Source organism: Roseibium sp. Sym1, from assembly GCF_027359675.1.
In the GTDB taxonomy this organism is placed as follows: domain Bacteria; phylum Pseudomonadota; class Alphaproteobacteria; order Rhizobiales; family Stappiaceae; genus Roseibium.
The window spans coordinates 2,965,090-3,021,913 of record NZ_CP114786.1 but is presented as its reverse complement, the minus strand read 5'-3'; the positions used below and the strand labels follow the sequence as shown (position 1 = coordinate 3,021,913).

57 protein-coding genes (2 of these 57 running past the window's edge) are annotated in these 56,824 nt (G+C 62.8%); 37 read left to right on the top strand and 20 right to left on the bottom strand.

What is annotated here, in order from left to right; genetic code table 11:
* Positions 1-783 carry the 5' portion of a sugar kinase gene (locus tag O6760_RS13745; RefSeq protein ID WP_269585926.1) on the bottom strand. It extends 156 nt beyond the left edge of the window, so the window shows 783 of its 939 coding nt (coding positions 1-783); the start codon lies at positions 781-783; its stop codon lies beyond the left edge, outside the window.
* A 2-nt stretch (positions 784-785) separates the two neighbouring features.
* The gene (locus O6760_RS13740; protein WP_269585925.1) at positions 786-1,478 is read right to left on the bottom strand and encodes a GntR family transcriptional regulator; all 693 of its coding nucleotides are present in this window, start codon (positions 1,476-1,478) and stop codon (positions 786-788) included.
* 94 nt (positions 1,479-1,572) lie between these two features.
* Here O6760_RS13740 and uxaC point away from each other — a divergent pair, with 94 nt between their 5' ends.
* The 9 genes from uxaC to uxuA are packed head-to-tail and all read left to right on the top strand — an operon-like array spanning position 1,573 to position 10,396.
* Positions 1,573-3,015 (top strand): glucuronate isomerase, encoded by a 1,443-nt coding sequence (gene uxaC, locus O6760_RS13735; protein WP_269585924.1) that lies wholly within the window; start codon positions 1,573-1,575, stop codon positions 3,013-3,015.
* A 23-nt stretch (positions 3,016-3,038) separates the two neighbouring features.
* Positions 3,039-4,019, top strand: coding sequence for a TRAP transporter substrate-binding protein (locus tag O6760_RS13730; protein ID WP_442969891.1), 981 nt, complete (start codon positions 3,039-3,041; stop codon positions 4,017-4,019).
* A gap of 53 nt (positions 4,020-4,072) precedes the next feature.
* On the top strand, positions 4,073-4,600 hold the full coding sequence (locus O6760_RS13725; protein ID WP_269585923.1) for a TRAP transporter small permease: 528 nt from the start codon (positions 4,073-4,075) through the stop codon (positions 4,598-4,600).
* Position 4,601: 1 nt separating this feature from the next.
* Positions 4,602-5,882 carry a TRAP transporter large permease gene (locus tag O6760_RS13720; RefSeq protein WP_269585922.1) on the top strand — a complete coding sequence of 427 codons (1,281 nt, stop codon included), beginning with the start codon at positions 4,602-4,604 and terminating at the stop codon, positions 5,880-5,882.
* Between the two features lie 10 nt (positions 5,883-5,892).
* Positions 5,893-6,210, top strand: coding sequence for a cupin domain-containing protein (locus O6760_RS13715; RefSeq protein ID WP_269585921.1), 318 nt, complete (start codon positions 5,893-5,895; stop codon positions 6,208-6,210).
* A gap of 26 nt (positions 6,211-6,236) precedes the next feature.
* On the top strand, positions 6,237-7,061 hold the full coding sequence (gene kduI / locus O6760_RS13710) for a 5-dehydro-4-deoxy-D-glucuronate isomerase (protein ID WP_269585920.1): 825 nt from the start codon (positions 6,237-6,239) through the stop codon (positions 7,059-7,061).
* Complete coding sequence (kduD, locus tag O6760_RS13705; RefSeq protein ID WP_269585919.1) at positions 7,058-7,786, top strand: 2-dehydro-3-deoxy-D-gluconate 5-dehydrogenase KduD; 729 nt, start codon at positions 7,058-7,060, stop codon at positions 7,784-7,786. Before kduI ends, kduD begins: the two co-directional genes overlap by 4 nt.
* Positions 7,758-9,221 (top strand): mannitol dehydrogenase family protein, encoded by a 1,464-nt coding sequence (locus O6760_RS13700; protein WP_442969889.1) that lies wholly within the window; start codon positions 7,758-7,760, stop codon positions 9,219-9,221. Before kduD ends, O6760_RS13700 begins: the two co-directional genes overlap by 29 nt.
* Positions 9,218-10,396, top strand: coding sequence for a mannonate dehydratase (gene uxuA / locus O6760_RS13695; RefSeq protein WP_269585917.1), 1,179 nt, complete (start codon positions 9,218-9,220; stop codon positions 10,394-10,396). The genes O6760_RS13700 and uxuA overlap by 4 nt, the downstream gene beginning before the upstream one ends.
* A 38-nt stretch (positions 10,397-10,434) precedes the next feature.
* Here uxuA and O6760_RS13690 read toward each other — a convergent pair whose 3' ends face one another.
* Positions 10,435-11,301 (bottom strand): helix-turn-helix domain-containing protein, encoded by an 867-nt coding sequence (locus tag O6760_RS13690; protein ID WP_269585916.1) that lies wholly within the window; start codon positions 11,299-11,301, stop codon positions 10,435-10,437.
* Positions 11,302-11,620: 319 nt separating this feature from the next.
* Here O6760_RS13690 and O6760_RS13685 point away from each other — a divergent pair, with 319 nt between their 5' ends.
* From O6760_RS13685 to O6760_RS13655, 7 genes are all read left to right on the top strand, one after another.
* The gene (locus O6760_RS13685; RefSeq protein ID WP_269585915.1) at positions 11,621-12,505 is read left to right on the top strand and encodes a carbohydrate ABC transporter permease; all 885 of its coding nucleotides are present in this window, start codon (positions 11,621-11,623) and stop codon (positions 12,503-12,505) included.
* Between the two features lie 66 nt (positions 12,506-12,571).
* Positions 12,572-13,426, top strand: a complete 855-nt coding sequence (locus O6760_RS13680) for a carbohydrate ABC transporter permease (RefSeq protein ID WP_442969924.1) — start codon at positions 12,572-12,574, stop codon at positions 13,424-13,426.
* On the top strand, positions 13,426-14,544 hold the full coding sequence (locus tag O6760_RS13675; protein WP_269585914.1) for an ABC transporter ATP-binding protein: 1,119 nt from the start codon (positions 13,426-13,428) through the stop codon (positions 14,542-14,544). The genes O6760_RS13680 and O6760_RS13675 overlap by 1 nt, the downstream gene beginning before the upstream one ends.
* Positions 14,545-14,574: 30 nt before the next feature.
* Positions 14,575-15,852, top strand: a complete 1,278-nt coding sequence (locus O6760_RS13670) for an ABC transporter substrate-binding protein (protein ID WP_269585913.1) — start codon at positions 14,575-14,577, stop codon at positions 15,850-15,852.
* A 67-nt stretch (positions 15,853-15,919) separates the two neighbouring features.
* Positions 15,920-17,425 carry a polygalacturonase PglA gene (gene pglA, locus O6760_RS13665; RefSeq protein WP_269585912.1) on the top strand — a complete coding sequence of 502 codons (1,506 nt, stop codon included), beginning with the start codon at positions 15,920-15,922 and terminating at the stop codon, positions 17,423-17,425.
* Positions 17,415-18,509, top strand: a complete 1,095-nt coding sequence (locus O6760_RS13660; RefSeq protein WP_269585911.1) for a glycoside hydrolase family 88/105 protein — start codon at positions 17,415-17,417, stop codon at positions 18,507-18,509. The genes pglA and O6760_RS13660 overlap by 11 nt, the downstream gene beginning before the upstream one ends.
* Before the next feature lie 199 nt (positions 18,510-18,708).
* Positions 18,709-19,335 (top strand): LysE family translocator, encoded by a 627-nt coding sequence (locus tag O6760_RS13655; protein WP_269585910.1) that lies wholly within the window; start codon positions 18,709-18,711, stop codon positions 19,333-19,335.
* A gap of 25 nt (positions 19,336-19,360) precedes the next feature.
* Here the strand turns inward: O6760_RS13655 and O6760_RS13650 are convergent, their stop codons facing one another.
* Positions 19,361-20,449: a YeeE/YedE family protein gene (locus tag O6760_RS13650; protein ID WP_269585909.1), complete on the bottom strand. Its 1,089-nt coding sequence runs from the start codon at positions 20,447-20,449 to the stop codon at positions 19,361-19,363.
* A 115-nt stretch (positions 20,450-20,564) separates the two neighbouring features.
* On the opposite strand from O6760_RS13650, the gene O6760_RS13645 reads away from it, so the two are divergent.
* Positions 20,565-21,503 carry an MBL fold metallo-hydrolase gene (locus O6760_RS13645; protein WP_269585908.1) on the top strand — a complete coding sequence of 313 codons (939 nt, stop codon included), beginning with the start codon at positions 20,565-20,567 and terminating at the stop codon, positions 21,501-21,503.
* 9 nt (positions 21,504-21,512) lie between these two features.
* On the opposite strand, the gene O6760_RS13640 is transcribed toward O6760_RS13645, so the two are convergent.
* The 3 genes from O6760_RS13640 to O6760_RS13630 form a co-directional block, all read right to left on the bottom strand.
* Entirely contained in the window at positions 21,513-22,616 is a 1,104-nt protein-coding gene (locus tag O6760_RS13640; protein WP_269585907.1) for a YeeE/YedE family protein, read from the bottom strand.
* Between the two features lie 153 nt (positions 22,617-22,769).
* Complete coding sequence (locus tag O6760_RS13635) at positions 22,770-23,120, bottom strand: ArsR/SmtB family transcription factor (RefSeq protein ID WP_269585906.1); 351 nt, start codon at positions 23,118-23,120, stop codon at positions 22,770-22,772.
* A 93-nt stretch (positions 23,121-23,213) separates the two neighbouring features.
* Complete coding sequence (locus O6760_RS13630) at positions 23,214-23,588, bottom strand: transcriptional regulator (protein ID WP_269585905.1); 375 nt, start codon at positions 23,586-23,588, stop codon at positions 23,214-23,216.
* 93 nt (positions 23,589-23,681) lie between these two features.
* Here O6760_RS13630 and O6760_RS13625 point away from each other — a divergent pair, with 93 nt between their 5' ends.
* The 13 genes from O6760_RS13625 to O6760_RS13565 all read left to right on the top strand — a co-directional run bounded on the left by O6760_RS13625 (position 23,682) and on the right by O6760_RS13565 (position 35,733).
* Positions 23,682-24,416, top strand: a complete 735-nt coding sequence (locus O6760_RS13625; RefSeq protein ID WP_269585904.1) for a cytochrome c biogenesis CcdA family protein — start codon at positions 23,682-23,684, stop codon at positions 24,414-24,416.
* Positions 24,417-24,437: 21 nt separating this feature from the next.
* A complete protein-coding gene (locus O6760_RS13620; RefSeq protein WP_269585903.1) occupies positions 24,438-25,031 on the top strand; it encodes a SoxW family protein in 594 nt (197 codons plus the stop codon).
* Between the two features lie 179 nt (positions 25,032-25,210).
* Complete coding sequence (gene soxX / locus O6760_RS13615) at positions 25,211-25,690, top strand: sulfur oxidation c-type cytochrome SoxX (protein ID WP_269585902.1); 480 nt, start codon at positions 25,211-25,213, stop codon at positions 25,688-25,690.
* A gap of 23 nt (positions 25,691-25,713) precedes the next feature.
* Complete coding sequence (soxY, locus tag O6760_RS13610) at positions 25,714-26,163, top strand: thiosulfate oxidation carrier protein SoxY (RefSeq protein WP_269585901.1); 450 nt, start codon at positions 25,714-25,716, stop codon at positions 26,161-26,163.
* 30 nt (positions 26,164-26,193) lie between these two features.
* Positions 26,194-26,523 (top strand): thiosulfate oxidation carrier complex protein SoxZ, encoded by a 330-nt coding sequence (soxZ, locus tag O6760_RS13605; RefSeq protein ID WP_269585900.1) that lies wholly within the window; start codon positions 26,194-26,196, stop codon positions 26,521-26,523.
* Between the two features lie 39 nt (positions 26,524-26,562).
* The gene (gene soxA / locus O6760_RS13600; RefSeq protein WP_269585899.1) at positions 26,563-27,423 is read left to right on the top strand and encodes a sulfur oxidation c-type cytochrome SoxA; all 861 of its coding nucleotides are present in this window, start codon (positions 26,563-26,565) and stop codon (positions 27,421-27,423) included.
* 193 nt (positions 27,424-27,616) lie between these two features.
* Positions 27,617-29,311: a thiosulfohydrolase SoxB gene (gene soxB, locus O6760_RS13595; protein ID WP_269585898.1), complete on the top strand. Its 1,695-nt coding sequence runs from the start codon at positions 27,617-27,619 to the stop codon at positions 29,309-29,311.
* A 34-nt stretch (positions 29,312-29,345) separates the two neighbouring features.
* Positions 29,346-30,620 (top strand): sulfite dehydrogenase, encoded by a 1,275-nt coding sequence (soxC, locus tag O6760_RS13590; protein ID WP_269585897.1) that lies wholly within the window; start codon positions 29,346-29,348, stop codon positions 30,618-30,620.
* Positions 30,604-31,707 carry a c-type cytochrome gene (locus O6760_RS13585; protein WP_269585896.1) on the top strand — a complete coding sequence of 368 codons (1,104 nt, stop codon included), beginning with the start codon at positions 30,604-30,606 and terminating at the stop codon, positions 31,705-31,707. The genes soxC and O6760_RS13585 overlap by 17 nt, the downstream gene beginning before the upstream one ends.
* Positions 31,708-31,791: 84 nt before the next feature.
* Positions 31,792-32,238 carry a DsrE family protein gene (locus tag O6760_RS13580; RefSeq protein ID WP_269585895.1) on the top strand — a complete coding sequence of 149 codons (447 nt, stop codon included), beginning with the start codon at positions 31,792-31,794 and terminating at the stop codon, positions 32,236-32,238.
* 152 nt (positions 32,239-32,390) lie between these two features.
* A complete protein-coding gene (locus O6760_RS13575; protein WP_269585894.1) occupies positions 32,391-33,071 on the top strand; it encodes a c-type cytochrome in 681 nt (226 codons plus the stop codon).
* Positions 33,072-33,118: 47 nt separating this feature from the next.
* Complete coding sequence (locus tag O6760_RS13570; protein ID WP_269585893.1) at positions 33,119-34,396, top strand: NAD(P)/FAD-dependent oxidoreductase; 1,278 nt, start codon at positions 33,119-33,121, stop codon at positions 34,394-34,396.
* Between the two features lie 191 nt (positions 34,397-34,587).
* A complete protein-coding gene (locus tag O6760_RS13565) occupies positions 34,588-35,733 on the top strand; it encodes a glycosyltransferase (protein ID WP_269585892.1) in 1,146 nt (381 codons plus the stop codon).
* A 27-nt stretch (positions 35,734-35,760) separates the two neighbouring features.
* Here O6760_RS13565 and O6760_RS13560 read toward each other — a convergent pair whose 3' ends face one another.
* The 8 genes from O6760_RS13560 to O6760_RS13525 form a co-directional block, all read right to left on the bottom strand.
* On the bottom strand, positions 35,761-36,591 hold the full coding sequence (locus O6760_RS13560; protein WP_269585891.1) for an FkbM family methyltransferase: 831 nt from the start codon (positions 36,589-36,591) through the stop codon (positions 35,761-35,763).
* A 20-nt stretch (positions 36,592-36,611) separates the two neighbouring features.
* Complete coding sequence (locus O6760_RS13555) at positions 36,612-38,015, bottom strand: asparagine synthase-related protein (RefSeq protein WP_269585890.1); 1,404 nt, start codon at positions 38,013-38,015, stop codon at positions 36,612-36,614.
* A gap of 205 nt (positions 38,016-38,220) precedes the next feature.
* Positions 38,221-39,504 carry a TRAP transporter large permease gene (locus O6760_RS13550; protein WP_269585889.1) on the bottom strand — a complete coding sequence of 428 codons (1,284 nt, stop codon included), beginning with the start codon at positions 39,502-39,504 and terminating at the stop codon, positions 38,221-38,223.
* Positions 39,504-40,052, bottom strand: a complete 549-nt coding sequence (locus O6760_RS13545) for a TRAP transporter small permease subunit (protein WP_269585888.1) — start codon at positions 40,050-40,052, stop codon at positions 39,504-39,506. Before O6760_RS13545 ends, O6760_RS13550 begins: the two co-directional genes overlap by 1 nt.
* A gap of 18 nt (positions 40,053-40,070) precedes the next feature.
* Positions 40,071-41,123 carry a TRAP transporter substrate-binding protein gene (locus tag O6760_RS13540; RefSeq protein WP_269585887.1) on the bottom strand — a complete coding sequence of 351 codons (1,053 nt, stop codon included), beginning with the start codon at positions 41,121-41,123 and terminating at the stop codon, positions 40,071-40,073.
* 20 nt (positions 41,124-41,143) lie between these two features.
* A complete protein-coding gene (locus O6760_RS13535) occupies positions 41,144-41,971 on the bottom strand; it encodes a putative hydro-lyase (protein WP_269585886.1) in 828 nt (275 codons plus the stop codon).
* A 73-nt stretch (positions 41,972-42,044) separates the two neighbouring features.
* Positions 42,045-42,947, bottom strand: coding sequence for a LysR family transcriptional regulator (locus O6760_RS13530; RefSeq protein WP_269585885.1), 903 nt, complete (start codon positions 42,945-42,947; stop codon positions 42,045-42,047).
* A gap of 219 nt (positions 42,948-43,166) precedes the next feature.
* Positions 43,167-44,234: an ABC transporter ATP-binding protein gene (locus O6760_RS13525; RefSeq protein ID WP_269585884.1), complete on the bottom strand. Its 1,068-nt coding sequence runs from the start codon at positions 44,232-44,234 to the stop codon at positions 43,167-43,169.
* Between the two features lie 183 nt (positions 44,235-44,417).
* Here O6760_RS13525 and O6760_RS13520 point away from each other — a divergent pair, with 183 nt between their 5' ends.
* The 7 genes from O6760_RS13520 to O6760_RS13490 all read left to right on the top strand — a co-directional run bounded on the left by O6760_RS13520 (position 44,418) and on the right by O6760_RS13490 (position 51,163).
* Positions 44,418-45,149 carry a GntR family transcriptional regulator gene (locus tag O6760_RS13520; protein ID WP_269585883.1) on the top strand — a complete coding sequence of 244 codons (732 nt, stop codon included), beginning with the start codon at positions 44,418-44,420 and terminating at the stop codon, positions 45,147-45,149.
* Positions 45,146-46,117: an alpha/beta hydrolase gene (locus O6760_RS13515; protein WP_269585882.1), complete on the top strand. Its 972-nt coding sequence runs from the start codon at positions 45,146-45,148 to the stop codon at positions 46,115-46,117. The genes O6760_RS13520 and O6760_RS13515 overlap by 4 nt, the downstream gene beginning before the upstream one ends.
* Before the next feature lie 29 nt (positions 46,118-46,146).
* Positions 46,147-47,361: an ABC transporter substrate-binding protein gene (locus O6760_RS13510; protein WP_269585881.1), complete on the top strand. Its 1,215-nt coding sequence runs from the start codon at positions 46,147-46,149 to the stop codon at positions 47,359-47,361.
* Positions 47,362-47,518: 157 nt separating this feature from the next.
* Positions 47,519-48,436, top strand: coding sequence for a carbohydrate ABC transporter permease (locus O6760_RS13505; protein ID WP_269585880.1), 918 nt, complete (start codon positions 47,519-47,521; stop codon positions 48,434-48,436).
* On the top strand, positions 48,433-49,266 hold the full coding sequence (locus O6760_RS13500; protein WP_332306230.1) for a carbohydrate ABC transporter permease: 834 nt from the start codon (positions 48,433-48,435) through the stop codon (positions 49,264-49,266). The genes O6760_RS13505 and O6760_RS13500 overlap by 4 nt, the downstream gene beginning before the upstream one ends.
* The gene (locus O6760_RS13495; protein ID WP_269585878.1) at positions 49,263-50,174 is read left to right on the top strand and encodes a sugar phosphate isomerase/epimerase family protein; all 912 of its coding nucleotides are present in this window, start codon (positions 49,263-49,265) and stop codon (positions 50,172-50,174) included. The genes O6760_RS13500 and O6760_RS13495 overlap by 4 nt, the downstream gene beginning before the upstream one ends.
* Complete coding sequence (locus O6760_RS13490; protein ID WP_269585877.1) at positions 50,171-51,163, top strand: Gfo/Idh/MocA family protein; 993 nt, start codon at positions 50,171-50,173, stop codon at positions 51,161-51,163. The genes O6760_RS13495 and O6760_RS13490 overlap by 4 nt, the downstream gene beginning before the upstream one ends.
* Before the next feature lie 623 nt (positions 51,164-51,786).
* On the opposite strand, the gene O6760_RS13485 is transcribed toward O6760_RS13490, so the two are convergent.
* From O6760_RS13485 to O6760_RS13465, 5 genes are all read right to left on the bottom strand, one after another.
* Positions 51,787-53,361 carry an acyl-CoA dehydrogenase family protein gene (locus O6760_RS13485; RefSeq protein ID WP_269585876.1) on the bottom strand — a complete coding sequence of 525 codons (1,575 nt, stop codon included), beginning with the start codon at positions 53,359-53,361 and terminating at the stop codon, positions 51,787-51,789.
* Positions 53,362-53,585: 224 nt separating this feature from the next.
* Complete coding sequence (locus tag O6760_RS13480) at positions 53,586-54,041, bottom strand: DUF3237 domain-containing protein (RefSeq protein WP_269585875.1); 456 nt, start codon at positions 54,039-54,041, stop codon at positions 53,586-53,588.
* Positions 54,038-54,910, bottom strand: a complete 873-nt coding sequence (locus O6760_RS13475) for an amidohydrolase family protein (RefSeq protein WP_269585874.1) — start codon at positions 54,908-54,910, stop codon at positions 54,038-54,040. Before O6760_RS13475 ends, O6760_RS13480 begins: the two co-directional genes overlap by 4 nt.
* Before the next feature lie 11 nt (positions 54,911-54,921).
* A complete protein-coding gene (locus O6760_RS13470) occupies positions 54,922-56,736 on the bottom strand; it encodes a feruloyl-CoA synthase (protein WP_269585873.1) in 1,815 nt (604 codons plus the stop codon).
* A gap of 22 nt (positions 56,737-56,758) precedes the next feature.
* Positions 56,759-56,824: the end of a MarR family winged helix-turn-helix transcriptional regulator gene (locus O6760_RS13465; protein ID WP_269585872.1), read on the bottom strand. It continues 420 nt past the right edge of the window; only the last 66 of its 486 coding nucleotides appear in the window; the start codon falls outside the window, past its right edge; its stop codon occupies positions 56,759-56,761.

The following is a 56,824-nucleotide window of genomic DNA, read 5'->3' as shown; positions in this document are numbered from 1 at the left end:
GTTGAAACTGTCGCCGGCAGCCGTCGTGTCGGCCACCGCAGCCACGGGAGCAGGCTGGTAGCGGAAACCGTCCCCGTCCGACGACTGCACCACCACCGGACCCTCCCCGTCCTTGACGACTGCCAGCCTTGCGCCTCCGTCCAGGTAGCGCTGCGCGGTTGCCGCCGGGTCCGGATCGCCGAAATGGACCGCCTCGTCTTCGAAGGAAGGCAGAACGATGGCCGCGGCCGCCGCCGCCTTCATCGTCCAGGTGCACATGTCTTCATTGGAGCGCCACAGGCGCGGACGCAGGTTCGGATCGAACACGACCTGCACTCCCCGCGCGGCTGCCTCGGCCAGTGCGGCGAGCAGGAGGCCGCGCGCGGGCTCGTCCAGAATGGCCATCGTGATACCGGAAAAATACGCCATGTCGCCCGCGGACAGGCCTTTGAGCGCAGTCAGGTCTTCGGCAAGGCGCCGGGCCGCCGATTGCGACCGCCAGTACTGGAAACTGCGCTCGCCCTCGCTCAGGAAGATCATGTACACGCCGGGGCTGCCCCCGCGGATCGTCGCAAACTCAGGAGTAATCCCGGCGTTTTTGACAAAACCGGTCAGTTGCTTCGACAAGTCATCGTCACCGACGGCGCTGAGAAAACCGACATCGATCTGGTCCGCGTCCGCAAGCTGCCTGGCGTACCACGCCGTGTTGAACGTATCGCCGGCGAAACCGACCGCATAGGTCCCTGCCGGCGTCGGCGCGAACTCGATCATGCACTCACCGATGGAGAGAAAACGCCGGGGCATGCTCAGTCCTCGAAATGGGCGGAGTTTTCGGCCCGGATCCGGCCCAGGATGGTCTCGATTCGCCCGAGATGCTCGACCAGCAGTGCTTCCGCCTGCGCCCCGTCGCGCTTGCGAATGGCATCGATGATGACGAGGTGATCGTCGAGGGCCACCTGCGCACCGGACGCCAGCGACAGGAACCGCACCCGGTCCATATGCGCCTTCTGTTCGCGGATCAGGGCCCAGACATAGTCATGGCCGGAGATCTCGCAGATGCGCCGGTGGAAGGCGTCGTCAAGATTGTGAAAGAGCTGGCGTTCGTCTGTCCTGACCGCAGCTGCCTGCTCTTCCAGCAGAGCCTCGAGGTCCTTGACCTGGTCGTCCGTGATCACCTCGATCGCCGCCCTCAGGCTGGCAATCTCAAGCGCCGTGCGAACGAACCTGGCCCTGAGGACGGCAGCCTCGGAAATCTTTGTGATCACCGTTGCCCGTTGCGGCCGGATCAGGAGGAAACCGAGCTGGGACAGCCGGTAGAAGGCATCGCGGACCGGCTGGCGCGACACGCCGAAGGCCTTGGCCACTTCCGCTTCGGACACCCGTGTACCGGGCGCGAGATCCAGTGACAGGATCTGCTGGTACAGCTCTTCGAACACCGTATCCGCGACGGTCGGGATCCTGAGCGGTTCGAGCACCTTGAGGGCGCTGCCATCTGCCATCTGATTTCTCTCCGTTGACTCGTCTACTCAACTAGCATATCAGTTTACTAGCTGCAACATTGAGCACGGCAAAACAGCCAACCGGGAGGAATGAATGTCACTGGGCCTAGCGGATGCGCCGGCAGATTCGGCAAACGGCCTCGACCCGAATCGCCTGTTTCCCGCCGATCCGGCCTCCCGCGACCTGGCGGTGCAGCTGTATGCGGGTATCAAGTACCTTCCGATCATCAGCCCGCACGGACACACCGATCCGCGCTGGTACGCCGAAAACGAAGCCTTTCCCGACCCCGCGCAGCTGTTCATCGTGCCGGATCACTACGTGTTCCGGATGCTGTTCTCGCAGGGAATCGACCTCGCCGAACTGGGCGTGCCGCGCGCTGACGGCGGCCTGACGGAGACCGACAGCCGCAAGATCTGGCGGATCTTCGCGGAGAATTTTCATCTTCTGCGGGCGACCCCCTCGCGCATGTGGCTCACCCACGCCTTCCAGGAGGTGTTCGGCTTTACCAAGCGGATTTCGGCGGAAACCGCGGACGAGGCCTATGACCACATCGCGGACTGCCTGGCCCGTCCCGAATTCCGGCCGCGCGCCCTGTTCGAGCGCTTCAACATCGAGGTGATCGCCACCACGGAATCGCCGCTCGACGACCTGAAATGGCATCGCATGATCCGGGACAGCGGCTGGAGCGGCCGCGTCGTCACCGCCTACCGGCCTGACGCCGTCGTCGACCCGGAATTCGAGGGATTTGCGGCAAACATCGAGACCTTCGGCGAGCTGGCCGGGGAAGCCGCGACCACCTGGCAGGGCTATCTCAATGCTCATCGCGCGCGGCGGGCCTATTTCAAGTCCTTTGGCGCCACCTCCTCGGACCACGGCCACGCCAGCGCGCGCACGGAAAACCTGTCGCAGGCAAAGGCCGAGGAGCTGTTCCAGAAGGCCCTCACCGGATCCTGCACCGCCGAGGAGGCCGACGCCTTCCGCGGTCACATGCTGACCGAAATGGCACGCATGAGCCTGGAGGACGGTCTGGTCCTGCAGATCCATCCGGGCAGCTTCCGCAACCATTCGGGCGGGATCATGCAGCGTTTCGGCCGCGACAAGGGCTTCGACATCCCCACGCGGACGGACTATGTCCGCGCGCTCAAGCCGCTTCTCGACGCGGTCGGGCTGGAAAAGGATCTTTCGATCATCCTGTTCACCCTGGACGAGACCGCCTATTCCCGCGAGCTGGCCCCGCTGGCCGGCGTCTACCCGACGCTGAAGCTCGGCCCGGCCTGGTGGTTCTACGACAGTCCGGAAGGCATGCGCCGCTTTCGCGAAATGACCACGGAAACGGCCGGTTTCTACAACACCGTCGGCTTCAACGACGACACCCGCGCCTTTTGCTCGATTCCGGCCCGCCACGATGTGGCCCGCCGGGTCGACTGCGCTTACCTCGCATCGCTCGTGACATCCGGAAGGCTGGACGAGGACGAGGCATACGAGGTCGCACATGACCTCACTTACAGGCTTGCCAAGCAGGCTTACCGGCTCTGACGAGCCAACTTCGGGAGGAGAGTATGAAAGTATTGAAGACCCTTGCGGCATCCCTTATGGCTACCGCCGCGCTCACATCCGCATCGCTCGCATGCGAAGTGACCCTGAAATCGTCCGACACCCATCCTGACGGTTACCCGACGGTCGAAGCCGTCAAGCAGATGGGCAAGCTTCTGGAAGAGCGCACCGACGGCCGCATCTGCGTTGAAGTGTTCCATTCCGCCCAGCTGGGAGAGGAAAAGGACACGATCGAGCAGACCAAGTTCGGCGTCATCGACCTGAACCGTGTCTCCATGGGCCCGTTCAACAACCTGGTCGAGGAAACCAAGGTCGTCTCGCTGCCCTACGTCTTCAAGGGTGTCGATCACATGCACACCGTGATGGACGGCCCGATCGGCGACGAAATCCTGGCGGCGTTCGAACCGCATGGGTATGTCGGCCTGGCCTTCTATGACGGCGGCTCGCGCAGCTTCTACAACAAGGTCAAGCCGATCAAGTCGATCGAGGACCTTGAAGGCATGAAGGTCCGTGTCATGCAGTCGGACATCTTCGTCGACATGATGTCGGCCCTGGGCGCCAACGCAACGCCGATGCCCTATGGCGAGGTCTATTCCTCGATCCAGACCGGCGTCATCGACGGAGCGGAAAACAACTGGCCGTCCTTCGAATCCTCCGGGCACTACGAAGTCGCCGGCTACTACACGCTGGACGAGCACCTGATCGTGCCGGAAGTCCTGGTGATGTCCAAGAAGACCTGGGACGAGCTGTCTGCGGAAGACCAGGAAGCCGTGCGCCAGGCTGCCAAGGACTCCGTTCCGTTCATGCGTGAGCAGTGGCAGGCCCGTGAAAAGGCTTCCGAGGAAAAGGTCCGCGCAGCCGGCGTCGAGGTCATCACCGAGATCGACAAGGCCCCGTTCATGGCGGCCATGGACAGCGTCTATGAAAAGCATGTCACTTCCGACAAGCTGAAAGACCTGGTGTCCCGCATCCGGGCGACCGACTAAAGCCCACCGCCTGCGGCCCACCCGGCCGCAGGCCCCCTTTTCAGGATCCCGACGTGCAGTCCCAACTCACCCTTGCAGCACAGGCCTTGCGCCTCGTCTCCACGGCCGCCCTTTGGCTTGCCGGCAGTGGCCTCATCCTCATGACCGCCTTCATCACCGCCCAGGTCTTCATGCGCTACGTGATGAACGACAGCCTGGTCTGGTCGGAACCGGCCTCCGTCATCCTGATGGGCTGGTTCATCTTCCTCGGCGCGGCGGTCGGCATCCGCGAGGGCTATCACCTCAGCTTCGACGTGCTGCTCTATTTTCTTCCTGGTGGCGCGAAACTGATCCTGTTCAGCATTTCCGACGCCGTGGTCGCCGCCTTCGGGGCAGGCATGGCCTGGTTCGGCGCCGAACTCGCCCTGTCCGCCTGGGACGTGAAACTGCCGTCGCTCGGCGTTTCCGGGGCCGTCGATTTCCTTCCCCTGGTGGCCGGTGGCTGCCTGGTTTTCCTGTTCTCCCTGGAACGCCTGGTTCGCCGGGCCGCCGGCCTGCCGACCGCGCGTTTCGGCGAGGACCCCATCGAGGAGGTCGCCTGACATGGAACCGCTCATTCTTTTCGGCACCTTCACGACCCTGCTCCTGATCGGCACGCCGGTCGCATTCTGCCTCGGAGCCGCCTCCCTCGCGACCGTGCTCTACATGGGACTGCCGCCGGTCATCGTGTTCCAGCGTCTCAATTCCGGCGTCTCGGTGTTCGCGCTGATGGCGATCCCGTTCTTCATCTTCGCCGGCGAACTGATGGTGCGCGGCGACATCGCCCGAAGACTGGTGGCCCTTGCAGGGGCCGCCGTCGGACATGCGCGCGGCGGCCTCGGACAGGTCAACATTGCCGCTTCGGTCCTCTTCGGCGGCATTTCCGGCTCGGCGGCGGCCGACGCCACCGCCATCGGCGGCCTGATGATCCCGCAGATGAAGGAACGCGGCTATTCCGTCGAGTACGGCGTCAATGTCACGGTGCTGTCGTCGATCATCGCGCTGATGCTGCCGCCCTCGCACAACATGATCATCTATTCGATCTCGGCCGGCGGCCGCCTGTCCATCGCCGACCTGTTCACTGCGGGCATCATCCCCGGCATGCTGCTGGCCATCAGCCTGATGGTCACCGCCTGGTTCGTCGCCAAGCGCGCAGGCTATCCGACCGAGAAGTTCCCGGGCTGGCCGGCGCTCGGCTGGCTGTTCGTCAACGCGATTCCGGGTCTGCTCCTCATAGGCATCATCTTCGGCGGCGTGCGCTCAGGCGTCTTCACCGCGTCGGAAAGCTCCTGCATCGCCGCCGTCTATGCCCTGCTCGTGACCACGCTCGCCTACCGCACCATGCACTGGCCCGATTTCGTCGCGGCCACCAAGGCAGCCGTGCGCACCACGGCCATGGTGCTGCTGGTGATCGGCTGTGCCGCTTCCTTCGGCTGGCTGCTTGCCTTCCTGCGCATCCCGGCCGAGCTGGTCGCCTTCCTGAAGGACATTTCCGAAAACCCGCTGATCATCCTGTTGATGCTCAACATCGTGCTCCTGTTCCTGGGCACCTTCATGGACATGTCGCCGCTGATCGTGATCACGACCCCGATTTTCCTGCCGGTCGCCACCGCCTTCGGCGTCGACCCGGTCCATTTCGGCGTCATCCTGGTGCTCAATCTCGGCATCGGCCTGTGCACACCACCGGTCGGCACCGTGCTCTTCGTCGGCTGCGCCGTCGGCAAGATCTCCGTCTGGGATGCGATCCGCACCATCTGGCCTTTCTATGCCGCTGCTGTCTTCACGCTGCTGCTGGTCACCTACATTCCGGCGCTGTCCCTGTGGCTGCCGTCCCTGTTCCATTGAGGCTGAACCGATGTACGTAAGAACCTATCCGGAAGTCACCGCGGATCCCGGCATCCGCCGTCAGGTGCTCTCCGAGACAGCGGAGCTGATGGTGGTCGCCTTCCGCTTCCGCGAGGAAGGCGCCGAGGGCAAGCTGCACAATCACCCCCATGTCCAGTCGACCTATGTCGAAAGCGGCCGCTTCCGGTTCTCCATCGGCGGCGAGGAGTTCGAGGTCGGACCGGGCGACAGCTTTGTCATTCCCTCAGATGCGGTCCACGGCTGCGTCTGCCTGGAACCGGGAACCCTGATCGACACCTTCACACCGCGCCGCGACGATTTTCTTTGAGACACTCTTGAGCAAAAGGACTTGCCATGCTGACCGTTGAAACCCGCTATGCCATTGATCCGGAAACGGCCAAGGCGCTCGACACATCCGGCCTGCGCGAGCATTTTCATGCTTCGGGCCTGTTCCAGGACGGGAAGATCAACCTCGTCTACACCCATTACGACCGCCTGATCCTGGGCGGTGCCGTGCCGGCCGGCGGCAGCCTGGTGCTCGATCAGGTCAAGGAGGCCGGAACCCCGTCCCTGCTCGACCGGCGTGAACTCGGTGTCCTCAATATCGGCGACCCCGGCACCGTGTCGGTCGGCGGCGAGACCTATGAAGTCGGCTCGGGCGAAGTGCTCTATGTCGGCATGGGCTCCGGACCGGTCACCTTTTCCGGCGCCGGACGGTTCTATATCCTGTCCGCCCCGGCGCACCGGACCTGCCCGACCAAGCTGATCAAGCTGACGGACGCGCGCCGGGTCGAACTCGGATCCGCCGAGACCTCCAACGAGCGCGTCATCCTGCAGTTCCTGCATCCGGAAGTCGCCGAAAGCTGCCAGCTGCTGATGGGATACACCCAGTTCGCACCCGGCTCGGTCTGGAACACCATGCCGGCCCATGTCCACGACCGGCGCATGGAAGCCTATCTCTATTTCGAGCTCGGCCCGGACCAGCGTGTGTTCCATTTCATGGGCAAGCCTGAAGAGACCCGGCACCTTGTCATGGCCAACGAAGACGCGGTGATCTCCCCGCCCTGGTCGATCCACTGCGGCGCCGGCACGGGTGCCTACACGTTCTGCTGGGCGATGGCCGGTGACAATGTCGACTTCACCGACATGGACATGATCGCCATGGAGGACCTGCGGTGAGCGCCTTTTCGCTTGAAGGCAAGCGCGCCCTCGTCACCGGCGCGAATACCGGCATCGGCCAGGCCATCGCCGTGGCCATGAGCGAGGCCGGCGCCGAGGTTTTTTGCGCCGCCCGCCGGGATTGCGACGAGACGCTGGCAAGGATCGGCAACGGCCGCCACGTGCCACTGGACTTCTCCGACCCGATGGCCGCCGTGCCGCTGTTCGAAAACGAGCGGATCGACATCCTGGTCAACAATGCCGGTATCATCCGGCGGGCGGACTCCGTCGACTTCACGGAAGCCGACTGGGACGACGTGATGGACGTCAACCTGAAGGCGGTGTTCTTCACCTGCCAGGCCTTCGGCAAGGCGGCCCTGGCCGCGGGCCGTGGCGCATCCATCGTCAACATCGCGTCGCTGCTGTCCTTCCAGGGCGGCATCCGTGTGCCGTCCTATACCGCCTCCAAGCACGGTGTCGCCGGCATCACCAAGTTGCTGGCCAACGAGTGGGCGGCGAAGGGCATCAACGTCAACGCGATCGCCCCCGGCTACATCGCCACCAATAACACCGAGGCGCTGCGCAACGATCCGGACCGCAACCGGCAGATCCTTGAACGCATCCCGGCGGGACGCTGGGGCGAAGCCAGCGATATTGGCGAAGCCGCGGTTTTCCTGGCGTCTCCGGCGGCCAAGTACATCCACGGCGCGGTTCTCAATGTCGACGGAGGCTGGCTTGCGCGCTGACATTCCAAGACTTGCCCGGGTGAAAGGCAAGGCGCCGGCGGCCGGCATCGTCCATCTCGGGCTGGGCGCCTTCTTCCGGGCCTTCGGTGCCATCTATATCGAGGACGCCATGGCGGCGTCCGGCGGCGACTGGGGCATCATCGGGGTCAGCCTGCAAAGCCCGCGCATGCACGACCAGCTGGCCCCCCAGGACTTTGTCTACACCGCCCAGGAACTCGGCCCCGAGGGCGAAACGCTGCGCCAGGTGGAAAGCGTGGTCGATGTGCTTGTTGCGCGCGAGAACCCGGAAGCCGTCCTGACGTCGATGGCCGATCCCACCACAAGGATCGTCACCCTCACCGTCACCGAGAAGGGCTATTGCCACGATCCGGCAACCGGCCGGCTGAACCCGGACCACCCCGACATCCGTCACGATCTGACGCACGCCCTGCCCGTGTCCGCTCCGGGCTACCTGGTGCGCGCGCTTGCACGGCGCAAGGCCACCGGCCTGCCGCCTTTCACCGTCCTGACCTGCGACAATCTTCCCGACAACGGCCGCCTGGTCCGTGGCATCGTTCTCGATCTTGCCGAGCGCCTCGATCCCGAACTCGCGGCCTGGATCGCGTCCGAAGGCCGGTTTCCCGCCACCATGGTCGACCGGATCGTGCCTGCGACCAAGCCGGAGGATGTCGACGCGCTGGCGCAGAAGACCGGCCGCTACGATGCCGCCCCGGTCCTCCACGAACCGTTCCGCCAATGGGTCGTCGAAGACGATTTCGTACCCGCCTATGGCGAAGACGCGAGGCCGGACCTCGCCGCGGCCGGTGTCGAACTGGTCGGCAACGTGACGGCCTATGAGCACATGAAACTCAGGATGCTCAACGGCACCCATTCCTCGCTCGCCTATCTCGGTTATCTCGCCGGTCACGAGACCATCGCCGAAACGGTGGCCGACCCGGCTTTCGCCCGCTTCGTCAAGTCTCTCTGGCGAAAGGAGATCATCCCGTCGTTCCAGGCACCGCCGGGCGTCGACCTCGAGGCCTATGCGGATGCTCTCTTCGAACGCTACGCCAATCCGGGTATCCGTCATCGCACATGGCAGATCGCCATGGACGGCAGCCAGAAACTGCCGCAGCGCATTCTCGGAACGCTTCGGGACAATCTTGCGGCGGACCGGCCCAGCCCGGGTCTCTGCCTCGCCGTTGCCGCCTGGATGGTCTATGTCGGCGGAACCGGACTGGATGGTGCACCCATCGACGTCCGCGACCCGATGGCCGACCGGCTGAAGTCGCTTTCGGACAATGCGAAGGATCCGGCTGCAAAGGTGACCGCGCTTCTTGAAGTCAGGGACATATTCGACCCGTCCCTGGCCACGGCGATCCGGCCGTCCGTCAGCTCTGCCTACACGAACCTGGTGAACGGCGGCGTCCGGAAAACAGTCGAGGCGCTGGCATGATCGAGAGTTGGCGCTGGTACGGCGGCTTCGACCGCATTTCGCTTGCCGAGATCGCCCAGACGGGGGCGACGAGTATCGTCACCGCCCTGCATGAGATTCCCTACGGCCAGGTCTGGCCGCAACAGACGATTGCCGACACCCGCAAGCAGATTGCGGCCGCGGGCTTCGACTGGACGGTGGTTGAAAGCCTGCCCGTCCACGAGGCGATCAAGCGCGGCGACGGGGACCTTGGCGAGCTGTTTGCCAATTACCGGCAGTCCATGGCTCACCTGGCGGCCGAGGGCATCAGGGTCATCTGCTACAATTTCATGCCCCTGCTCGACTGGACCCGCACGGACCTCGCGTCACCGGTCGCGCGCGGCGGCACCTGCCTCCGGTTTTCCATTCCGAAGATGGCTGCCTTTGACGTCTACATGGTACGCCGTCCCGGTGCCGAGGACGACTATACCGGCGACGACCTGGCCGCGGCAAAACGCTGGTACGACGCTGCGAGCCCCGCCGACCTCGAGCAATTGACCGGCGCGATCATGGCCGGTCTTCCCGGCGCCTATGCACGCTACGACGCGGACGGGCTGCGCGAGGCCCTCGACTCCTTCGCGGGACTGGACCGGGCGGCGCTGCGGCAGAACCACAAGCGTTTCCTGGAAGAGGTCATTCCGACCGCGGAAGAACTCGGCCTGAAGCTGGCCGTGCATCCCGACGACCCGCCCCGCAACCTGCTCGGTCTGCCCCGCATCGTTTCCGATGCAGACGACATCGACTGGATCCTGTCGGCGGTCGACAGCCCCGCCAACGGACTGACCCTGTGCGCCGGGTCTCTCGGAGCCAATCCGAAGAACGACGTACCGGCCATCGCCGAACGTTTTGCCGGCAAAATACACTTCGCCCACTTGCGCAATGTCTCCAAGGACCCGGACGGGTCCTTCGAGGAAGCTGCGCACCTGACCGGGGACACCGACATGCCCGCGCTTGTGGCCGTTCTCCTGCGGGAGGAAAGACGCCGGCGCGACGAGGGCCGCGATGACGCCGAGATCGTCTTCCGACCCGACCACGGCCACGAGCTTCTGGACGACGCGGCCCGCGCGGCCCATCCGGGTTACCCCCTGATCGGCCGCCTGCGCGGTCTTGCCGAGCTGCGCGGTGTGATCGCGGGGCTGCGGCTGGGCATGATCTGAGGGCATTACGATGCGAGTGGCCAGGTCCCCGGAGCCGGTCACTCGACAAACTGGTACCGGGATCGCGCGGTTCGTTTCAGCCGGTAGCTCGAAGGACTTGCACCGATATACTGCTTGAACATGCGGCTGAAGAAATAGGGATCCGAATAGCCGAGCTCTGCGGCCGTCTCCTTGACACTCTGGCCGAGGCCAAGCCGGTGAACGGCGTATTCCATGCGCTTGAGTTCCAGGTATTTTTGCGGCGTCATGCCGATACGGTCCCGGAAAGCGCGACGAAAATAGTCGCGGTTGTAGGGAACGCTGTCGAGCGCCGTCTCCAGGCCGTCTTCGGCGAGCGGGTCGGCGGCAAGTCTGGACGCGATCAGCATGATCTGCAGCGACAGCTGGTCCTGGGTCGCCAGAAGTTCCCCCTCCTCGCGCCAGTTCACGAATGCCTGTTCGAGGAAAGCCAGCAAAAGGACCATGAACTGGTGATGCTGAACCAGTGTCGGGCTCGTCGTCGCGGCCATTGCCCGGTAATGGGCCACCAGCGGCTTGAGCACCTGCCAGTCCCGCAACCTGACGGAGCGCCTCAGCGTCATCTGGTCGATCAGGTCGGACCGGCCGAACAGGTTCAGACTGAAATGCTGGGCAACGCCCGTGTAATCCCCGCCGCCGCCATGAACACCGCGAAAACGTTCGCGTGCCCGGATCAGCATGGCCTCTCCTTCACCCAGCCGGAAATTGTCTTCGCCGATCCGGTACCGGGCGGTGCCGCCCAGGCAGAACACAAGATCATGAACCGGATTGATCTTGTCGATACGCCAGGTGCTCGCGTGCTGCATGCGGATCGGCGTTCTTGCCAGCCTCAGGGACAGTGCCTGGACGGGAATGCGGTTCAACGGGTTATATTCGTTTTTCTCCATGTTTTTGTTTATTTGCCTTCATTCGGGTTTGCGCGCATTGGCGCTAGGATCACGGCAACAAGGGTAAAAAGTTACCAGACTTGCCCTTACTTGGGAGGAAAAAGTGTCTGTCCTGCGTGCGTGCGAAACCGTCCGGCGCTGCAGTGATCGACATTTTTCGCAGAAGACATGAAATATTCCGAATATCACTTGTCCGAGAATGCCGTTCCGGGCGGACCGCAGCCAGGCGCGTGCGCCGTCTGGACTCCAATTGCGCATTGTCCGGATAGAGAGCTGGCCGCATGCTTGCCTCAGGTTCAAGGCAATCGGAGGACAACGGGTGGGCGGTGACAGCAAATATCTCGGCTACTTCTATGTGGCCCCTTACGTGGCGGGGCTGCTTCTGTTCACGGCGTTTCCCTTCGCGGCGTCCTTCTACCTGAGCTTCACCGACTATGATCTTCTGTCCTCGCCCAGATGGACCGGCCTGGACAATTACACGAAGCTCTTTACCCGGGACCGGACCTTCGACCGCTCGCTGCAGGTCACGCTGCTCTACGTGTTCCTGACCGTGCCGATCAAACTCGCCTTCGCGCTGCTGATCGCCGTGATCCTCAATTACCGGCTCAAGGCGATCAATTTCTTCCGCACGGCCTATTATGTCCCCTCGATCCTGGGCGGCTCGATCGCAATCGCCGTGCTGTGGCGTTACATTTTCGCCGAGGCCGGACTGGTGAACATGATCATCGGCGTCGTCGGGATCGAGCCGATCAACTGGTTCGGCGATCCGGACAACGCCCTGATCACCATCACGCTTCTGCGCTGCTGGCAGTTCGGCTCCGCGATGGTCATCTTCCTCGCGGCCCTGCAATCGGTCGACAAGTCGCTCTACGAGGCCGCCTCCATCGACGGCGCCAACCAGTGGCACCTGTTCCGCTACATCACCCTGCCGCTGATCACTCCCGTGATCTTCTTCAACCTGATCATGCAGACCGTCCAGGCCTTCCAGGAGTTCAACGGGCCCTACATCATCACCGAGGGCGGCCCCCTGAAATCGACCTACCTGCTGCCGCTCTATATCTACGACAAGGCCTTCAAGAGTTTCGACATGGGCTATGCCTCGGCGATTGCCTGGGTGTTGTTCGCCATCATCATGGTGCTGACGCTCGTCGCCTTCTGGTCGTCGAAAAAGTGGGTCTACTACGCCGGCGACAAGAGGAGCTGACCGATGACCGCCTCTTTCGACATCGATCCGCAACGCATGCTGGACACAAAGGAGCCGGCAACGGCCATGGAAATCAAGCTGCGCCGCCGCAGCCGCCTGTCCAGTGCCATCCGCTATGCCGTCCTCCTGATCTTCGGCCTGATCATGCTCTATCCGCTGATCTGGCTGATCGGCGCGTCCTTCAAGACCAATGCCGAGATCTTCTCCAGTCCGTCCTTCTGGCCCGACAATCCGACACTGTCAGGCTACATCCAGGGCTGGCAGACCTCGACGCCCTATACGTTCGGCCGGTTCTTCTGGAACACCTTCCTCATCATCACGCCGAAGGTCATCGGCACGGCAATCTCCTGCACCCTCGTCGCCTACGGCTTCGCGCGGTTCGAGTTTCCCGGCAAACGCATCCTGTTCGCAACCGTCATCGCGACCCTGCTGCTGCCCAACGTGGTCACCCGGATCCCGCAATATCTCCTGTTTCGCGACATCGGCTGGCTCGACAGTTTCCTGCCGCTCTGGGTGCCGTCGGCGGTCGCGGGCGACGCCTTCTTCGTCTTCATGCTGATCCAGTTTCTGCGCGCCATTCCGCGGGACATGGAAGAGGCCGCACGGGTCGACGGCGCCAACACCCTGCAGACACTGGTCTATATCGTCGTGCCGATGCTGATGCCCGCGATCATTTCCGTGTGCCTGTTCCAGTTCATGTGGACCATGAACGACTTTCTCGGACCGCTGATCTACATATCCTCGGTCGACAAGTACCCGGTCAGCCTCGCGCTGAAACTCTCCATCGACACGACGGAAGCCTTCGACTGGAACCAGATCCTGGCCATGTCTGTGCTTGCCTTGGCGCCCTCGCTGGCCGTGTTTTTCCTTGCTCAGAAATACTTCATCGAAGGCATCTCCACCGGAGGTGTGAAAGGCTGATGGCTGAACTGCAACTGAAATCCATCGAGAAGACCTATGGCAGCGGCTTCAAGGCCGTGCACGGGATCGACCTCACCGTCGAGGAGGGCGAGTTCATGGTCCTGGTCGGCCCGTCCGGCTGCGCCAAGTCCACGACCTTGCGGATGATCGCGGGCCTGGAGACCATCACCGGAGGCGAGATCCGGATCGGCGACCGCGTCGTCAACGACGTGGTGCCGGGCAAGCGCGGCATCGCCATGGTGTTCCAGAACTACGCGCTCTATCCGCACATGAAGGTCAGGAACAATCTCTCCTTCGGGCTCAGGCTGAAACGGCGTCCGAAACAGGAGATCGACGGGGCGACAAACGACGTTTCCAGGGTGCTGGAAATCGAGGAACTGCTGGAGCGGCTGCCCAAGCAGCTTTCGGGCGGCCAGGCACAGAGGGTTGCCGTCGGCCGCGCGCTGATCAAGCAGCCCGAAGTGTTCCTGTTCGACGAGCCGCTCTCCAATCTCGACGCAAAGCTGAGGGCTTCGATGCGGGTCCGCATCACCGACCTGCACAAGCGGCTGAAAGCCGAAGGCCGCCCGGCAACCGTGGTCTATGTCACCCACGACCAGGTGGAGGCCATGACCATGGGCGACCGGATCTGTGTCATGCGCGAGGGCCACATCATGCAGGTGGCGGACCCGACGACTCTCTTTGAACGTCCCGCCAATGCCTTTGTCGCCGGGTTCATCGGCATGCCGGAAATGAATCTCGTCGATGCCGTCCTCACCAGCCCCGAGGGCGTTCCGCATATCACCATCGGCGACCAGACCATCAGCGTACCGGACGGCCTCGGCGGCCGCCTCGGCCTCTCTGAGGCACCCGTCATATTCGGCATCAGGCCGCAGCATCTCGAGATCTGCCCGCCCGAGACGGAAAACACCTTCACGGGAACGGTGACCAACGTCGAGTTCCTCGGACACGAAATCAACCTGCACATCAGCATCAGCGGCGGGGCATTTGTCGCTGTTGTGCCCAGCGACCGTCTCGCATCGCTTCCCACGCGCGGCGAGACGGTCGCTCTCAGACCCATCGGAAACCGCATCCATCTTTTCGACCGGCACAGCGAGGAAAACATCTCGCTTGCCTGACTGTAGGACTGCTTGTCACGGGAGGAAGAAATGACAGGACTGAAACTCGGCCTTGGTGCGCTGCTAACGGCAACCGCGCTTGCAACAACGGGCTTCACGGCAGGTGCCGCTGAATTGCGCATGAGCTGGTGGGGAGGCGACAGCCGCCACGAGGCCACCCAGAATGCCCTCAAGGTGTGCGGCGAAAAACATGGCCACACCATCAAGCCCGAATTCACCGGCTGGTCCGGCCATCTGGAGAAGGTCACAACGCAGATTGCCGGCGGGACCGAAGCCGACATCATGCAGATCAACTGGCCGTGGCTGCCGCTTTTCTCCGCAAACGGAGAGGGGTTCGCCGACCTTGCCGACCATTCCGGCACCATCGACCTGGATAACTGGTCGGAGGCACAGCTCGCGTCAACATCGGTCAACGGACATCTCAACGGGCTGCCGCTGTCGACCACGGGCCGGGTGTTCTTCTTCAACAAGACCACCTTCGACAAGGCGGGTGTTGCCATACCCACGAACTGGGACGAGCTGTTCACCGCGGCCGGTCAGATCCGTGAAAAACTGGGCGACGACTACTACCCGCTCAATGCGATCAAGGAGACCGCCGCGCTCCTGGTCTCTCTCTACACCACGCAGCAGACCGGCAAGGACCTAATCGATCCCGCGACTGTCACGGTCGCCTGGACCCCGGAGGAACTGGCCGCCGGCATCGAGTTCTACGGCAAGATGATGCAGTCGGGCGTCACCATGACCCAGCAGGCGGCCAACGCGGCCGGCAATGCCCGCCTCTATGAAAAGCCCGAATGGGCGGACGGTCACATCGCCGGCTCCTACGAGTGGGACTCGACCTTCTTCAAGTTCTCCGACCCGCTGCAGGAAGGCCAGGAACTCGTCCCGGTGAAACTGCTTTCGGGTGACGGCGCTGTGACGGAAGGCATCTACCGCAAGCCCTCGATGATGTTCTCGATTTCCAAGCGCTCGGAAAACCCGGAAGCGGCTGCGCAGATCCTGAATTGCCTGCTCAACGAGCCGGAAGGCATTGCTGCGCTCGGAACGACGCGCGGCCTGCCGGCCTCCAGGGCCGCTGCCGGACAGCTGAAGGAAGCCGGCAATATCCGGCCTGAACTTGCGGAAGCCAACGCCATCATCATGGCGGCGTCGGGACCGACGGTGTCACCGCTCAACGAGCACCCGGAAGTGCGCACCGTGTTCCTCGATACGCTCGAACTCTACGCCTACGACCAGATCGATGCCACGGAAGCGGCCGAGGAGATCATCGCGGGCATCAACGAAGCGATCGAGAAATACAGGCCCTGAAGGCACGAAAGTCAAAGGGACGGCCGCCCTGGTCGGCCGTCCCCCACCCTTAAAAAGTGTTTCCCGAATGATCTTGTCGATTCTCGCAGTGTCGTCACGCACGGCAACCGTGCTTCTTGCGCCCGAGGGAGCCGCTTACCGGCTCGCCGAAGACCTGGCCTATTCTCTTGTTGCGACGAACGGGACGGTGATCCGGTCCGGGACCACCCGGACGGTCGCACTCCATTTCACCGGCCTGGCTCCGGACACGCCATACAATCTTCTCACCGCCCGGGGCGAAGTGAGTTTTCGCACATGTGCCTGCGACGGCCTGCAAAACCTCAAGGACCTCGGCATTGACGCAGACGCAGAGGACAACGCCGCGCTGATACAGCAGGCGATCGACAGTCTGCCGGAAAACGGCACGCTCGTGGTGCCGCCCGGGACCTACCGAAGCGGTCCGCTCTTCCTCAAATCCAGGATGACGCTCCATCTCGAGACAGGCGCCGAACTCGCCGCGATCAGCGACTGGCAGCACTGGCCCATTCTGCCTGCCCATGACGACGAGGGACGGCCGCTCGGCACCTGGGAAGGACTGCCCGCCGACAGTTTCGCAGCCTTGATCAACGCCATCGGTTGCTCCGGCCTCAGCCTGACCGGTGACGGCACGCTCGACGGTGGTGGCGACCGCGGGGACTGGTGGAGCTGGCCGAAGCAGACACGGCGCGGCGCGCGGCGGCCAAGAACGGTTTTTCTGGCGCATTGCGACAATGTCGAGCTCAGCGGCCTGACCGTCAGGAACTCGCCCTCCTGGACCATCCACCCTTTTCGCTGCACCAACCTGCGCGCCGCCGCCCTGCGCATTCAAAACCCGCCGGACAGTCCGAACACCGATGGCCTGAACCCGGAAAGCTGCGAGCATGTCACTCTGACCGGCCTGCATTTCACGGTGGGGGACGACTGTATTGCCGTGAAAGCGGGCAAGCGCGAGGGCACCCGAACCGGGCATCTGGCGCCGTGCCGGAACCTCACGATCAGCCATTGCATGATGGAACGCGGGCACGGCGCGGTCGTGCTCGGGTCCGAGATGAGCGGCGACATCACCGATGTGCTCATCCGCAACTGCGAGTTTTCCGGAACGGACCGCGGACTGCGGATCAAGACCCGCCGCGGACGGGGCGGCAAGGTCGCCCGGATATCCATGTCCGATGTCCGGATGGACAAGGTTGCCACCGCAGTCTCCGCCAATGCCTTCTATTTTTGCGACGAAGACGGAACCAGTGACGCGGTTCAGTCGAGAACCCCTTCCCCGGTCGACACCGGCACCCCCGCCATCGAGAGCATCCGTGTCGTCAACGTCACGGCCACCAACGTCCAGCTCGCTGCCGTCGCCCTGCTCGGCCTTCCGGAGGCACCGATCACGGGTTTCCGGATCGAGAACATGCGTGTGAGCTTCGATCCCGACGCATTGCCCGATGTGCCGCTCATGGCGTCACGGGTTCCGCCCTGCCGGCATGAAACGGTCCTGTGCGAGTTTGCCGAGATCTCGGGCGGAATATCCCTGCTGAACGAGGACCTCTGCGATGCTGATTGAGTTTTTCGACAGGTATGCGCGGGACTACGCGCCTTACAAGGGCGGCAACTGGTGTTACGAGGACGGACTCATCTATCGCGGCCTGGAGCTGTTGCATCTGGCAACGGGAGACGCGCGCTGGCTGGCCCATCTCAGGCGGCTCGTCGATCGCCAGATCCTGCCCGGTCCGCGTCTCGCCGGCTATGAACTGTCCGAATACAACATCGACAACATCAAGCCCGGCGGGTCGCTGCTCTACCTGCATGCGGTGACCGGCGATCCCAAATATCTTGCCGCGGCCGGGCTCCTGGCGGACCAGCTCGCGTCTCACCCGCGCACGAAATCCGGAGTCTACTGGCACAAGCTGCGCTACCCGTGGCAGATCTGGCTCGACGGGCTGTACATGGCACCTCCCTTCCAGATTGCCTTTGCCCTGGTAACGGGCCGGCAGGAGCTCCTCGGCGACGCCCTGAAACAGATCGAAACGGCCCTCGAACAGACCTACGACCCCGAAACCGGCCTCTATGTTCATGGCTTCGACGAGGCCCGCCGGCAGAACTGGGCGGACAGCGGGACCGGGCGGTCCAGGGCGCATTGGTCGCGGGCGCTCGGCTGGCTGGCCATGAGCCTGGTCGACGTTGCCGAGCTGGTCGGACCCGAGGCATTTACTCCGCTGCGGCGACGCGCGAGCGAGTTGCTGCGGCACATTGCGGATCTGCGCAGACCATCGGGCCTCTGGCTTCAGGTCATCGACGCGCCGGAGCTTAAGGGCAACTATATCGAGACATCGGCATCGGCCATGTTCACCTACGCCCTCCTGCGCGGCGAGACGCTGGGACTGAGCGGGCGCCTGGAAGATGATCTCGTGACGACGCTCACGGCACACGCGATACAGACCGCCGCCGACGGTCACATGCACATGGAAGGCATCTGCGAGGTCGCGGGACTGGGGGGGTTCGAGGGACGGTATCGGGACGGCACGCCGGGCTACTATCTGCGCGAGCCGGTGGTCTGCGACGATGCAAAAGGTGTGGGTCCAATGATGATGTGCGCCGCGGTCGCGATGATGAACCAGACGGAAGGGACCTTCGAAACGGCCGACTGAGTGATGCCGCCAGGGCCTGGTCCGGTCTGCCGTGGCTCAGCCACCTGCACAACCTTCGGACCGGGGGCGCGTCAGACTATACGGCGTCCCGGGCACAGGCAGGGCATTCCGCCGGGTCCGGCCGGTCAGATTCCCGCTTGCACGTTGCTTCGTGGCAGGGCAAGTGTTGAAAGGCTGACAGCTGAAAGGAGACCCTGGCATGGTTGATATCTCCACACTGGTTACCTTCATCGCGATTGTGCTGGGGTTCGTGTTCATACCCGGTCCGGCAACCTTTCTGACCGTCGCCCGGGCGACAGGATCCGGGACAAGGGTCGGCATTGCGACCGGTGCCGGAATCGCCTGCGGTGACATCGTTCACACGGTCATGGCGATCGTTGGATTGTCGGCTGTCATAGCCACTTCGGCGCTGCTGTTCAGCGTGATCAAATACGCCGGGGCGGCCTACCTGATCTATCTCGGGATCCGCGCGATCCTGGACAAGTCCTCCGGGGTACCGGGACAGGCCGCCTTGCCGATCACTGCCGGCAAGGCGTTTCGCCAGGCGATCCTGGCCGAAGTGCTCAATCCCAAGACCGCCCTGTTCTTCCTTGCTTTCCTGCCGCAATTCGTAAAACCGGAAAACGGTGCCGTTCCGCTCCAACTGGCGGAACTCGGGGCGGTCTTCGTGCTGCTCGGCCTGTTCAGCACCGTGGTCTTTGCGCTTGGCGCAGGCCATCTGGGCAGATTTCTCCGTCGCAATGCCGCAGTGTTGAAATGGCAGGGCAAGGTCATTGGCACGCTTTATTGCGCGCTCGGCCTTCGGCTGGCTCTTCAGGAGCGCTGACCCCGAAACGCCAGGCTGCCGTTCATCAGGACTGTTCCGCCCCGCCCGCCACCTGCACCATGTCCGCGTTCCGTGGATGCAGGAGCCGGTCCGTCACCCCGGCGGACAGCCAGATCGCCGTCAGGGTGATCCACGCGGTGACCGCAAAGATGGACGCACCGGTAATGCCGGCGCCGACCGCGCAGCCGCCGGCCAGCATGCCGCCGAAGCCCATCAGCGTCGCCCCGGTCAGGTAGCGTGCCATGGATTTGCCGCCCTCGAAGCCCTGCAGCGCCAGCTCCCGGGTCAGCAAGGCGGCAAGAAAGGACCCGAGGAAGACCCCCGGCACCAGTCCGATGTCGAAATCCAGCACATCCCCGGGCGGCGACAGCACCAGCATCAGCGTGTCCGCGGACGGCCCCGTGAAGGTGACGCCTTCGACCTGAACCGGATCGAAGGCCTGCCGGGCCATGGCGGACGTGAACCACCAGGCAACCGGTATGGCGAGGCCCGCCCCGGCCGCCGCCACGAGCTGCCAGATCTTCACCTTGGCCCGCCAGGCAAACACCATTCCCGCCAGAAGCCACAATACGGCAAAGGCGATGGTCATGCCCGAGGTCAGACCCAGATGGCCGGTCAGGTCGTTGCCGCCGATGTCACCGGTGGTCCAAAGCCCCGCCAGCCCTTCGCGCAAGGGGGCAAGCATGCCGCGCAGGCTGGCCTGGGCCACCACGGCAAAGACCAGGCCGGAGAGAAGCGCCCTGAGGTTCCCCGTCGCCGACAGCACCAGGAGCCGGCTCGCGCATCCCCGCGCCAGCACCATGCCTGTCCCGAACATCAAGCCGCCCAAGAGAGCGCCCGACAGGCTCTGCGGCGACGCCAGTTGCCGCGCCTCGCTGGCCTGCACCTCACCAAGGGAAACAAGGATCTGCGTGCCGAGCAAGGCCGCGGAAAACGCGAACAGCCAGACCGGCAGACGATCCTGCGGCGTGCCCCTTGAAAATTCCAGGCTGGCCGCGCGCAGGCAGAACCGGCTCTGCTGCGCGAAGGCGCCGAACAGCACACCGACCACAAGTCCACCGGCCGCGAGCAGCCAGGGTTCCGGGAACCGGTCGAGCAGATATGTCAGGTCCATGGCCTTTTCCTCCGGACACCATTCAATCAGCATCGCCGCACTTTTCGAGCGCAGGCATTGACCAATCTCAAGGAAACATAGATAAATTCAAAAGTTTGAATATGTGGAGGATGCCATGACCGGACCGCAAGGAAAAGACCTTACCAGACGCAAGTTTCTCGCCGGAGGCCTCGCCGCCACCGGAATGGGCCTGTTCGGACTGCCGCGCCGCGCCGCCGCCGAGACCACGCTCAGCCTCGGGGAACACGAAATCACGGTCTTTTCCGACGGCCACCTGACCTTGCCGATGAACTTTGTCCTGCCGGAACAGAGCGACGCGGAAATCGCGGCCCTGCTGGAACCGCACGGCCTGGCGACCGATGCCCTGAGGCCGGACTGTAACATCACCCTGCTCAGAACCGGTGACCGCCTCGTTCTGTTCGACGTCGGATCAGGCGCGAATTTCCAGCCGACCGCGGGCGAGCTGCCGGCACGGCTGGAAGAGGCCGGCATCGCCCCGTCGGACATCACCGATGTGGTGCTGACCCACGGCCATCCGGATCACCTGTGGGGCATTTTGGACGATTTCGACGACCCGCTCTATCCGGAAGCCAGCATCTGGGTGCCTCAGGCCGAATGGGATTACTGGCTGGCCGATGACACGCTTGCCAACATGCCGGAGGAGCGCAAGAGCTTCGTTGTCGGCGCCCAGGGGCGCTTCGAGGCGATCGCGGACCAGGTGTCCATGATCCGCCCCGGCCAGGAGGTGCTGCCCGGCGTGGAAGCGGTCGACACGTCCGGGCACACGCCGGGCCACATGTCCTATGTCCTGCATGGCGGCGGTGACAGCGTCATGGTGGTTGGCGACGCCATCACCAATGCGATCATTTCCTTTGAAAAACCGGACTGGCCGTCCGGCTCGGACCAGGACCGCGACAAGGGCATCGCGACCCGCAAGGCCCTGCTCGACCGCCTGGCAAACGACCATACACGCCTGATCGGATTTCATTTCCCGCATCCGGGCAACGGCAGGGTCGACAGGGCCGGCGGCGCCTATCGCTTTGTCGCAGGCTAGGTCCGTACCCTATTCGGCGGGCGAATGGCTGGCCCCGTCGCTGCGGCGGAAGGCGGCCAGCACCGACCCTTCCATCAGCCAGGCAAGGCCGACCCGCGCCCCCAGTGCCATGGACACCATGACGACGGGCGCGGAAATGGCCAGTGCCGAAAAGGCGGTGATGCCCTGCCCCACGGTACAGCCCATGGCAAAGACCCCGCCGACACCCATCAGCGTGCCGCCCAGAAGGTGACGGCCGAGTTCGCGGGCATCGTCGCAGGCTTCCCAGCGGATGTCCCGGTTCCACAGGGCGGCGACGACGGCCCCTGCCAGCGTGCCGACAATCAGCCCGACGCCGTAGTCGGGCCAGGTGCCGGTATAGGTGATCAGCTGCATGATGGTGTCGCCGACCGGCACGACGAAGGAGCCTGCCTCGATCTGCACGGGTTCGAAGGAGCGCGCGGCGACGAAGGTGGTCGCCCACCAGCCGAAGGTGATCACGCTGCCGATGATCACCGCGGAGCCGATCTTGGAAAACTGTTTCCTGTAGTCCGCCGACCTGAAGATCCAGGCGAGACCGGCAAGCGCGATCACTGCAGCCACCACGGGGGTGAGATCGATGCCCACCAGACCGGAGACAATGTCGCCCATCGACTGGCTGCCGCTGCCGGCAAAGGACACGGCAAGGTCGTCAACCAGCGGCACGCGCAGGATGCCGAGAATGCCCCGCTGCGCCGCCAGGGCGGACAGCCCGATGACGGTCAGCACCACGAGCGCCCGCAGACTGCCGCCGCCGAGACGCAGGACGGCCCCGAAGCCGCAGGTGCCGACCAGCGCCATGCCGATGCCGAACATGAAGCCGCCGACGATCGCGCCGGTCCAGGGAAAGTCGGATTGCAGATAGAACGAGGCATGGGTGTCCGCCATGCCGAATGCCGCAAGCAGTTGCGTCCCGATCAGCGCGGAAACCGAGGCCAGGACCCAGGTTCTCAGGCTGCTGCTGTCGCCCGCGTACCAGTGGCGTTCAAGCGCGGACAGCGTGCAGAAATGGGTCGCCCGGGCAACAAAGCCCAGGACACAACCGGCCAGCACTCCCAGGAGCGGTGTCAGGACAACCGGATCCAGTATTGTCATGTGCGTGTCACCTCGCCGCCCTTGACGGGCTTTTTGAAGCGTTTCCTCTCCCTCGCCTTCCGGCGATCTTTAAAAAAGCGTAGCAGGCGTGTTTTCACCCGGCAAACAAAGTCGATGCTGCGCCGCACCCGGACTGTCGACGGACTCCGCCGGTCAGGCGTCCCCGGCCCGAACGTCCTTGCAGAACAGTTCGTACAGGCTGGCGATGATCGAGCTGACTTCGTCGTCGAGGAGCCGGTAATAGATCATGCGCCCGTCGCGCCGCGATTGCACCAGGCCTTCCAGCCGCAGCCGTGCCAGCTGCTGGGACACGGCCGCCTGGGGCATCGTCAGGATCTCCTCCAGTTCGGAGACCGACTTCTCACCCTCGGACAGGAGGCACAAGATAACCAGGCGCACCTCGTGGGACAGCGCCTTCAGCAGGTCACTGGCCTTGCGCGCCTGCTCCATGAGCAGGTCCAGATCACCTGCATCCATGTCCTTGTGAAAGATCGGCAGGTTCATGAGTGCCGTCCGCCCCTATCCACTACGCCTGTGCACCGCACAATACTTCCGGTTTCCGATACATGCCCCAAGTTTCCGTTCCGATCAACAATCTCAATTGATCTTGCCCGGCAGCTTCTCGAGCATCGAGGCCAGCAAAGGCCAGAAAAAATGCTCGCCCGGATACCCCCGGAGCCGATCCACCTCGACACCGTCGGATATCAGTATGAAGGTCGGTGTCAGCCGCTCACGCGCGACACCGTCAAGGTCGTCGGGCCATGCCGCGGTAATGTCGACCCGGCGCAACGGCGCCTGCCGGCCTTCCTCCGTCTTGGCATAGGCGACACCGATTTCCTCGTTCCAGCGCTTGCACCAGACGCAGCCCGGCTGCTCCAGCATGACCAGTTCCGCGGACGCGGCCGGCAGGGTGGAAATCAGCCCTGCCAGCAGGACCGCCGCGACTGCGATTGAGCGGGGTATGAAACGCATTTTTGCCGTCTCCGAATTTCTTCGATTGCAATATATAGGAAAATTTGAATATTTTAAAGCTTCCTGTATTCGAGTTCCACCGGGAGGAGAGGAATGCTCGACGTGTCTCTGGGCGCCGCCTTTCTGGCCGGATTGCTCTCGTTCATATCCCCGTGCGTGCTGCCGATCGTACCGCCCTACCTGTGTTATCTCGCAGGCGTGAGCGTCGACGAACTCAAGGGCGAAGCCGCCACAGCCGGGACGGGCCGGCGAATCGTCTTTGCCGCGATCGCTTTCGTGCTCGGCTTCTCCGTCGTCTTCGTGGCCCTGGGTGCCACGGCCAGCGTGATCGGCCAGTCCATCGCGCGCTACTATGACATCCTGTCCTACATCGCCGGTGGAATCATCATCGTCATGGGACTGCACTTCCTGGGCGTGTTCCGCATCGGGTTGCTGTTCCGCGAGGCCCGGATTCATGTCGAAAGCAAACCTGCCGGCCTTGCGGGCGCCTTCCTGATGGGCCTTGCCTTCGCCTTCGGCTGGACTCCTTGCGTCGGTCCGGTCCTGGCATCCATCCTGTTCGTCGCAGGGTCTTCCGACACCATCTGGCACGGTGCGGGGCTTCTTGCCGTCTATGCTTTCGGCATCGGCCTGCCGTTCGTGCTGGCCGCGGCCTTTGCCGGCCAGTTCCTGAAATTCGCCGGCCGGTTCCGCAAGCACATGGGCACGGTCGAAAAGATCATGGGCGCCCTGCTGGTCCTGACCGGCCTGCTCTTCATCACCGGCCAGATGTCCGCCATCGCCCTCTGGCTGCTGGACACTTTCCCGGTCTTTTCCGAGATCGGCTGACACTCACAGGGAGGATTTGACATGCGCAGTCTTAAAGTTCTGGTCGCGGCTCTGGGCCTCACCATCGCCGCCCACGTACCGGCCTTGGCCGTCACCATGGGCGAGGACGGCCTGCACAAGCAGCCCTGGTTCTCCATCACCTTCAAGGACATCGCCGAGGACATCCAGGCAGCCTCCGACGACGGCAAGCGCCTCGTCATCATCTTCGAACAGCGCGGCTGCATCTATTGCCGGCAGATGCATGAAAAGCTTCTCTCCGACCCCGAAGTGACCGACTACATCAAGGAGAATTTCATGGTCGTCCAGTACAACATGTTCGGCGACGAGGAGGTCATCGACCTGGACGGCGAGGAATTGACCGAGAAGACCGCGGCCCGAAAATGGGGCTATGTGTTCACCCCTACAATCGTCTTCCTGCCCGAGGATGTTCCCGACGACGGAACCGTGTCGGAAGTCGCTGTCGCGACCATGCCGGGGGCCTTCGGCAAGTGGACTTTCCTGAATATGTTCCGCTGGGTCCGGGAAAAGGGCTATGAGGGCGACGAGCATTTTCAGAAGTATCATGCCCGCATTATCAATGAGTTACGCGAACAGGGCCGTCTTGGCGCGGAATGATCGGATGGCAATTCGGGCCTTGTTTTCACATGTCCGCAAAAAGGCCTATTGCATAACATATGCAAAAAATCATATCTTTTAATATGAGGAGGACAGGCAGGCTGGGGATTCGGACCTGCCGTAGAAGCGAAAACCGGCGAAGGACCGGACGCTTCGCACTGAGGAGGAAAGCCGACACAATGACCAAGCGCGCGACATTCAAAGCCTTGCCGGCAGCGCTGGCCGGCCTGGCTCTCATGACCGCATCGGCGGCAATCGCCGGAACGGTGGCACCGGACAGCGTGCCCATCGAGGACATGGAGCTCAAGCAATCACTCACCGGCGCTTCGGGCGACGCGGTTGCCGGGCGTGAGGCCTTTGCCGACCGCAAGAAGGGCAACTGCCTTGCCTGCCATGCCAACACCGACCTCAACGACCAGCTGTTCCACGGCGAAGTCGGGCCGGTCCTGGACGGCGTTGCCGACCGCTGGAGCGAAGCCCAGCTGCGCGCCATCGTGGTCAATTCGAAGGATGTCTTCGGCGAACAGACCATCATGCCCGGGTTCTACACCATGAAAGTCGGCATCAATGTTGCCGAGGACAACCAGGGCCAGACCATCCTCACCGCGCAGGAAGTGGAGGACGTTGTCGCCTACCTCCTGACGCTGAAAGAAAACTGATCTCGACACTCTGGGAGCAAGAGATGAACATCACACGACGCCACATGTTCGGCCTGACGGCAGGCGCCGCCGCCGTTCTGGTCTTCAACCCGCAGCTTTCCTTCGCCGCCACGGACGAAACCGAAGCTGCCATCAAGGCCTTTACCGGCGGCGCGACGCCGGCGGAAGGCACCGTGTCCCTGGACACGCCGGAAATCGCCGAGAACGGCAACACCGTACCGGTCGGCGTCTCCGTCGAAAGCCCGATGACGGCAGACAACTACGTCGAGTCCGTGCTGATCCTGGCGGACGGCAACCCCAACCCGGCCGTTGCAACCTTCCACTTCACCGCCATGAGCGGCGTGGCCGATGCCAAGACCCGCATTCGTCTTGCCAAGACGCAGAACGTGATTGCCGTCGCCAAAATGAATGACGGTTCCACCTTCATCGACCGCAAGGAAGTCAAGGTCACCATCGGCGGCTGCGGCGGCTAAGCGACCGGAACAGGATACGAGGAAACAACCATGGCATCTCCAAAACCACGCGTGAAAGTGCCGAAAAAGGCCGCTCAGGGCGAAGTCATCACGATCAAGACCTTGATCAGCCACCCGATGGAGTCGGGTCAGCGCAAGGACAAGAAGACCGGCGAACTCATTCCGCGCCAGATCATCAACAAGTTCACCTGCGAGTTCAACGGCCAGGTCGTGTTCAGCTGCGACATGGACCCGGCCGTCTCGGCGAACCCCTACATGGAGTTCAACGCCAAGGTGAACGAGTCCGGCACGTTCAAGTTCACCTGGGTGGACGACGACGGCAGTGTCTACGAAACCGAGAACAAGATCACTGTTGAATAGGGTGCGGCAACGCAGCCGCGCAAATCGGGAGGAGACGATTTGGCCAAGAGATACAAAAGCATTGCCACCCTGTTCTCAGCACTGGTGTTGGGAACGGGTGCCGCGCAGGCCGGGGGGCCGGTCGACGAAAAACTGGTGATCGACGGGGAAATGGAAATCATGACCCGGGTCGCGCCACCGGAAGGACATCCGCTGGACGAGATCATTTCCGGCTGGCACTACCGCACGGACGAGACCCGTGCCCTTGAAGCAGACAGCTTCCAGAACCCCGGCATGCTCTACGTGGAGCGCGGCGAGGAAATCTGGAACACCGTGGAAGGCGACGCCGGCAAGTCCTGCGCCTCCTGTCACGAGGATGCACAGGGCTTCCTGAAAGGACTTGGCGCAAGCTATCCGAAATGGAACGAACAAGCCGGCAAGCCGTTCAACATCGAGCTGCAGATCGACCAGTGCCGCGAAAAGAACATGCAGGCAAAGCCCTACAAGTTCGATGCTGCCGACCAGAAGGCGCTCACCACCTATATCAAGCATCAGTCGCTTGGCATGCCGGTGGAAGTCGACCTGACGGAAGGCGACATGCAGGCCTGGTGGGACAAGGGCAAGGACCTCTACTACACCCGCACGGGTCAGTTGAACCTCGCCTGCGCCTCCTGTCACGAGGACTATAACGGCAACTACATCCGTGCCGACCACCTCAGCCAGGGCAATGTCAACGGCTTTCCGACCTACCGCCTGAAACAGTCGGCAATGGTCTCGCTGCACAACCGCTTCCGCGGCTGCATCCGGGACACGCGGGCGGAATTCCCGGCGGCCTTTTCCGACGACCTGATGGCGCTGGAGGTCTACGTGACCTGGCGCGGCTCGGGCCTCGGTGTGGAAACCCCGGCGGTACGCCAGTAGGCTGACCGCGACTTCTCCGGCGCGGCGGCAGCCGCTGCGCCGGATCTTTCGCCGCCCCGGCGGCAGATGAATTCTCAAACCCGCCTTCGGAAATAACGGAGGCGCACGGGTGATCGTGCGTCAGCGGGGATACTGTGCCTCAGGGTCGGACACCATTGTGTGCGCGTGGCCCCTCTAACTGGAGTGAGTTGGAATGTTCTCAAGACGTGAGTTCCTGATGGCGGCAACGGCGACGAGCGCCCTGCTCGGCTCCGGAATGGCCGGATCCTGGTCGCGGCTGATGGCGCAGCAGACCCTCACCGAGGATCAGCTGCTGGCCATCGAACCGACGGGACAGCTCACGCTGGTCCATATCACCGACATTCACGCCCAGCTGAAACCGCTCTATTTCCGCGAGCCCTCGATCAATCTCGGCATCGGCGACGTCAAGGGCAAGCCGCCCCATGTGACCGGCGCGGACTTCCTGAAACTCTATGACATCCAGCCGGGCTCGCCCGACGCCTATGCGCTGACCTCCGAGGACTTCGTCGCGCTTGCCGGGACCTACGGCAAGATGGGCGGCATGGACCGGGTCGCCACCGTAATCAAGCGCATCCGCGCCGAGCGCGGTGCCGACAACGTCCTGCTGCTTGACGGCGGCGACACCTGGCAGGGCAGCTACACCTCAAACAAGACCCTCGGCCAGGACATGATCACGGTCATGAACTCCCTCGAGCCGGACGCCATGACCGGCCACTGGGAATTCACCTACGGCACCGACCGCGTTCAGGAAGTGATCGACAGCCTGCCGTTTTCCTTCCTTGGCTCCAACATCTACGACAATGAATGGGACGAGCCGGCCTTCGAGGCCTGGAAGATGTTCGAGCGCGGCGGCGCCAAGGTCGCCGTGATCGGCCAGGCCTTCCCCTACACCCCGATCGCCAACCCGCGCTGGATGATCCCCGGCTGGTCCTTCGGGATCCGCGAGGAGGACATCGCCAAGCATGTCGAGGAAGCCCGCGGAGAAGGCGCCGAGGTGGTCGTGCTCCTGTCCCACAACGGCTTCGACGTCGACCGCAAGCTGGCCTCGCGTGTCGACGGCATCGACGTCGTCCTGACCGGCCACACCCACGACGCCCTGCCCGAACCCGTCATCGTCAACGACACGCTGGTGATCGCGTCGGGGTCCAACGGCAAGTTCGTCTCCCGGGTGGATCTGGATATCCGGGACGGCAAGGTCGCCGGCTATGCCTACCGCCTGATCCCGATCTTCTCCGACGTGATCACGCCGGATGCCGACATGGCCGCGCTCATCGACGAGGTGCGCGCGCCCTACGAAGCCGATCTCGCCCGCGTGCTCGGCAAGACGGAGAGCCTCCTCTACCGCCGCGGCAATTTCAACGGCACCTTCGACGACCTGATCTGCCAGGCCCTCCTGGAAGAGCGGGATGCCCAGATCGCGCTGTCGCCCGGCTTCCGCTGGGGGACCTCGTTGCTGCCCGGACAGGACATCACCTTCGAGGACCTGCACAACGCCTGCGCCATGACCTATCCGGCGGCCTACCGCTCGAACATGACCGGCCAAATGCTCAAGGACATCCTGGAAGACGTCGGCGACAACCTCTTCAACAAGGACCCCTATTACCAGCAGGGCGGCGACATGGTTCGCGTCGGCGGCATGGGCTACACGATCGACCCGGGCAAGGACATCGGCGAGCGCATTTCGGGCATGACCCTGCTCGCCACCGGCGAGGCCATCGATCCGGCCAGGGAGTATGTTGTCACCGGCTGGGCCTCGGTCAACGAAGCAACGGAAGGTCCGCCCGTCGACGAGGTCGTGGAAAACTACATCCTCAAGAATCCAGTCGTGAAGCTGCCGGACAACCAGTCCGTCAAGCTGGCCGGCTGACCAGACACCCAAGTGAAATCCTAAGGACACCCCCATGAGTGATACCAAGGGTTCCCCCCCGCAAAATCTCTCCCGCCGCTCCCTCCTCAAGGCGGGTCTGGCGGCCGGCGCCGTTGCCGGTTCCGCCGGTGCCGCAAAGGCCGCCGGCGACCCCCTGATCACCGAGGTCCAGGACTGGAACCGCTATCTCGGCGACGGCGTCCAGGCCCGGCCCTACGGCACGCCTTCCGAATTCGAGAGCAACGTCGTGCGCCGCGATGTGGAATGGCTGACCGCCTCGACCGAAAGCTCGGTCAACTTCACGCCGCTGCATGAACTCGACGGCATCCTCACGCCGAACGGGTTGTGCTTCGAGCGCCACCATGGCGGCATTGCCGAGATCAATCCCGCCGACCACCGGCTGATGATCAACGGCCTCGTCGACACGCCGCTGGTCTTCACCATGGAGGACCTGAAACGGTTCCCGCGGGAAAACCGGGTCTATTTCCTGGAATGCGCCGCCAATTCCGGCATGGAATGGCGCGGCTCGCAGCTCAATGGCTGCCAGTTCACCCACGGCATGGTCCACTGCGTGATGTATACCGGCGTGCCGCTGAAGCTGATCCTCGAAGAGGCCGGCATCAAGACCAATGCCAAGTGGGTGATGCCGGAAGGCGCGGATGCCTCGGCCATGACGCGCTCCATTCCGATGGAAAAGGCCCTCGACGACTGCCTGGTCGCCTTCAAGATGAACGGCGAGGCACTCCGGCCGGAACAGGGGTATCCGCTGCGCCTGGTCGTTCCCGGCTGGGAAGGCAACATGTGGGTCAAGTGGCTGCGCCGCCTCGAGGTCGGTGACCAACCCTGGCACCAGCGCGAGGAAACCTCCAAATACACCGACCTCCTGGAAACCGGGAAAGCACGCCGTTTCACCTGGGTGATGGATGCCAAGTCCGTCGTCACCAGTCCAAGCCCCCAGGCGCCGATCACCCACGGCAAGGGACCGCTGGTGATCTCCGGTGTTGCCTGGTCCGGAAACGGCCGCATCACCCGCGTGGATGTCTCGATCGATGGCGGCCGCAACTGGAAGACCGCCCGGATCGACGGCCCGAGCCTGCCCAAGGCGCTGCACCGGTTCTATCTCGACATCGACTGGGACGGCTCCGATCTTCTGATCCAGTCCCGCGCAATGGATGAGAACGGCTTCTACCAGCCGACCAAGAACGAGTTGCGTGCCGCCCGCGGCGAGAACTCGATCTATCACAACAACGGCATCCAGACCTGGTATGTCAAAGCAGACGGGACGGTGGAAAATGTCGAAGTTTCTTAAAGCACTGTGGCTGGGAACCGTCCTTGCCGCCCTGCCGGGCCTGGCCAGCGCCGGCGATGCCGCAAAGGGCGAAAGGGTCTTCAAGAAATGCGCCGCCTGCCATGCGGTCGGTGACGGCGCAAAGAACAAGGTCGGCCCGCAGCTGAACGAGGTTTTCGGCCGGACTGCCGGCTCGATCGACGGATACAAGTACTCCAAGGCGATGACTGCCGCAGGCGAAGAGGGTCTCGTCTGGGACGAAGCCACCATGGCCACGTACCTGGCGAAACCGCGTGACATGGTCAAGGGCACGCGCATGGCCTTTGCCGGTCTCCGGAAGCAGGAAGACCTGGACAACGTGATCGCCTATCTGGCGACTTTCTCAAGCGCGGCCCCTGCGCAACAGGACCAGAGCTCGGCCGAACCGTCCGCACCGGAAGAAACCGAAACGGCTGTGGCCGCGCCGGCGGCAGCCCCTGTGTCATCGACCCGTGACGGCGGCGTCTTCGGTCTCGGGCGCGAGGCCACGGCCGAAGAGGTCACTGCCTGGGACATCGACATCCGTCCGGACGGAACAGGTCTGCCTGTGGGATCCGGAACGGTCGCCGACGGTGAGCCGATCTACTCCGAAAACTGCGCGGTCTGCCACGGTGATTTCGGTGAAGGCGTCGGCCGTTGGCCCGTCCTGGCCGGTGGCCACGACACTTTGCGGGAAGACCGTCCCGAAAAGACCATCGGTTCCTACTGGCCGTATCTGTCGACCGTCTACGACTATGTCCGCCGGGCAATGCCCTACGGCAACGCGCGTTCCCTGTCCGATGACGAGGTCTACGCGCTGACGGCCTACCTGCTCTACCTCAATGACGTGGTCACCGACGAGGATTTCGAACTCTCCAACGAGAACTTCACCGAGATCCGGCTGCCCAACGAGGAAAACTTCATTGCAGACGACCGCGCGGAAGAGGAACATTACGCGCAGAAGGGTGACCCCTGCATGAGCGATTGCAAGGCAGACGCCGTGGAAATCACCATGCGCGCCCGCATTCTCGACGTGACGCCCGGCTCGGTCGATGACGACGAGGCAGCCGGCGTCGGAGGCGTCGACTGACACGGTTTTGCGGCCGGCAAAGCAAAAAGAACAGCGCCGGCCGCATGACACTGTCTCCGTGCGGCGGAGACGAACAGGGAGGGAATGATGAGACTGGTTTCAAGACTGGCAATGGCACTGTCCGTGGTGCTGACACTCGCCGGATCGGCTTTCGCCGACGAAGGCGTCCACAAACTTGCACTTCAGATCACCGACAACGACCCGCAGAAAATGAACACGGTGCTCAACGTGGCCGCCAATGTCGCGCGTCACTACACGGACATGGGCGAAGAGGTCGACATCAAGGTCGTCGCCTTCAACCAGGGTCTGCACATGTTCCGCTCCGACACCTCTCCGGTATCGGACCGGATGAAATCCTTTGCGCAGAGCATGCCGAATGTTACGTTCGAGGCCTGTAACAACACCCTTCAGGCCATGACGAAAAAAGCCGGCAAGGACATTGTGTTGCTGGAAGGTGTCGAGATCGTCCCGGCGGGTGCCGTTGCCCTGATGGAACTCGATGGAAACGGCTACACCATCTTGAGGCCCTGAGCGCTCAAGAAGACCTCCCGCGCAGGAAACTCACCCGCGCGGGAGTGACGGAAACGGGTTTGGGAGGACCCGGAATGGGACGGACGTTGGCAAGCAGGACTTTTCACGCGCACCGGCCAGGACCGATTATTCGGGCGCTTCCGTTCCTTCTGATGGTTATATTTTCAGGACTGGCCCTCACGGCACCGGCCCTTGCCCAGCAGGGCGACCCGGTGAAGGGTGAACAGGTTTTCCGGGCCTGCAAGTCCTGTCACCAGGTCGGCGCCGGAGCCCGCAACGGTGTCGGTCCGCATCTGGACGGTCTGTTCGGGCGCCAGGCCGGAACCATCGAAGGCTTCAAGTATTCCAGCGCCATGAAGACGCTTGGCCGGCAAGGCCTCGCCTGGAACGAATTCACGCTCGATCAGTACCTTGAAAAACCGCGTGCCTATGTCCCCGGCACGCGCATGTCCTATCTCGGCATGAAGGACGATCGGGACCGGGGAAACGTGATCGCCTATCTGAAGGCGTTGTCACGCGAAGCCCCGGCCGCCGATCCGACGACCGCCGGCGCGGAACGTCCGGAGATCGGCTCTGCCGCCATGCATATTACGGGTGACCCGGAATACGGCGAATACCTGGCCAGCGAATGCGTGACCTGCCATCAGGTTTCGGGCCGCGCCGACGGCATTCCCTCGATCATCGGATGGCCGAGGGAACCCTTCATCCGGGCGCTCTTCGAATACAAGACCAACGTCCGCAGCCATCAGGTCATGCAGAACATGACGGTCAATCTCGGCAACGAGGAAATAGCAGCACTGGCGGCTTACTTCGGCTCGCTCGACCCGCAGTAGAAACATTTGGAAAACCGGGCCGCCCGCTGCCCATAGGGAGGAAGGAAATGCCAAATCTGACACGCCGCACCTTCGGCCTGCTCGCCGGAGCAGGAGCCTCGACCCTGGCGATGCCCTACTACGCCCGGGCACAGGGAAAGCCCCGTGCCGTCGTCATCGGCGGTGGCGCCGGCGGGGCAACCGCCGCCCGCTACATGGCCAAGGACGCCGGCGAGGATCTCGACGTCACGCTGATCGAGGCCAATCCGAAATACACGACCTGCTTCTTCTCCAACCTTTATCTCGGCGGCTACCGGGATTTCAATTCCATCACCCACGGCTACGACACACTGGCCTCCAACTACGGCATCAGCATCGTCAACGGCATGGCCGACGCCGTCGACCGGGACGCCAGGGAAGTCGTCATGGCAGACGGCTCAAAGGTGCCCTATGACCGGCTGATCGTCGCGCCCGGCATCGATCTCATCTATGACAGTGTCGAAGGCTATTCGGAGGAAGCAGCGGAAATCATGCCGCACGCCTGGAAGGCCGGGCCACAGACGCAGCTCCTGAAGGCAAAGCTGGACGCCATCGAAAACGGCCAGCAGATCGTCATGGTCACGCCCCCGAACCCGTACCGCTGCCCGCCCGGACCCTATGAGCGGGCGTCGATGATGGCCCATGTCCTGAAGGAAAAGGGCTTCACCGATGCCAAGATCATCATCATCGATCCGAAGCCCAATTTTTCCAAGCAGGCACTCTTCACCGAAGGCTGGGAGAAGCACTATCCGGGCATGATCGAATGGTACGGACCGGATGTGCATGGCGGCATCCTCAGCGTCAGTGCGGACAGCGGAGAAGTCGAAACGGATTTCGACACCTTCAGGGGCGACCTGGTCAATGTCATCCCGGCCCAGAAGGCGGGCATGATCGCCGCCAGGACCGGTCTCACCAATGACACCGGCTTTTGCCCGATCGACCCGAAATCGATGCGGTCCGCGGCGGACGAGAACATCTTTGTCATCGGTGACGCCTCGATTGCCGGCGACATGCCCAAGTCCGGATTCTCGGCCAACAGCCAGGCGAAAGTTGCCGCCATGGCGGTCCGGGGCGACCTGGTCGGGTCCAAGGTGTTCCCGGCGAAATATTCCAACACCTGCTGGAGCCTGATCGAAACCAATGACGGCGTGAAGGTCGGTGCCCAATATGCCCCGACGGATGAAAAGATCGCGTCCACGTCGAAATTCATATCCCAGACCGGAGAGGATGCCGCCCTGCGACAGGCGACCTACGAGGAATCCGTCGGCTGGTACAAGGGCATCACCGCCGACATCTTCGGCGCGTGATCCGAACGCGCCGCCCGCGGCCGGCGTTTCCGGCCGCGGGAAAACGGGTTGCGTGCCGCAACCCCGTCTCCGCATCTTGCGCACATGGGGGCTGACAAGCCACGACACGCCTGATACTGGTCCGGCTTGGCCGCGGACCGGACGCTATGCCGCGTTCCGGCCACTGATACTCTGCTTCGATCGGCCCGCTCGTGACCAAAGTCTGCATCTTCACCTATTCGTACATGCACCGGCACCACACGATGGTGAATTTCCATATCGACAACATGTTCGACGGCAATTCCTGTGCCTGCGTGATTGATGAAAGGGAATTCAAATCCGTCGAACGGCCGCGCCTGGTTCGCGACGAGATCCGGCGCGGCCTCTACGACGCTGTGGTGGGTCCGGTCATCAAGGTGTCCAACAAACTCCGCAAGCTGCCGGCCTACAGCATTTTCGGAAGTGAACGAAAAGCGATCCTGGACTTTCTCGACCGCGAAAAACCCGATGTGATTCTCTGTGAGTTCGGCTGCATCGGCGTGGATGTCGCGGAGGCCATCGGCGACCGCGGCCTGCCGATCTTCACCTATTACAGAGGTTATGACGCTACGATGCGTGTCCGGTCCAAGCGCCAGCGGAACCTCACCCACAGAGCGTTCAGGAAGATGACCGGCGTCTTTTTCGTCTCCGACTACCTGCGCCGCAATCTGGCCCATTACGGTCTGGAGCATCCCAACAGCCATGTCTTTCCAAGCGGCGTGAACACAGACAGGTTCACCCCCTCCACCAAGAAAAAATTGTCCTTCATTGCAGTCGGGCGCCTTATCGAAAAGAAACGGCCGGATCTGACGGTCGAGGCTTTCTGCAAGGAAGCGAAAGGCTTTCCGGACGCAACGCTCAATGTTCTGGGTGGGGGCCCGATGCTGGAGGCCTGCCGGGAGATCGTTCGCCGGGAAGGCATGGAGAACCAGGTTACGCTGCACACCGAGCAGCCGCATGAAAACGTGCTGAAATATCTGCGCGAGGCGGAATTCTTCCTGCAGCATTCGGTGACCAGCCCCGGCGGCGACGCGGAAGGTGCGCCGACCTCAATCCAGGAAGCATTGGCCTGCGGCTGTACCGTGATCGCCACACGCCATGCAGGCATTCCCGACCTGATCGAGGAAGGCAAGACCGGATTTCTGGTCGATGAAATGGACCTGGACGGTTACCGCGCCCTGATCCGCTCGGCGCTCTCCGGCGAGATCAATGCCCCTGAAGTCGCCGCCGCCGCGCGGGACTTTGCGGTTGCCAATCTCGACAACCGCCGCCTGATCAAGCGGGTGGAAGCGGTTCTGGAAAGCGCCGTCCGGACCTGAGCCGAACGGACCTGACCGGGACCGGTCTCAGCCGAAGGCCTTGTTGCGGAACAGCGCACAGATCCGCCTGTGGCTGACATTCATCAGTTCGAAGTTCCGCGACAGGAGAAAGTTGGTCACCGGCACGAGCGTGCTTGCCGCCGCCTTTCCGCGCTCGAAGCCAAGGTCGGCCGAGATGTACTCGATGTCCTTGAGCGCGTCGCCTGCCCCTTCGAGGATTTCCGGTTCGGCGCCCTCCGCCTCGAGCTTGAGCAGTTTCACGTTGCCTCTAACGAAACTCTCGATCCGCTTGGTCTGGACGGTGATCTTCTCATCATATTCCGCCGGTTCGATCAGGCTGGAATCCGCCCCCTGAGAGCTGACATAGAAAGTCAGCTCGTCATCCGCATTCCACAGTCCGACATTGTGCACGGTATGCGGAGCAACATTCTGCCGCGTGCAGTCGTATTCGACCGGGCTCGGTTCGAAACCGACATAGTTGACGGCAAGGCCCTTGTGTCTGAACCACAGCATCAGGTCACCGAGATTGGCGCCGCAATCGAAGACCGTGTCGCCGTCCTTGAAATCGATGCTGTCCAGAAAATAGGCCTGCCCGAGATTCTCCGCCCGCGCCACAAATCCTTCCGAATAGGCCAGGTGTCCCTGTTTTTCGTGGCGGAACACATAGGTCAACCCGGGCATGTCATTGTCGGTCACCGCGTATCTGTGCCCGTCCCAGGACGCTCTCGCCGCGACACCGAGCATGCCGGCCTTCCTGTTGAACAGGTCCGCATAGTTGTTGCCGGTTGACCTGAGCAAGGCCTTCCTGCACCGCTTCACCCGGCGCTTCCTGATCTTTTCGATAAACTTCAAGGTCATTCCAGTCTCATTGTGCCCGGTCAGCGCCGTTTCCAGAACCGCAGTTTTTTCGCGGCCCGGCTCCAGACAGATTTCTTCTTCTTTTTCTTGCCCTGAAAGCCGAAGCCGATCTTGACGTTTTCCTTCACCGGGAAGTCACGGTGGGTCAGGTATTCACGGATCACCGACTTGTAGAGCCGGTTCTTGACCTCGGCCTTGAGGTTCAGGAATTCCTGAACCACTTCCACATCGAGGAACGGATAGCGCGCTTCCATTCCAAAGGAGCCGGCAACCATCTCCTCCTTGGCCAGATAAGCCGCCTGCGTGCTGCCGAAGAAGGACGACCAGGGGAAACGGCCGAGCAGATTGTTCGGGAACTTGCCGCCGAAGTTGCTGTGCGCGAAGAATTTCTGGCCGTCGAAGCCGTAGTCGGAAACAATCTCATCCGCCCCGCTGCCGGACAGATACACCAGCGCGCCTGCCTCCTTTGCGCGGCCGCAGACGCCAGCCAGGATCAGCGCGGCCTTGTCCTTGTGCACGCTCTTGCCGACCTCGACCCGTTCACCGCTGTCATTGATGATGAAATAGGGCTGGTCCTCGACATTGTCGTCAAGCCACTGGCGCAGTTCCTCGACATTGAGGTCCTTGTCGGGAAGGGTAATCGCCTCGTTTCCCGATGCCCTTACGGCGGCCAGCCGGCCGGCCACAACATCCGGGTCCTCGCGCCCCTCGACGGTGACGCTCATGAATTCCTTGCCCTGGGCGATCAGCGAGGCCGCGATCGCGCCGCTGTCATAGCCGCTGGACAGTCCGACAAAAGCCCGTCCCTTCATGTGCCTGACCCGCTTGGCGACCGCGCGGTCGAAAGCATCGAACCAGCCGGACATGTCCGTCCTGAACTGGGCCAGATTGAACGTGTAGATCTCGCGTTCCAGGATCCGGGTCCGGTCCAGGCTGTATTCGACGGCACGGTTCGGCTTCAGCGGCCGGACCTCGTCAAAACCGAGCACCAGCAGGGCATCGCGATAGCTGGCAAAGCCGAACTCATCCCCCTTGGCACCGAAGAACATCGGTTTGGTGCCGAAGCAATCGCGTGCGACATGCACGACCTTTTCGCGAAAATCCACGATAACGATGGCATACTCGCCGTCGAGGTCCTTGAAACAGTCCGCGCCCTTATCCTTGTAGAGATCGTACAGGTAGCGCGCTTCGCTCGCATAGCTCTCCGGGCAGCTGTAGATCTCGCCGTTGAACATGACGACCACGTCCTCGGTATCGGCGACATAGGGCTGGCCGACATAGTCCCCGCGCATGGACAGAAGGTTGTGGCAGAAGAAACAGCCTTCGATCGTATGGCTCTGGGTGAAGTCCGGACCGCGCAGCGCCATGATCCGGTTGAACTCGGTCGTCGTCGGCTGGATGGTCGAAAAAACGAAGCTACACATTCTGGTCCGTGGTCTTGGCGGGCCGCTCGCGGCCCTTGTCGGAGCGCCAGTCGCCTTAGTGTGCCTTTCGGCTCGGAAATGCAAGGCTGAAGTCGCATTTAAGCCCCTCGAACCCGCCTGACCCGACCGACACAAAAGGGCCGGCCGGTCAGACTGGCTGACCGGCCGGCAAGGTGGTGTGCAGGCAGAGGGACAGGTCAGGCCCCTAGCGCATCGCCGCCGGCAGGTAGAGGGCGATCTCCGGCACTGCGATCAGGGCGACGACCATGGCCAGCATGGCCAGTACGTATGGTGTCGCGCCCAGCATGACCTCGGCGATCGAGCCACCCTTGCGCGCGCCCTGGACCACGAACAGGTTGAGCCCGACAGGCGGTGTGATCAGCGCCATCTCGATCAGCACGATCATCAGAATTCCGAACCAGATCGGGTCGTAACCGAGGCTGACGATGATCGGCACCACAATCGGGATGGTGATCACCATCAGGGACAGCGTCTCGATGAAGAAGCCGAGCACGATATACATCGCCACGATCACCAGGAGCGTCGCCAGCGGATCGAAACCGAGCCCTTCCAGGAACCCGCGCAGCTCCTGGGACAGGCCGGCGGCCGACAGGGTAAAGTTGAGGAAGGACGCGCCGATCACCACAAGCATGATCATCGAGGTGACTTTCACGGTGCCGATAATGGCCTCGCCGATCATGCGCGCGCTGAGGCCGCCGAACAGCGCCGCGATGGTAAGCGCCCCGGCGACACCCACGGAGGCTGCTTCGGTCGGGGTTGCCCATCCCTTGTAGATCGAGCCGATAATGGCCGAGAACAGCAGGATGATGGGAAGCAGATCCGCCAATCCCCGCAGCATCTCCGTGATCGGAAAGATGCGCCGCGCGCCGCCGAGCTTCGGCTGGACCATGCAGACCAGCGCCGTCACCACGATGAAGCCGAGCGCCAGCAGCACCCCGGGCAGGAGACCGGCCAGGAACAGTTGCGGAATGGAGGTCTGGGTCAGGAAGCCGTAGACGATCAGGTTGATCGACGGCGGTATCATGATGCCGAGCGTGCCGCCGGCGGCAATCGCGCCGGAAAAGAGCTTCGGATCGTAGCCGAGCCGGTCCGCCTGGGGCATGGCCACCGTCGCAACCGTTGCCGCGGTCGCCACGGACGAACCCGACGTTGCCGAAAACATGGTCGCGGTGGCGACATTGGCATGAACCAGCCCGCCCGGCAGCCAGGAGACCCAACGGTCCAGCGCCGAATAGGTCCTCGCAGCAATGCCGGTGCGCACCAGGATCTCGCCCAGCATGACAAAGAAGGGAATGGCGATCAGCGCGGAACTTTCGGAGGTGGACCAGACCATGGAGCCGAGGCCGCGCGTCAGCGGAAAGGGACTGAAGAACTGGTCGACGCCGAAGCCGAGGAGGAACAGGACAATGCCGACCGGGATGGACAGGGTCAGCAACCCGAGCAGACCGATGGAGACAAAGGAGAGCATCAGACGGTCTCCTCTTCCGGAAAGGCACCGATGGCCTGTTCGGATTTCGAGAACTCTCCCTGAAGGATCAGCAGGAGTGCCGCGACCAGGGTCAGCCACGCGGTCACCGCGAACCAGACCCAGCCCGCAAACCAGGGCAGTTGCACCAGCGCCAGCGGCGTTTCCAGCGGCGTGTTGGCATGAGAGGAATTGCGCAAGGTGGTTGCCACCACCGGCCAGCATTTCAGCGCAAGCACAGAGATGGTGCTCGCGAGAGTGAAAATCGACAACAGGTCGAGAATGGCCCTCCCCTTCGGCAGGCCCACGGAACGCCTCAGGAAATCGATCCGGATGTGAGACAGCTCGGTCAGGCCGAAGGCCATGCCCCAGGCCGTGCCGATGGCCATCACGTAGCCGGAAATCTCGTCCGTGCCACCGAGGGAAGCGCCAAGCTGGCGGAGACCAATATCAATGAGAACAAGTCCTGCACAGGTCAGGAACAACAGGCCGACGGCAATCGCGACGGCCCGGTTGATCCGGGACAGGACTGATAGAAGCGTCTCCGCCACCTTGACCTCTCCCATCCGTTAGTTGGTCTTGATGGTGACACCGACAACGGCGCCGACACTGTCGTTCCAGCGCGCGGCCCAGTCTCCGCCCGCGCGCTCCGCCCATTCCGGCAGCACCACGGTCTGCAGGATCTCGCGGGCGCGCTCGATGTCGCCGTCGCTGGCTTCAACCAGCACCATGTTACGGCTGTCACCGGAGGCGCAGTCGCCCTTGCCGGTCAGGCAGGCAATGTCGTTGGCGAGCGCGCCCTCGGCGACCGCCCAGGCCGGGGCTTCGAACTGGCTGGCGATCTCTTTTTCGATCAAGGCCTTTGTGTCGTCGCCGAGCGCGTTCCACTTGTCGAGATTGATCGCGGTCACCACCGGGTCCCAGCCGCCGAGCGGGATCGGCAACAGGTGGGTGGAGACTTCCCACCATCCGGCGCTGTAGCCCGATCCGGCGCCTGTCACCGCGCAATCGACAACGCCTTTCTGAAGCGCGCCCGGCACTTCGGAAAAGGACACCGTGATGCCTTCGGCGCCCAGCGCCTCGAGAAACTTGGCCGTCATCCGGCCCGATGCACGAACCTTGAGGCCTTTCAGATCGTCCAGCGAACCGACCTCGGCATTGCAGAACACAACCTGCGGCGGATAGGGTGCGATCGCCAGGACCTTGGAATTGAAGCGTTTTTCGAAGATTTCTTCGACCATCGGCCGGGCCGCCTCAACGGCCGCCTTGGCCTTGTCGGCGGACATGGCCACCAGCGGCACGTCAAGCCCTTCCAGTTCCGGCGCATCGGCAACCGCATAATCGGCCACCGTCATGCCGACATCGAAGACCCCCTGGCCGAGCAGGCGGAAGACCTCGCCGACACCGAGATTCATCTGGTTGTGGGTGGTCACCGTCGTGGCGATTTCACCGCCGGAAGCCTCCGGCAGTTTCGTCTGCCAGAACGGCGCCTCGAACTCCTTGTGCAGCGGCAGGCTCGACCAGCTGCCGACAACCGACAGGTCCTCGGCCAGGGCCGATGAGGAAAGAATCGGTGAGGAAAGGGCCGCCGAGGCCATCAGGGAAAGCAGGATCTTTTTCATGGTTCCACTCCGTGAAGGTTTCATTTTGGCATGTTCTTGCTTGTTATGATTGGAATTTCCGCCGTATCGGGCACGTCCGTGATCAGCATGTGCCCGGGCTTGTGTGTGATCAGAAGCGGCAGTGCCGCCTGCTGGATGACGGCCTGGGGGGTGACCCCGCAGGCCCAGAAAACCGGCACATGTCCCGCCGGCTGAGGCACACTGTCTCCCCAGTCAGGTGCCGAAATGTCGGAAATGCCGATGGCTGACGGGTCGCCGACATGAACCGGCGAGCCGTGCGCCAGCGGAAAACGTGCGGAAATCGCGATCGTCTCCGCGACCCGTTCCTCAGGGATCATGCGCATGGAAACCACCATCGGTCCGCGAAACGGTCCTGCCGGGACCGTCTCAATGCCGGAGCGGTACATCGGCACGGTGACATTGTTGCTGATGTGCCAGAGATCGAACCCCGCCTCGATCAGGGCATGCTCGAAGGTGAAGGAGCAGCCGAGCGCGAAGGCGACCAGGTCATCCGACCACAGGCCGCCGATTTCCGTCACGGAGCATTCGAGCTGCCCGCCGCGATAGACGTTGTAGGCCGGCACGTCCGTGCGGATGTCGATGTCCCGGCCGAGCGTGAACAGGATCGGATTGCCGGTGTCGGACGCCCCGATCAGCGGACAGGGCTTCGGGTTGCGCTGGCAGAAGCGCATGAAATCAAGCGCGAAGTCTTGCGGGATGATGGCGAGGTTCGCCTGTAAAAGATTTCTGCCGAGCCCGGCGGTGTGCGACGTGTAGCAGCCCGCGCGGATCTGCGTTCTGACGGCGGCAATGCTTTCCTGTCGAAGGGATTCGTAACTCTGCAACACGGGCGGGGTCCTCCAGTCCGGAAAGGGTCCCGCAGCACGTTCATAAACTCAAATTGAAGTTTCTTGGGATTTTTTATAAAGGATTTTTATAACCTGAGTAGGCTTCGGCGACCTGCAGCGCCTTCCGCGCGGCGGCCGCGACGACATGGCTGCGCGGATCGCCGAGATAGCTGGCCGAAAATCGCAGGGCGTCCGGCACGAAACCGGGGTCGAATTCCATGATCCGGCCGCCCTCGACATAAGGACGCGCCAGGGCCCTGGGCAGCGCCGCGACGCCCAGCCCGGCCTCCACCAGCCGGAAACAGGCCGACAGCGAGGAGGACGGGAACAGCTGGACATCGGTCGCGACCCGCTCCTGGAGCAGGGTCTTCAGCTCGCGATAGGGGCGTGTGTGACGGGCATAGGTGATCACCGGCTTGTCCCGGAGCAGCACCGCCCCGTCGGCCGCCCCCTCCCCGGCCTGGACATACCAGGCCAGTTCGAACCCGGGCAGCTCGACATTGTCGACGGAATATTCGGAGATCGGCCCGAGCAACAGCGCAAGGTCGATCTCCCGATCGATCAGGCCGGCACGCAGATTGACCGAGATGTCGACATTGATCTCGACGATCAGGTTCGGATAGTCGGCCCTCAGCGACGCAACCAGGTCCGGCAACCAGCACTGCGCGATGGTCTCCGACGCGCCGATGCGCAAATGCCGGTCGATGCCTTCCGGAGCCACCACGGTTTCCTCGACCTTGTCGGAGAGGCGCTCGAACTGCTCGGCAAAGGACTGCAGCAGCTCGCCGCGCTTGGTCAGCTTGAGGCGGCCGGGCGAACGCTCGAACAGTTCCGTTCCGAGCGATTCCTCCAGCCGCTTCAGCCGCGTGGTCACCGCCGGTTGCGTCAGGTTCAGGATATGCGCCGCCTTGTTGACGCCGCCGTGACGGACAACGGCGAGAAACGCCCTCAACTGATCGAGATTGAGCGGATGCATCCGGAAAGCCTTCTGTTGTCGTGACGCCACTCTGCGCGATCATCATTTGGAATGAAAGGCCAGGTGACGGACTCAGAAATGAAAACGAGTCGCGAAGGGCTTGAAAATGAACCACATTTCCTGCGCTTTCGCTCCTTGATGAAGACCAATTCGCCTCAAACCATTTCATCTTCATTTAGGAGTCCGTCACCTGGTCCGACACAGCCGCACCGCTCGGCTTCAGATGCGCAGGCCCGTTTCAGCGTCGAACAGGTGTATGTCCGCGGCCTTCACCTTGAGATCCAGCGGCGCACCGGGGCGAAGAGCCGGGTCCGGCTCCAGCCTGGCAGTGATTTCCTGGTCCCCGAGCATACAGATCGCCATCGTGTCCGAGCCAAGCGGTTCAAGCACGTCGATCGTGGTGCGGAACATGGCTTCCTCCTCGGAGCAGCGGGTCAGATGCTCCGGGCGCACGCCGAAAAGGATATCCCGTCCAGCCTGAAGGTTCCTGTCCGCAAGCGTGATCTGGCTGTCTCCGACAATCGCGGCACTGGCGCCATCGCGAGCAGCGGACCTCGCTGCCAGCACATTCATCTTCGGCGAACCGATGAACTCGCCGACAAAGCGCGTTCCGGGAACAGTGTACACATCGACGGGAGCCCCCTGTTGTACAACCTCGCCATCCTTGAGGATGACCACCCGGTCGGCAAGGGTCATGGCCTCCACCTGGTCATGTGTCACGTAGATCATCGTGGTTTTCAGCAGGCTGTGCAGCCGTTTGATCTGGGTTCGCATGTCGACACGCAGCTTGGCATCCAGGTTTGAAAGAGGTTCGTCGAACAGGAACACCTTCGGTCTGCGGACAATCGCCCGACCCATGGCCACACGCTGGCGCTGCCCCCCCGACAATTGCCCCGGCTTGCGGTCGAGCAGCTGGGTGATTTGCAGGATTGCCGCCGCCTCCTCCACCCGTTCACGCCGTTCCGTGGCGCTCATCCCGCGCATGCGCAATCCGAAACCGATGTTGTCGGCAACGGACATGTGCGGATAAAGCGCGTAATCCTGGAACACCATTGCGATGTCCCGGTCCTTCGGCTCCGTATCATTGACCAGCGTGCCGCCGATCCGCAACGCGCCGCCCGTGATCTCCTCGAGACCTGCGATCATGCGCAGGAGCGTGCTCTTGCCGCATCCGGACGGACCGACAAATGCCACGAACTCGCCGTCCCGGACCTCCAGGTCGATCCCCTTGACGGCTTCGAAGGCACCGTAGTTCTTCACGATTTTCTCAAGTTGTATGTCGGCCAAACTATCCTCCCGCGCCTCATGGCGCACCGGCTTTCACCTTTCCCGCAAGGACGGGGATTGTCTCGTTTTCCATCCCTTTGCGGAACGGCGTCTGAAATTCGGCGACGCTTCCGCTTGCGCCTCGCGATAATTATCGTTAGATTATCGATAACGTTATCGATAATCAAGCGGTAGATAGACGCGATGGCAGCGGAAAGTTTTGACAATCAGGATGGTGGCGGCTCCGGGCGCGCCCGGCTTCAACCGAAACGCACCGTCAAGCGCAGCCATGCGATTTTCGAGGCGATCCAGAAGGACATCATGCTGGGCAACCTGCCGCCACGTGCGGCCATGCTGGAGCTGGACCTGGCCAACCGTTTCGAATGCAGCCAGAGCACCGTGCGCGAGGCCCTCATGTTTCTGGAGACGGACGGTCTCGTGGATCGGCTTCCGCACCGGGGCACGCTCGTGGCAGACAGCCGCAGCGAGGACGCCCATGAACTGATCCTGATCCGGCGCGACATCGAATGCCGCGGCGTTGCCCGTGTCCTGAACCGGTTCGGCCCGATGCTGCGCAAGGAACTGGAAGCCGATCTCGACGGCATGCGCAAGGCCGCACAGGAAGGGGACGAATACGGTCTCTCCCTTCACGACCGAAATTTTCACCTCAATCTCTATGATGCCGCGGACATGCCGACCGTCCGCCCGATCCTGCGCCGGTGCCTCATTCACAACCACCGGTACAAGATCCTGAATTCCGAGCCCAACCGCGGGCTCGTCGAGACGGCCGAACGTCATGTTGCCATCCTGGATGCCCTGGCGGCAGGCGATGAACGCGAGGCCGTCAAGGCACTGTCGCACCATATCACCACGATCGTCGATTTCGGACCCAGCATCGTCTCTGTCGACAGCAGGACGGGGCCCGAAACCGCATGACCCTGCCGCAGCCCACGGACGCCGATCTCGTCCCCTCCAAACGCATGCGTTGGGTTCTTGACCGCCTTGCTGTCGAGGACGCAGGCCTGGGGGATCCGACGCTGTTGCCGGCCGCTGAAGGGCGGGCGCTTGCCGCGCACACCAACGCGCGCTGGAACTGCGACCTGCCCGACCTCGCCGGCCGCGGACTTTCGATACCGGCCTCCGACGGCCACGCCATTTCCGGCCGCCTGTTGAGCCCCGAAAATGCCGACGGACTGATCATTTTCATACACGGCGGCGGCTGGGCCTTCTGCAGCATGGAAACACATGAACGCGCCGCCCGCCTGCTCGCGGTCGAGGCCGGTGCGCATGTCCTGACCTTCGACTACCGCCTGGCTCCCGAATCCCCTTTCCCCGCCGGTCTCACCGATTGCCGGACAGTATGGAACGCAGTCACATCCGGTCATCCGGACCTTTCCGGATGCAGCGGGCCGCGTGCGCTTGCTGGGGACAGCGCCGGCGCCAATCTCGCCCTGGCGCTCCTGCTCATGCTCCAGGAGGAAAAGGCGCCACGCCCGGATGCCGCGCTCCTGTTCTACGGTGTCTATGACGCCGACTTCGAAACCACGTCCTATCGCGACCATGAAGAGGGCCCGGGCCTGACCCGCGCCAAGATGATGCGCTACTGGGACTGGTACGCATCCGGGCCAGGCATCAGGACCGATCCTCTGGTTTCACCCCTGCGGGCATCGGACAGCGCCTTGAAAAACCTGCCACCGCTTTACCTGAGCGCGGCGGCCATCGACCCCCTTCGCTCGGATACCGAAAACCTGGTCCACCGGCTTCGCAGCCTCGGCAGGACCGACCCGTACAGCCTGTATCCGGGCGTCGTCCACGGCTTCATGCAAATGAGCCTTGAACTGCCCGAGGCCCGCAAGGCTGCGAGGGAAGCCGGGAGGGCTTTCCGCGAACTGACAGGGTCCTGATCAAAACGCAAAACCAAGTGGAGGAACAAATGTCAAAACTCATATCGGCCGCTCTGGCGGTGGGACTTCTTGCCGGAACCACGGCCGCAAGGGCGGATGAAACCGTCCGGTTCTGGTATCACTTCGACAATGCCGACAACCCGATGTCGCAACTGGTTGAAAAGTTCGAGCAGGAAAACCCCGGCATCAAAGTCGAGGCCGAGAACGTCCCCTGGAATTCCTATTACGACAATCTCTATACCTCCATCGTTGCCGGCAACGCACCGGATGCGGCCATGGTGAAGATGTTTGCCCAACCACGCCTGGTGGAAATGGGTGCCCTTGAGCCGATCGGTGACCGGATCGATGCGTGGGAAGGCAAGGCCGACCTGCAGGACAATCTCCTGGATCTCACCAAGGCGTCCGACGGCAACAACTACTATCTGCCGATCCAGTACGTCGTGCTCTATCTCTATTACCGTCAGGACATGTTCGAGGAAGTCGGCCTGACCGTTCCGGCCACGTGCGACGAATTCCGCGACGCCGCAATGAAACTCACGCGCGACACCGACGGCGACGGCCAGATGGATGTCTACGGCTTCGGCTTTCGGGGCGGCAAGGGCGGCCACGACCACTGGGGCAGTCTCGTGCTCTCCCGCGGGGTCGACTTTTCGGACGGCAGCCTGACCAGTGATGCCGGTGTCGCCGGAACCCGGTTCGTTGTCGACCTCTTCCAGAAGGACAAGGCGTTTCCGCCGTCCGCCCCAAATGACGGCTTCAAGGAAGTCACGGGGGCATTCAAGGCGGGCAAGACCGCGATGACCATCCACCATATCGGCTCTTCGAACGGCATGGTCGAAGCACTCGGCGACGCCGTGTCCGCGGCTCCGGTACCGGAGTGCGGCGGCGGCCGATGGACCGCCTTTGGAGACGAATCCACCGCGGTGTTCTCCTCGGCCGAGAACAAGGATGCAGCCTGGAAATGGATTTCCTTCCTGTCGACCGCCGGCAACAACGCGGAATTCAACAAGGCAACCGGCCAGCTGCCGGTGACGAAGACCGATTCCGAAGGCTGGAAGCTGCATGAAAAGCGCTTCGTCGACGCCACGGTACAGTCGCTGCCCTTCGCCAACCTGTTGCCGAACGTTCCGGAAACCTCGGATTTCGTCAACACGGTCTGGCCGGTCAACATGCAGCGGGCTCTGACCGGTGAAATCTCCGCGGGCGAGATGAACGAAAAGATCGACGAACTCTACAACAAGTAGGTTCCTCCCCCGGGGCAGACCGCGCCATCCGCGCGGTGGCCGGTTTGCCCCACCGGAGCCTCCCGGCGCCCCCTGAACAGCAACCGCCGCGCACCGGCGGCAGAAAACGGAACTGAGTACGGAACAGGCGTTTCCGTACCACAGCGGATCCTTGACCATGCACACCCTGAACGAACCGGCAGCACAAGTGCCTGGCCGCACAGCACTGGCCCGGCGGGTTCTCCCCTACGCGCTGCTGTCGCCAGCTGTCCTGGTTACGCTTGCCATCGTGTTCTTTCCGATGATCCAGGCAGCCTGGATGAGCCTGCACGACTATATCCTCTGGAAACCGAAGGACTTCACCTTTGTCGGTCTGAAGAACTTTGCTGCCGCGCTCCAGGACGAGGTCTTCTGGATCTCGCTGAAGCACACGGTCATCTGGATCGCGCTGACGATCCCTGCCCAGCTTCTGCTCGGCCTCGCCACGGCCCTTCTTCTCAATCAGCAATTCCCCTGGCGTCCGCTCGCCAGGGCCTTGATCATCATTCCCTGGGCGCTGCCGAGCGTGGTGATCGCGTTGATGTGGGTGTGGATCTATGACGCCAACTACGGCATCCTCAACGAATTCCTGCTGAGGCTCGACCTGATCAGGTCCTCCGTGCCCTGGCTGGCGGATCCGGACACCGCCCTCTACGCCATCATCCTGACGCTCACCTGGCAGGGATTTCCCTTCTTCGCCGTGATGATCCTCGCCGGTCTGCAGTCCATCCCCAAGAGCTATTACGAGGCTGCCTCCCTGGACGGCGCAGGCAAGCTGCGCCAGTTCTGGCACATCACCCTGCCGGGCATTTCGGGCGTACTGGTAACCGCCGTTCTGTTGCGAACCATCTGGGTGGCCAACTCCATCGATGTCATCTTCGTGATGACGGGCGGCGGCCCCGGCTATTCCACCTACACGCTGCCTCTCTACGCCTTCATCAAGGCACGCACCAATCTCGACTTCGGTTACGGGTCGTCGCTTGCCGTCCTGTTCACCCTCATGCTGCTCGGGCTGGTGATTGTCTATCTCCGCCGCGCGGGAAGGACGGTCAACTGATGGTCGGGCGCAAATCACTCACCAAACGCCTTCTGACGGTCGACCTGCCGATGCTGGCCATCCTGGCCTTCACGCTGGGGCCGTATCTCTGGATGCTGCTGACCTCGCTGACATCGGAGAAACTGCTTTTTACGGAAGGACCGAGCTTCGCCGGCGCGACGGTCGAAAACTACATCCGCCTGTTTTCGACCGTCGGCTTTCTGACGAACCTGGTCCATTCCTTCATCATCGCGTCCGGAACCGTTCTTGTCGGCCTCAGCCTGAGCGTGACGGCAGCCTATTCGTTTTCCCGCTTCTCGTTCCGCGGCAAACGCTATCTGCTGCTCCAGTTCCTGGTCATAAACATGTTCCCGGTGGTGCTCCTGATCCTGCCGCTTTTCGTGATGATGCGCGTGCTCGGCATTCTCGACACCCATCTCGCGCTGATCATCGCCAACGCGACCGTCGCAATTCCCTTCTCCGTCTGGATGATGACCAGTTACATGAACGGCATTCCCAGAAGCCTTGACGAGGCGGCGATGACCGATGGCTGCAGCCGGCTTGGTGCACTCTGGCGGGTGGTGCTTCCCCTGTGCACGCCCGGCATCATCGCCACGGGCATCTACATCTTCATCACCGCGTGGAACGAGTATCTCTACGCGCTCACGCTCGGCGGTCAGAACGTCAGACCGATCACGGTCGCCATCCAGACCCTCATCGGCGAATACGAAGTCGAGTGGGGTCTGCTGACGTCCGGCGGGATCGTCGGCGCGATGCCCGCAACCATTCTTTTCCTCATCGTCCAGAAACGCCTGATCAGCGGCCTTACGCAAGGCGCGGTCAAGGGATGACAACGCAAAGGCCTTTCAACGTGAACAACCCCGTCGGCATCATTTCCATGCAGTTCGTGCGGCCCTTTACGCGCGCCAGCCTTGGCATCTTCCAACAGATCCGGAATCTCGGCTTCGACTTCGTGGAGCTTCTGGTTCCGGAGCCTGAGGATGATCTCGATCTTCACGAAACGGCTGCGGCGCTGCGCGACGCGGATCTCGATGTCGTTCTGGCCGCCCGGGTCAATCTCCAGCGTTCCATCGCGAGCGCAGACCCGCAGTGCAGGCTCGGCGGGATCGAATACCTCAATCGCTGCGTCGATGTCGCGAAAGCCCTTGATGCGAGGATTATTGGCGGTCCGCTTTACGGCGAACCGCTCGTCTTCGCCGGGCGTGCCCCCGTTGCCTGGAGCGACGATGACATTCAAAGGCGCGCCGACCGGACGGTCGAGGGCCTTGCCGCGGTTGCCCCGCGCGCAGCGGACGAGGGCTGCGTCTTCGCCCTGGAAGCCCTCAACCGCTTCGAAACCGATATTGCCTCGACAACGCGGCAGGCCATTGAGATCTGTGATGCCGTCGGCAATTCCGGCCTTGGCCTCGTGCTGGACACGTTCCACATGAACATGGAGGAACGCTCGATCACCGATGCGATCCGGGCGGCCGGCCGGCGTGTCGTGCATTTCCAGGCCAACGAGAACCATCGCGGGTTTCCCGGCACGGGGCATCTCGACTGGCCCGTCATCATGAAAGCCCTCGCCGACATCGACTATCGCGGTCCGGTATCGCTGGAGCCTTTCCGCAGGAACGACGACCGCGTCGGCCTGCCCATCGCCCACTGGCGCGCACCGCGGGAGGACGAAACCGACAAACTGACCGCCGGTCTCGCGCTGATCCGGTCCTGCCTCAACCTGGCGGAGGCTGCCCAATGACCCTCAACATCGGCTGGATCGGCTGTGGCCGCCACGCAACCCAGATGCTCATGCCCCAGCTGGGCCGCAACGGCATCAAGGTCGCGGCCGTCTGTGACGTCAACCAGGCCGCGGCCGCCAGCGCCGCCTGGCAATACGGCGCCGAAGCGGTCTACCAGGATTACCGGGACCTGATCGCGCACAAAGACCTGGATGCAATCGGCATGGCGGTCGGACCCGAACTTCACCACACGGCCTCGATCGCGGCACTCGATCGCGGACTGCCGGTGTTTCTGGAAAAACCTCCGGCGAAGACCGCTGCCGCCGCATCGGAGATTGCAGCCGCCTCGAAACGCGCCCGCAAGCCCGTCCTCGTCGGCTTCATGAAACGTTATTCAACGGGCAACCGCATTGCCGGCAACGTTCTGAAGGGCCCTGAATTCGGAAAGGTTCTCGGCATCACCGGAACCTACATGACCGCGCCGACCTATTTTGCCGGCGAGGTCGACTACAGCGGTTTCTTTCTTCATCACTGTGTCCACTACATGGACCTGATCCCGTGGTTTGCCGGTGAAAATTTCAAGGACATGGCAGTAAGAAAGGTCGAGCCGGAACCGGGACATTTGCTGTTCCATCTCAATTTCGAGTGCCTTAACGGCGTTATCGGCACGATCGTCATGGGCACGGTCCAGTCCAGGGGCACGCCGATGGAAGCGATCCAGATCATGGGGAACCACATCCGTCTGGAGGTCGACAACGTCATCAACGTCGCCTGTTACCGTGATCCGCCCTTCAAGGCCGATGACCCCGACGCAACCCTGTCGGACCACACCGACACGCTCTCCTGGACACCGAATTTCACGGCCGCCGCCAACGAAGACCACAAGGGTTATCATGCCCTCATCGCCGATGTGGCGGCGGCGCTCAAGGGAGAGAAATCGGCCGCACCGGATATCGGTGCGGGCATTCGCGCCATGGAGAACCTGGAACGGATGATCGGCCTGCTCTGACGCCCGGAAGTGTCAGGCGGTTTCGGGTTCGCAGGACATCGAACCGTTCAGCCCAGGGCCTGAGGGTTTAGCCCCTTCCAAAGACGGGTTCTCAAGTCGACCAGGTGCATTTCGCGCGCCTGATTTGCCGGCTAGGTATTCCTGTCACGCCTTCGCTTCCTTCGTCATTGCCGGACTTGATCCGGCAATCCATGCCGTGACCCGACCTTTCGGTAAGGCCTTGCAACCTGGCAACGCTACGGCATGGATCCCATGGTCAAGCCCACTGCTGTCCTGTTTAAGCAGGAGCCTCTGTATGCAAACAGGTTTCGCCGCTTGTTCCCCTCTCCCCCCTTGAGGGGGAGATGTCTCCGGAAGGAGACAGAGGGGGGGCTCAACCTCTCGGCAGACAAGACCTTTTCCGAATTCGAGGAACCGCTGCGCCCCCCCTCTGTCCGGTTCCCGGACATCTCCCCCGCAAGGGGGAGAGGGGCGCAAGTGGCAAGGCGCTGCGTGTCCCGGATCGGGAGAAGCGTAACTATCGACAATGAATCAATGACCTGTAGAAACTGAGCCGCGCTTAACCGGACTGCAGTGGGTCAAGCCATGGGATGACGAAGCAGGAAATGCCCTCGCCAGTCTCCTCACCCCACCGGCAAAAACCCCTTCGGCGCCAGCGCCTTTTCCGCCAGCCTTCGGATCCTTGCAGGGTCCGGATGATGCTCCGCCGCGTCCGCCATGCGCGCCCACAGGAAGGAGACCAGCGTGTCCGCCGTCAGTTTCATGAAGACGTGGGCCAGCTCGGCCGGATCGGTGCTCGCAAGCACATGGCTGCGGGCGTTCTCCCACGATTGCATCCGCTCCAGCAGTCCTGGATGCGTCTGGCCGCGCGCGTTGCACTCGCTCTTGAGGAAAGCCTCGAATGCCTCGCCCGCATCCGCGGGCAGCAAACGTGTGACCAGGGACCGCTCGTGGATGCCGTTGGCACCTTCATAGATCGCGGCGATGCGGGCATCGCGATAGGCCTGTTCCAGGAAATATTCCTTCAGGTAGCCATAACCGCCGAGCACCTGCATGCCGGTCTCGGTCGCCCGCATGCCCGCTTCGGTGCAAAAGACCTTGGCAACCGGTTTCAGGAACTCCGCGAGTGCCGGGGCCTCGCCGGCCTCGATCGTCACCAGGGTCAGGTGCGCAAGCGCGCGTGCGCCAAGGGCGAGCGCGTCGATCTCGTCGAGCATGCGCCGCACATCGGCGTGGTGATCGAGTGTCACCGGAGCACCGTCAGACCCTCGCCCCTGCACCCGCTCCGCGGCATAGCTGCGCGCAATATCGGTGGCCCGGGCGGCGTGGGCCACGCCCTGCAGCGCCACGTCGGTCCTTGCGTGGTTCATGATGGTGAACATGGCCTTCAGCCCGGCGCCGGCCTCGCCAACCAGTTCTGCCTCCGCACCGTCGAAGCTGAGCTGGCAGGTCGGCGAGGCGTGCAGACCCATCTTTTCCTCGATGCGGGTCACGGAGACATGGTTGCGGCTGCCGTCGCCCAGGGTACCAGGGCAAATAAACAGCGACAGGCCCCTGAGGCCGTCATCGGAGGTGCGTGCCAGGACCAGGTGATGGATCTTTTCGCTCATGTCCTGGTCGCCACCCGAAATGAAGATCTTCTCGCCGGTGAGCAACCACGTCTCGCCGGATCGTTCGGCCCGGCAGCGGATCCGCGACAGGTCGGACCCGGCCTCGGGCTCGGTCAGGCACATGGTCGCGAGCGCCGCACCGGAGGCAAAATCCGGCAGGTAGCGGGCCCGCTGGTCCTCGGTGCCGAAATCCAGCAGCGTGCTGACGGCGCCCGGCACCAGGCCCGTCACCATCTGAAGACTGTGGTTCGCCCCGGTGAAGATTTCCGAGGTGATGGCTAAAACGGTCGCGTCCAGCCCCTGCCCGCCATAAGCCTCCGGCACGGTCAGGCCCGGCCAGCCCTGCTCGGCATAGGCCGCATAGGTCTCCACGAACCCGTCCGGCATGCGCACCCGGCCGTTTTCCAGCCGGCAGCCCTGCCGGTCGCCCGGCTCGTTCAGCGGCGCCAGCTGTTCTTCTGCGAAGGCGGCGAAATGCGCTCCGATTTCGGAGGCCAGCTCCCTGTCCCAGTGCGGCAGCACCGGTGCGCCGGTGACATGTTCCAGCGAGAACAGGATGTCGTCCAGCGGAGCGGAGAACGGTTTCATGAGCGATCCTCGCATGCGCCCGGTTTCCAGTCGAAGGGATGCAGCTTCTCTGCCCCCACCAACGTCATCCTGAGGAGGGCGATAGCCCGTCTCGAAGGATCGGCCGCTTGCGCCTGAATGTGTGGCCGATCCTTCGAGACGGACCTAAAGGTCCTCCTCAGGATGACGCTGTAGGAGTGGGACCGGTTGTTGGAAATAGCCTGTAAATCCATCTCGAACCATCCTCAATTGACGGCGAACAGCGACACTTTGACCGCCGACGCGAGCCTCTGGCCGGTGCCGACAAAAATCGTCCGGTTGACCCAGGCATAGCGCTCGTCACCGGTTTCAAGCCGGGCGTAGGTTCGGAAATAGTAGAGCGCCGGATCGACATCTTCTCCGCGGGCGACCGCTTCAAGAACCTCGGGCGGACCGTGGCGGGTGCCCTTGTTGACGATCTCGATGACGGCACCGTCATCGGTCTCGAATGCATACCGCGTGTCGATATCCGCGGACCCGTCGGCCAGGATCGTCTGCCAGTCGGCACCGAGATTGAGGACGGTGCCCGAGATCTTTCCGGAGACCCTGCCGCCGGTGATCGGAATGATGCGGCGCTGGCCGGCCCGGCCCGGCCCCATCTGCATGACTTCGCCGAGCGTGACCTCGACGTCGCAAAAGTGGGTGAGTTTCGGAATGATCATGACAGTCCCAGAAGCCGTGCGGCATTGCCCTTGATGATGTCGGGGCGCAGTTCATCCTTGATGGCGATCTTCTCGAAATCGGACAGCCAGCGTTCCGGCGTGATCATCGGCCAGTCGGAACCGAACAGCACCTTCTTCTTCAGGATCGAATTGCAGTATTTGACCAGAATCTCGGGGAAGTATTTCGGCGACCAGCCGGACAGGTCGATATAGACGTTCGGCTTGTGCTGGGCGACGGCCAGTGCCTCTTCCTGCCAGGGGAAGGACGGGTGCGCCAGGATGATCTTCATGTCCGGAAAGTCGACCGCGACATCGTCCATGTACATCGGATTGGAATATTTCAGCCGCATGCCGTTGCCGCCGCGCATGCCGCTGCCGACCCCGGTCTGGCCGGTGTGGAACAGGGCGATGGCGCCTTCTTCCGCGATCGCCTCGTAGAGCTCGTAGGCCATGCGGTCATTGGGATAGAAGCCCTGCATCGTTGGATGGAACTTGAAGCCCTTGATGCCGAATTCCTTCATCAGGCGGCGGGCCTCGCGCGCACCCAGCTTGCCCTTGTGCGGATCGATGGAGGCAAAGGGAATGAGCACGTCGTCGTTCTCGGCGGCAAGCTCCGCGACTTCCTCGTTCTTGTAGCGCCGGTATCCGGTCTCGCGTTCCGCATCGACCGGGAAGATCACCGCGGCAATGTTCTGCTCGCGGTAATGGGCGGCGGTTTCCTGCACTGTCGGCGGATGGGTCCAGGGCGCGCGGAAATATTTCGCCATCGTCGCCTGGAGATCATCATAGCCGTCATCGGCGTGGCAGCCGCAGGGTTCTTCGGCATGGGTGTGGATGTCGATGGCGCGAACCTTGGTGATGTCGACCATTGTCCGTCTCCTCAGATTGTGACCACTGCCGGGTCGTCGTCATTGTAAAGCCGCTCCAGCAGCGCCGCGCGGCGCGTCAGGACCTTGCGGATGTTCAGGTTGCCCTTGGCCGTCATCTCGCCTTCCGGCATGGACGGCGGTTCGGCCAGCACGATGGCCCGGGACACAAGCGTGGAGCTGCCGCTGATCTCGCGGGCGCGTTCGGAGAGGCGCCGATGGATCTCGCCCTGCAGCAGCTTGCAGGCATAGGCGCCACCATCTTCCGTCAGGTCGAAACCCTCGCGGGCCAGCTCCTGAACATTCGGGAAGACCATCACGCCGATCTGGTTCCGGTCGGCACCGGTGACGACGAGGTCGGAGACCAGCGGTGCCAGGCGCGACAGCATGTCGAGCTTCAACTGCGCCGCGCGCACCCAGGTGCCGGACTGCAACTTGAAGTCCTCCGAAATCCGGCCGTCAAAGCGCATGCCCTTGTTCGGATCTTTCTCGTCCAGAAACACCATGGCGTCGCCCGTGATGAAGAAACCTTCATCGTCGAAGGCGGCCTTCGTCTTGTCCGGATCGTTGAAATAGCCCGGCATGATGTTCGGACCCTTGACGCGAGCCTCGCAGCGCATGTCCTCGTCCGGGATCAGCTTGATCGTCACGCCGTTGACCGGCACGCCGACGATACCGGACCGTGGCGCCGGCTCCTGCTGCATCATCGCCGCCGGAGCGGTTTCGGTCAGACCCCAGGACGAGGTCATCAGCGGGATTTCACCCTTGACCTCCATCGCCATGCGTTCGAATCCCGTCCAGACTTCCTGTGGCAGGGACGCGCCGGCATAGAAGATCAGGTCGAGGTCCTCGAAGAAGCGCCGGCGCAGGCCCTCGTCCTGCTCCAGAGCCTTCAGCAGCATGCCGAAGCCGAGCGGCACGTTGAAACACAGCGTTCCGGTCTTCAGTCCGAGATTTTCGACCGTGCGGTCGAACAGGCCCTTCACCGGCTTGCCGTCGTCGATATAGAGACTGCCGCCATTGGCCAGTGTCATGTTGAAATTGTGCGAACCGCCGAAGACGTGGTTCCACGGCAGCCAGTCGACAAGCACCGGCGGGCGCTTCCTCAGGAAAGGCAGCGCATCGGCAAGCTGGGCCTGGTTGACGCACATCATGCGATGCGTCGTCAGGACGCCCTTCGGACTGGAGGTCGATCCCGATGTCATCAGGATCTTGCCGACCGTGTCGGGTGTCACCTGGGCAAAGGCCCCGTCGATATCAATGCCGCCATCGCCCTTCAGGAGGTCGGCAAAGGCGGTGACGTTCCTTTTTCCCGGTCGGCTGGCGACGATCTCGACCGAGTGCAGCGCATCGAGGTCGAGCGCCTCGCCGAACTGCTCGGCATCGACCACATAGGCCAGTTTCGGCTTGATGAGGCCGATGACTTCGCGCAGGCGGCCGTGGGCTCCGTGTACCAGCGCATATTGCTCGGCCACCGGCACGATGGGCACGCCGACATACTGGGCGGCCAGTGCCAGAATGCCGTGGTCAACACCATTGCCCGACATCACCAGGACCGGTGTGGACGTATCAAGTCCACGCGCCAGAAGCGCGGCGCCGACGGCGCGGACCTTGCCGAGCACGCCGGCATAGGTTTCCTCGTGCCAGCCGGCGCCGCTGCGTTCCGCCAAAAACACACGGTCCGGCGCGGTCTCCGCCCAGTGGTGCAGCCAGTCGCCGGTGCGGTCGACGGTTGGCGTCAGGGTGTGAGTCGACCTCATGAGAAGCGTGCCGTCCGCACGCTTCTCCAGGTCGACGGAATGGGGCTGATAGTCCGACGTGCGTTTCATCACTGCTCCTCCCGAAGCCATCTCAAGCCTCCTGCTGCCGGTTGGCTTCAATCAGTTGCATCACCTTCATCGCGGTTCTGAGCGCATC

Excerpts from the sequence above, each read along its gene's own strand:
- O6760_RS13740 (WP_269585925.1), bottom strand. The coding sequence starts at position 1,478 with ATGGCAGATGGCAGCGCCCTCAAGGTGCTCGAACCGCTCAGGATCCCG.
- uxaC (WP_269585924.1), top strand. The coding sequence starts at position 1,573 with ATGTCACTGGGCCTAGCGGATGCGCCGGCAGATTCGGCAAACGGCCTC.
- O6760_RS13730 (WP_442969891.1), top strand. The coding sequence starts at position 3,039 with ATGAAAGTATTGAAGACCCTTGCGGCATCCCTTATGGCTACCGCCGCG.
- O6760_RS13720 (WP_269585922.1), top strand. The coding sequence starts at position 4,602 with ATGGAACCGCTCATTCTTTTCGGCACCTTCACGACCCTGCTCCTGATC.
- O6760_RS13715 (WP_269585921.1), top strand. The coding sequence starts at position 5,893 with ATGTACGTAAGAACCTATCCGGAAGTCACCGCGGATCCCGGCATCCGC.
- kduI (WP_269585920.1), top strand. The coding sequence starts at position 6,237 with ATGCTGACCGTTGAAACCCGCTATGCCATTGATCCGGAAACGGCCAAG.
- O6760_RS13700 (WP_442969889.1), top strand. The coding sequence starts at position 7,758 with ATGTCGACGGAGGCTGGCTTGCGCGCTGACATTCCAAGACTTGCCCGG.
- uxuA (WP_269585917.1), top strand. The coding sequence starts at position 9,218 with ATGATCGAGAGTTGGCGCTGGTACGGCGGCTTCGACCGCATTTCGCTT.
- O6760_RS13690 (WP_269585916.1), bottom strand. The coding sequence starts at position 11,301 with ATGGAGAAAAACGAATATAACCCGTTGAACCGCATTCCCGTCCAGGCA.
- O6760_RS13680 (WP_442969924.1), top strand. The coding sequence starts at position 12,572 with ATGGAAATCAAGCTGCGCCGCCGCAGCCGCCTGTCCAGTGCCATCCGC.
- O6760_RS13675 (WP_269585914.1), top strand. The coding sequence starts at position 13,426 with ATGGCTGAACTGCAACTGAAATCCATCGAGAAGACCTATGGCAGCGGC.
- O6760_RS13670 (WP_269585913.1), top strand. The coding sequence starts at position 14,575 with ATGACAGGACTGAAACTCGGCCTTGGTGCGCTGCTAACGGCAACCGCG.
- pglA (WP_269585912.1), top strand. The coding sequence starts at position 15,920 with ATGATCTTGTCGATTCTCGCAGTGTCGTCACGCACGGCAACCGTGCTT.
- O6760_RS13660 (WP_269585911.1), top strand. The coding sequence starts at position 17,415 with ATGCTGATTGAGTTTTTCGACAGGTATGCGCGGGACTACGCGCCTTAC.
- O6760_RS13655 (WP_269585910.1), top strand. The coding sequence starts at position 18,709 with ATGGTTGATATCTCCACACTGGTTACCTTCATCGCGATTGTGCTGGGG.
- O6760_RS13650 (WP_269585909.1), bottom strand. The coding sequence starts at position 20,449 with ATGGACCTGACATATCTGCTCGACCGGTTCCCGGAACCCTGGCTGCTC.
- O6760_RS13645 (WP_269585908.1), top strand. The coding sequence starts at position 20,565 with ATGACCGGACCGCAAGGAAAAGACCTTACCAGACGCAAGTTTCTCGCC.
- O6760_RS13640 (WP_269585907.1), bottom strand. The coding sequence starts at position 22,616 with ATGACAATACTGGATCCGGTTGTCCTGACACCGCTCCTGGGAGTGCTG.
- O6760_RS13635 (WP_269585906.1), bottom strand. The coding sequence starts at position 23,120 with ATGAACCTGCCGATCTTTCACAAGGACATGGATGCAGGTGATCTGGAC.
- O6760_RS13630 (WP_269585905.1), bottom strand. The coding sequence starts at position 23,588 with ATGCGTTTCATACCCCGCTCAATCGCAGTCGCGGCGGTCCTGCTGGCA.
- O6760_RS13625 (WP_269585904.1), top strand. The coding sequence starts at position 23,682 with ATGCTCGACGTGTCTCTGGGCGCCGCCTTTCTGGCCGGATTGCTCTCG.
- O6760_RS13620 (WP_269585903.1), top strand. The coding sequence starts at position 24,438 with ATGCGCAGTCTTAAAGTTCTGGTCGCGGCTCTGGGCCTCACCATCGCC.
- soxX (WP_269585902.1), top strand. The coding sequence starts at position 25,211 with ATGACCAAGCGCGCGACATTCAAAGCCTTGCCGGCAGCGCTGGCCGGC.
- soxY (WP_269585901.1), top strand. The coding sequence starts at position 25,714 with ATGAACATCACACGACGCCACATGTTCGGCCTGACGGCAGGCGCCGCC.
- soxZ (WP_269585900.1), top strand. The coding sequence starts at position 26,194 with ATGGCATCTCCAAAACCACGCGTGAAAGTGCCGAAAAAGGCCGCTCAG.
- soxB (WP_269585898.1), top strand. The coding sequence starts at position 27,617 with ATGTTCTCAAGACGTGAGTTCCTGATGGCGGCAACGGCGACGAGCGCC.
- soxC (WP_269585897.1), top strand. The coding sequence starts at position 29,346 with ATGAGTGATACCAAGGGTTCCCCCCCGCAAAATCTCTCCCGCCGCTCC.
- O6760_RS13585 (WP_269585896.1), top strand. The coding sequence starts at position 30,604 with ATGTCGAAGTTTCTTAAAGCACTGTGGCTGGGAACCGTCCTTGCCGCC.
- O6760_RS13580 (WP_269585895.1), top strand. The coding sequence starts at position 31,792 with ATGATGAGACTGGTTTCAAGACTGGCAATGGCACTGTCCGTGGTGCTG.
- O6760_RS13575 (WP_269585894.1), top strand. The coding sequence starts at position 32,391 with ATGGTTATATTTTCAGGACTGGCCCTCACGGCACCGGCCCTTGCCCAG.
- O6760_RS13570 (WP_269585893.1), top strand. The coding sequence starts at position 33,119 with ATGCCAAATCTGACACGCCGCACCTTCGGCCTGCTCGCCGGAGCAGGA.
- O6760_RS13560 (WP_269585891.1), bottom strand. The coding sequence starts at position 36,591 with ATGACCTTGAAGTTTATCGAAAAGATCAGGAAGCGCCGGGTGAAGCGG.
- O6760_RS13555 (WP_269585890.1), bottom strand. The coding sequence starts at position 38,015 with ATGTGTAGCTTCGTTTTTTCGACCATCCAGCCGACGACGACCGAGTTC.
- O6760_RS13550 (WP_269585889.1), bottom strand. The coding sequence starts at position 39,504 with ATGCTCTCCTTTGTCTCCATCGGTCTGCTCGGGTTGCTGACCCTGTCC.
- O6760_RS13540 (WP_269585887.1), bottom strand. The coding sequence starts at position 41,123 with ATGAAAAAGATCCTGCTTTCCCTGATGGCCTCGGCGGCCCTTTCCTCA.
- O6760_RS13530 (WP_269585885.1), bottom strand. The coding sequence starts at position 42,947 with ATGCATCCGCTCAATCTCGATCAGTTGAGGGCGTTTCTCGCCGTTGTC.
- O6760_RS13520 (WP_269585883.1), top strand. The coding sequence starts at position 44,418 with ATGGCAGCGGAAAGTTTTGACAATCAGGATGGTGGCGGCTCCGGGCGC.
- O6760_RS13515 (WP_269585882.1), top strand. The coding sequence starts at position 45,146 with ATGACCCTGCCGCAGCCCACGGACGCCGATCTCGTCCCCTCCAAACGC.
- O6760_RS13510 (WP_269585881.1), top strand. The coding sequence starts at position 46,147 with ATGTCAAAACTCATATCGGCCGCTCTGGCGGTGGGACTTCTTGCCGGA.
- O6760_RS13505 (WP_269585880.1), top strand. The coding sequence starts at position 47,519 with ATGCACACCCTGAACGAACCGGCAGCACAAGTGCCTGGCCGCACAGCA.
- O6760_RS13495 (WP_269585878.1), top strand. The coding sequence starts at position 49,263 with ATGACAACGCAAAGGCCTTTCAACGTGAACAACCCCGTCGGCATCATT.
- O6760_RS13490 (WP_269585877.1), top strand. The coding sequence starts at position 50,171 with ATGACCCTCAACATCGGCTGGATCGGCTGTGGCCGCCACGCAACCCAG.
- O6760_RS13485 (WP_269585876.1), bottom strand. The coding sequence starts at position 53,361 with ATGAAACCGTTCTCCGCTCCGCTGGACGACATCCTGTTCTCGCTGGAA.
- O6760_RS13480 (WP_269585875.1), bottom strand. The coding sequence starts at position 54,041 with ATGATCATTCCGAAACTCACCCACTTTTGCGACGTCGAGGTCACGCTC.
- O6760_RS13475 (WP_269585874.1), bottom strand. The coding sequence starts at position 54,910 with ATGGTCGACATCACCAAGGTTCGCGCCATCGACATCCACACCCATGCC.
- O6760_RS13470 (WP_269585873.1), bottom strand. The coding sequence starts at position 56,736 with ATGAAACGCACGTCGGACTATCAGCCCCATTCCGTCGACCTGGAGAAG.